The following is a 57,671-nucleotide window of genomic DNA, read 5'->3' on the forward strand; positions in this document are numbered from 1 at the left end:
CAGGCTTGTCGGCTCGAAGGGGTATGACAGGCTCATTCTCCCACTTTGGGGACCTGGCCTAACACACAAAAATCTCAGTTAATCCAGGAAGCCAAAGTCCCCACCAAGGTAGTGGGGAGGTGGAATGGATAGCAACTGAAGCTGAAAAAACAGCGCTTTACAATAATCCTTTTCTACAAAAGCTGGCTTTTATTCTTTAAGCTTGTCTGGATAGGCACTAGTTATAGTAATACTTCTATTCTATATCACCCGTATACAATCTTCTTCTTCGTTCAACTTCGATTTCATCCACTCTGATCCATTCATCTTCAACAATATCGAATACAATGGGAGTGCTTATCCTTTCGGTGACACCTTCATTATTTACGGCTCGATTGATCATGTCATTGAGATCATCTCCATGACAGGAAATCACTTGATGATCAAAATCTCCTTTGTAAACAATGCCATCTTCATCTACCAAAACATCAAAAAAATACCCTCTGTCTATGATATAACCAATCATGCTGACTTGCTTGCCCAATACCCCAGAAAATTTTCTCGTTCTTAATGGGCGATCATCTCTATCATCATCCAGCAAATAATCAAAGACAAAGATCTGGATGTCATCATGATGCATCATGACTTCATCAAAACTTGAGGCGATTTTTGTCAAATTATTTAAAATATCTGGCTCTGTTTCTGCTAGGGTGAAGATGAGGCCGCCGTACAAGCTCAAATAAGCCTCAGCGCTTTCAGAATTAACTATTCCTTCTTCCCGCAGAGAGAGCATGATGCTCTCTCTGCGGTTGTCATCCCATTTGTGCTGCTGGCTCATCTGGAGGAACAATGCGGATTTTTCGCTGAGCTCGGTCTTCATGTCATCTCCTACTTCTTCTTGGGATACATCATGTTCAAGAATGGCCTGATCTTCTCACAATACTTACAGGCAACCCGAGGGGTCGCATTTCCTTTGGCAAGCTGCTGAGGATAGAAAGTATACAGCTGGTAATCCCCAGGATCAGGCTTGCGGGCTGGATTTGCATTGAAACCCTTGTTGAGCGAAGTGAATTCTGAACAGTTTCCACATTGCCATTCTTCAACTTGTTTGTCCTTGTTGGCTTTGGTCGAAAAGTTGATCAACTTTTGAGTCTTTGGGTTCACATTTCCTTTTAACAATTCGCCAGGAAGTCCCAGGTGCCATTCGCCAGTCACAGTATCATAGGCAGCCGTAATGGACTTGTGATTGCTTAAGTCAATCCCTAGCCTCTTTGCTTCTGCCAATAAGAATTTCACAGCCTCTTCTGGATTACAGTTATGGACCAACCAGCCCTGATTGCCCACAAAGAATGTATGCGCTTCCTGGACCTCCAGATTGTACATGGTTCTGGCTTGCTGGATGGTGTTGACATACTTGACTTCACCCAGTGTGCCATCGGCCTGCTTGAGTTTGTCCCCCACTTTCAGGTGTCCAGCTCCGACCCACCTGTCCGAGAGGTCCGGGTGACCCTCAGGTTGGGGTCTGGTTTCACTGTCTGCAGCCTCCATAACATAGAAAGGGTGCTCAGGAGTGGTGGTGAGGTAATCCAGCTTTTTGCTCTCAGGATCTTCAATCACCAGTCCAGTCAGTACAGGATCCTGGTTCTCAAACACCCTGCGGATCGGGTAGTACCCCTGTTCCCCAGTTTGCTCATTGAAACCCAGTACCAGGGTGCCCACCGTCAGGGCATGAATGGGGATGGTTCCATTCGGGGTTAAAACTGGGGTGGTGGCATCAAAGGACTGCTTCAATTTGCAACATGGTGCAATACACAGTTTGAGCAATCCAGAGGCCGCACTTTCTTCCAGATCTCCAGCGATGTTGGCCAGGGTCTTGGAATTGAAGAGTTTGGTGAACCCGCCTGCGATGCCAGGACTCATGTTCATGGCCATGGCCCCAAAGTTCATTTCGGGTCCATCTCCGAGGGCTAGCAGGTTCACATTGCACATGCGAATGCCACGATTTTCGCAGAGGATGCCCAGCATTTCTTCGAGGTCATTTCCTACTTCTCGGATGAATTTTCGCTGGCCCAGAGAAGTGGAAAGGTCATAACGCTGTCTTGCACTGAAGGATTTCAAGCCTAGGGTCGCGGCACGGTGCAATTGTTCTTTATTGATGAGACCGTTGGACATTTGTTCATGGATGCTTTGCAAACCCAGAGCGATTTTATCGTGGTTGGTTTGCCCCAGGGCCTGAATCACAGTGAACATGTCGAGGGCACCAGAGGGACCAAATTGTGCGAAGGCCATGTCGAGGAGGTCTTTGCGGGCCAGGTTCCATTGGTCTTTGGATTCTCCCAGAGCTCTGCGTTGTTCGCAGAGGGTTTGAGCGACATCATCATCCAGACCTTTGGCAATCCCTTCGCAGTATTTGTCAGCAGCTTCTTTTTCCGATAAGGTGAAGGCCACAAATGGAGCATCTGGATTTTCTACAGAAGGCCCCTCAGGTGAAACCACCCCAGAGCCCGCACCAGAGCTTCCTCCCGCACCAGTTTCTCCGCCCCCGATGTTGGGATTGAGTTCACTGTCCGGTGCGACCACACCCGAAGATCCTGCACTGCCCGAGAGGTTCGGATTCAACTCTGGGGTGGGTAAGGTCGCTTCAGTCAATCCCACACTGCCCGAGGAATTGAGTTCAGCATTGTCTGCGACGTTGCTGGCCCCCAGAGCGTTGGAATTCACATCGGTCAAAGGAACGGGAGGACCGTATTCGGTGGGGTCCACAGGTTCTGCTTCAGGATCTTGCTCATTTTTGGGATCTGGGAGAGGGTTGCTGAAGGCAGACATGCCGGTGGCGTTCTGGGTGATGGAATCAGCGGGTGCGACCACATCACTGCCTGGCAGGAAAGGATTGCTGAAAGCATCAGAGGATGTGACACTGCTGGCCCCCAGGCCCACCTCACTGCTGGGAATTGGAGCTTTGAATTCAGACTGCTGGTCATCTTTTGCAGGAACAGTGAAACGCACCACCGGATCCCAGCTGTTGGCATCCAGCATGGAATCTGCAAGTGTAAAAGACTGATCTTTGACACAATACAGGTGGTCGCAGTATTTGGAGGTCTGGTTCCAGCGGTAGCCTGTGGAAAAGGACAGATTGAGCGGATTGTTGTCAATGTAGACAAATTGAACAGAACCATCCGCATAAAAATACTTCTTGTTGTTCAAATTTAAAGATTTGATCTGGCTGCCTTCCACGTTGATCAGTGCATTGCCAAAGCCAATCGTGTTGCCTGCAGGGTCATAAACAAAATGATCAAGCTCACCACTGAAGGTAGCAGGGGTGCAATACCCAAAAAAGGGTTGCCAGGCGCAATTGGCGTCGGTGGACTGTGTCTTGAAAAACTGGGTGGGTTTGCCATCGGCAGAATAACGCTTGTAGAATCCATCTTCCTTTTTGAGGCTTTTGTTGACGGAACTGCCAAGGGGTGATGTTCTGTTTCCGTCGGGCAAATCCAGTTCCTGTGACCACTGGGTCAACACTTTCTGCAGACGGTTGCCTTTTGAGTCAAGTGAATATGTGAACTCTGCAGTTTTTGGAGGTGTGGTGACAGCGATGCGTTTGCCGTTTTCATCCAGTTTGTAGGTGATTTTCCCTGAATTGGGCACCATGTACTTGTCCTGGTAAACAGTGCCATTGATGTCTCTGAACTGAGAGCTGGCCACCAGATCCGTTCCAGCGGTGACAGTTTGCGTTTCATTTTTTGGAACGCAGCCACTGAAATCTGCTCCAACCCCATTACTGTCCCAGAAACCTTGTGCATATGCATGGTTTGCAGGCGTGGTGGGTGCGCCACCTGCAGTGCAGTCATAATAGGAAAACTTTGGCACACTTGTTGCAGAATCAGGTGGGTAGGCTTCTGGAGAATTGATTTTTAACTCACCATAGGCATCATAAGAAAAGCTTTCGAAGGGCAATTCATTGACGTAGTAGCGGTTACACGGGGTGGAATTCTCGCAGGTGGTTTCTATTTTGGTGTATCTGGGAGGCAGGTTTTTGGTGGTGACTTTTTGGGACTTGGAGTAAGAGTGGATTTTCAAAGAGTAATTCTGGGCTTCGGTGCCACCTGCATACATGCCGTCATCAGGCCACTGCTCCACCGGACGGGTGTACTCGTTGCATGCCTTCCCCTGGGTGGAAGGAGAAATAAAGGCTGACGTTCCGGCAGGTTGAGGGTAAGCATGAGTGATTTCTCTCGCGGCCTGTCCATCGACCGTGAAGATGGTGCAGGTGCTGTGAACAATTTCAGGATACTGGAGGTTCTGGACCGTTGTGATGTTGCGCAACGCATCCACAGAATTGACCACCCTGTATTCGCCTTTGCCAGTACGCACATCCAGGTAACTGGACATGCGACCCATCCGGTCATACACGATTTCTTTCTGACTTCCCGATTCGGTTCCACCATCAAAGAGGCTGCTGGTGGAAGAGTTGGATTTCATTTTGCCGTCTTTGTAGTACTGGTAGTCCACCTTCATGTTGTTCAGCAAACTGCCGTTGCCACGGTGCCTGTCTTGAACCGAATGACTGGTGATCAGGTCCAGGTTGTTGTACTGGGTGTTTGAGACATTGTAGACAGATCCAAGATCACCAGATGCCTCCTGGCTGTACAGCACAGGCACATCGATAATCTGTTTGGTCTGGTGTCTGGTGGCCGAATACTCATAAACATACGAGTTCAGGGGTGTGCTGGACCCGGGAGCAAAGTCTTTCATGGTCAGCAAGTTGCCCACCAGATCGTAGGTCCATTTTGTGTCGTAGGCGCTTTGAGTGGCACCATTGCTGGTCAACACGCTGCCGTTGCGCTGCATGTTGTCGTAGATGCGTGGGTCTCCGCTGAAGGTCCTGCTGGTCCTCAAGTTGCGGCCATCGTAGGTGTTTTCAGCGGTGTATTCCACCAGGCGATCAGTGAATAATCCGTTGGTTTTGCGAATGGAGCCCCGGGATGTTTCCTTCTGGATTAGCCCATCTGAGGTCAGTGCGTACATGGTGAGGTTGCCTGCAGCGTCGGTCAATTTGGTCAGGTCAGACTCGCCCTGTTGAACATTTCCCCGGTAATCGTAGGTGGTGTCTGCTGTTTTTTTCCCATCCAGGCGGTATACAAAGTACCGGTAATACTCATCGGTGGTCCTGGCAGGATCGTATGCGCGGGTTTCCGCGATGGTGTTGCTCAGGGTGTTGTAAACGTGTTTGGTGGTGTACTGGCTGCGGGTTTCAGACACCAGATTTCCCAGCAGGTCGTATCGGAACCTCAGAATGGGGTGGTCGCCAGGTGTAAATCCTGCGGCCGTGTCCACATTGACGGCTTCCTGACTGGCTGTGGTGCTGGTGCTGCGCGGCCAGTGGTGTTCAGTCAGCACATGGCCCATCTGGTCGTAGTCTTTGGCGACGTCAAATTTTTCAGGGTTCTGGCTGTAGATTTCCTGTCCCTTTGAATCATAAGCATGAACGTTGATGGCTTCATAGTTCTGCGAAGGCAGTTTTTCGGTGAGCGGTTGTCCGCTGCCATTGTAGGTGTAATTGGTGATGGCCAGACTGCCTGAAGAGGCATCGGTGTCCATGAGTGCTCTGGTGATGCTGCTGGGGTACTGGCGTCCGCTGTAAGCTAGGGACTGGGTGGTGACCATTGCGCTGTAACTGGTGGGGATCCACTGCGCAGACAGTGCAGCAGGAGCAAAAGGCGTCACTGAAGAGCCTCCTCCAGTGTTTGCCCCCACGTCGGGTTCCAGCACTTTCTGCAGCAACCCGTTGGGACGGTACACATACAGCTTGCGAACCATCAGGTCCTTGTTGCTGTTGGGCTGCATTTCTGCGGTCACGTTCCCCAGACGGTCGTAGGTTTTGCGGAATTCATACCCGTTGCCATCGAAACTCTGGAACACCCGACCTGCACCATCAAACGACTGGTAGGTGGTCACTTTGGGGGTACAGGGAGCCTCAGAGCAAACATCGCCAGTTTTGAAGATGTCTTGCTCGGTCTGCCAGGGGTTCCCGGCCGGGTCATACACCGCTCTGGTGCTGTAGCCACGTGGGCTGATGGTTTCTTTCACCTGATCGAGCGCCGTGTATTTGTACTCGGTGACCTTGAAATCAGATTCATTCAGAGTTGGAGCTTTGGCGTAAAATCCTGCACTGTCCAGCGCTTTTGTCAGGTCTCCGATCAGCACCCGGTCATGGGTTTTTCGGCCAAACAGGTCATAGCGGAATTCGGTGTAAGGTCTGCGGGCATCCACATACCCATTCCAGCTTTTGGTTCTCAGTGGGGGATCGAGTTGCCGGAGCAGTTTGCCTACAGAATCGTACTTGTAATACGTGCTGAGCCCGCTGCTGGAGGAATCCCCCAGGTCGTTGTAATCCTGCAGCCTCAGGTCAATTTTCTGCACCACCCGGCCCCAGCTGTCGTACTTGAAGCTGATTTTTCCGCCGTCCGGACTGGAGGTTTGTGTCACCTGTCCCAGCACATCCAGCGTGTTGGTGGTGGTCAGCGTCTGGTTGACGTCCCCACCCACCACGCCCGGTCTGGAGCCCTGCACGGTTTCGGTGATGACTTCAGGTTGCCCGGTGATGTGGTACCTGGTCTTCTTCTCTCCGTACTTGCCACTGGTGCTGTTCTGGTCCAGGAACCATTTCTCACTGACGGGTCGGTCCAGACTGTCGTACTGGTACTGCCGGATGAACCCGTCCACGGTTTGCTGGCCTGGGCGGCCATACAGGTCGTATGTGAACTGGGTGTTCTTGTAGGGGGTGGACACGGTTTTGCCGTTCCCCTCTCCCCACACCTCCTGGATGACCTGCCCCAGTGAGGGTCCCAGAGCGCTGGAGTACAGATATTGGGTGGTGTTCGCGGCCGTGCCTTCCCAGCTGGAGAACAGTTCCCCAGTGCTGCCGTAGAGCTGCATCTGGTCTTTGAGGGTGAGGGGGGTGCTGCCGGATTGCAACTGCTGGGTTCTGGACCAGATGTGTTGCCCGAAACCATTGTTGGTTTGAAAATCACGGGTGTAGGCGTAGGTGGGTGCACCGCTTTTGGTCACGTTTGCGACCAGCACGTTCTGGTCCCCTGTCCCACCCGGGCCGTAGTGGGTGGTTTGCTGGGGGACACCCAGGGCATCGTAATAAATTTCTGTGGTGCTCAGGGGTGTTTTGCCTGTTTCGTAACCGTACAATTTGCTGGTTGCGGGCTGGTCTGCGTACTGGATGATTTTTGCGGGGTCGGTGCCGGCCTGGCTGGCACTGCCGGTGTCGGTCACCACCCACTGGTTGAAGCGGACGGGTTGCACCGTGTTGTTGGGGTAGGAAAGCTCCGTGCTGGTTTTGGGGGTTTCCGTGCCCCCCACCACTGCCCCGCTTTCCAGGGAGGTGGTGCGGCCCTGATCGTCGAGAAGTGTACGGTTGTACTGCGTGACCACGGTGGCTTCAGTGCCATCACACGCTGGCACCGTGGTGGTGTATGGGCTGGCCGTGACGCACTGCTTCACCAGCTGGCTGTTCACGTGAAACCTGGAAGTGGAGGTGGAAGCGTAACCGTAGTCGTAGGTGGTCAGTTGCCCGGAGTAACCGTAACTGCTGTCTGTTGCTCCCCAGGTGGCTGTGGTGGCAGGCAGGTTATCGGGGGTGTAGGTGGATTTGGTGTGGGTTTCCCAGTCGCCGAGCACCGGTGGATTCATGCTGCTGGACAGTTTCTCCCCTGAAACCACCGGGGTTTCCGATTGGATGGCCCAGGTGTAGGCGCCTTCTCCGGCGTACCCGTTGCCGGTTCTGGTGAACTTGATGATGAGTTTGTCATAGGTTCCGTTGTCGGTGCGGCTGGTGCCGGTGACTTCCAGCAGGACCTGATCACTGAAGTTTTTGACCACCACCTTGCTGCGGTCTGCCGTGACCACAGTGGCCCCTTTGACGCCCCAGCTGGCCCCGTTGTTGTAATCGTCCCCGGTGAGGGTGGCATTGAAGGTCAGTTGGTCCAGGCCATTGACAGTTTGCCCGGCGGTGAGGTTGAGGTCCACATCGATGGGCAGGGGACTGGTGGCGGTGACGTTGATTTTGGGGGCTTTGTAAACGGTTTGACTGATCACGTTGCCCCGACTGTCATACCCGTAGTGGGTGCTTTTCCCGCCGGGTTCAATCACCGCTGCAGTGAAACCGTTGGGGTAGTACTGGTACGTCCACCTGAGGGGCGTGCTGGAGTTGCCGTTCACGGGATCTTTGACATCCACTTCATGCTGGGTGATCTGTCCCGATTTGTCGATTTCAAAGCGTTCCACTTTGTCCGTGCCGTCTTGCACCGTGACCTGGAAGCCTTTGGAGAGGTCGGTGGGGGTGCTGCCGTTCAGCGGGGTGTAGGTGTAACTGAGGTTTTCTCCGCTGTCACTGTTGAAGGTTTTGATTCTGGGGGGGTTGTTGTCATCATAGGTGTACCTGTAGGTGTCCACGGCCGTGTTGCTTCCCCCGTCTGCGCGCAGCAAGGGTTTTTCCAGCGTGCCAAGCACCACATGTCCACTGGTGGTTTTGCTGTAAGTGAAGGTGAAAGTGCGGGCCATGTACCCGCCTGCAGTGCTGTTGCCCTGCTTGAAGGCAGTGTCACTGCACACTTCTGTTCCGCTGTAATTGTCCTGGCTTCCTTCCAGGGTGGGATCGCCGCAAGCAGTGTTCACTGCGCTGGGGCTGGGTGCAATTCGCCCTGTCTGGGCGATGTACATCACCTGTTTGACCAGCAACTGACCGTACTGGTAGGCGTAAGAAAAGCGGGTCTGGCGAATCCAGCTGCTCTGGGTGTTCTGCACAAGTTCATTGATGGCCAGCAGCACCGGGGGTTCTGAGCTGCTGGTGGTCGTTGTGCGGTTGAAGGCATCCCAGCTGAAGGTGGTTTTGCGGCCCCATTCGTCTTTCACTTCGGTGATCAGACCGAGTTTCTTCCAGCTGGCATTGGTGTGGTAGGTGATCTCGGTTTTGGGGGATGCCCCGGTGCCGTCTTTGTCGTTGCTGAGTTCAGCCCGGTATTGCTGGGAAAGGTTCTGCTGGTAATCGACGAACTCATCGTCCCGGTAGAAGGTGCTGCGGTTGCCACTGTGGTCGTAGTGGTGCGCCACCCACATGGGGGTGCCGTTTTCCAGGATTTTCACCAGCACCAGGTACTGTTCGGTCACCTGGGTGCCGGGGGTGCTTTCACTGGCATAAATGGCCAGGGTGGCATTGGCGTAGTTGTTGCTGCCATCGCTGTTGGTTTTGAACAGGACAGGGCTCCCTGTGCTGTAACGCTGAATCCAGTAAGGAAGCTTGGGGTCATTGAAGGTGCTGATGGTTTTGGGGTTGTAGCGGGTTCCACTGCCGTCGCCTGAATACAGGGTCCAGCCTGCTGCGAGTTGTGCACCGCTGGGGAGCTGGGTGTAGCCTGCGAGCCGTTTCCGGCTTTGCAAATTCCAGTTGCTTCCGGCGATGGTTTTGTCGGCTTTTTCGTCTTTTTCTTTGCTGGCATCCAGAACATTGTTTCTGGCCAGACTGCCGGTGTCGACATAAACGTTTCCGGTGGCGAGGTTGATGGCGTCACTGACGTCTCCGAAGCCGGGGGTGTTGAAGGCGAGGACTTCGATGGGGAGGTCACTGACCCCTGCTCCAGGTCGGGCGTAGAGGCTGGGACTGGCCAGGGCCAGTGGAACAAGCTGCTGGAGCAAGAAAAAGAGGGCGAAGGTGAGGCCCAGTCTCTGTCTTGTTCGTTCTTTGAGAAGGGGGGTGCCTTTGCGATTTCTGAGATAAAAATGCATAACACTCTAATTTCTCACATTTAAATCTCAGTTTCAATTCAGTGACATAGGGGATTCCATCCAAGTGTAAGGTTTTACAAATGTTTACGAAAATATGCAATGAATGCCACTCACAAATGACCTTTTTCACCGATTGCCAAGACTCCATGAGCAGTACAACAAGCTGTGAGAATGGATGGCATGCTGACCCACGCACAACGCAAAACTTTCCTGAAGTTCCCCGATCTGGATGAAGGCACCCTCCACCTCCACTACACCCTCTCGCAGCAGGAACTGGGCTGGGTCATGGAAAAACAGGGGGATGCCAGCAGGCTGGGTTATGCCGTGCACCTCAAAATCATGCAGCACCTGGTCCGGGATCCCGAATCCCTGGAGATCCCTGCTGATGTCATCCAGCATGTCGCGGCACAACTCCAGCTTCCCACCAGCCTCTACCAGGACTACCGGGCAGGCAAACAGGTGACCATCAAACAGCACCGGCAGGAGCTCAAACGCAAACTCGGCCTTACCTCATGCAACCAGCTCGAACTCTACCGGGATTTCTCTGCTTTCCTGAAACCCCATGCCCTGCAGCTCTGTGCGGGATTCCCGTTGATGGCCTTGCTGGTCGATGAAATGCGGAATCGCAAAGTCATCTGGAGCAAAATCGGCCCCCTGGAAATGACCGTCCATCAACTCCTTGACTGGACTGAAAAGCACACCCAGGACCTCCTCCTTGCAGGCCTGAGTGAGGATGGACAGAGGCAAATCGAAAACCTGCTCAGGCCTCACAAGGGTTCCGATGACACCGAGTACCATTTGCTGGGTTGGTTCCGGGAAAAGCACCTGGATGCCAACCCCAAGAGCATCACCAGCCTGCTGGACAAACTGCATTTCCTGCGGCAGATGGGGTTGCCCTGGGAGGCTTTGAAACTCATCCCCAGGAGCCGGCAGGAAGCCATGTTCCGGGAATCCCGCTTCCTGCACGCCCAGCAACTCAGGCAAATGGAAAAAAGGAAACGCTGGGCGACCTCGCTCATGATCCTGATGGATGTGACGGTGCAGATCACCGACCAGGTGGTTGATTTGCATGCCAAAATCATGCAGGCCCAACTCCGCAATTGCCGCAACAAGTACCTCGAAGACCTGCAGGACACCCAACTGGGGCTTGCCGATGCCCTGGCCATCCACCAGAAGGTGGGCAGGGTGTTGATTGAAGCACGCAAGCAGGGGGAGGACCCGTTCAAGGCCATTGATCAGGTGGTGGAGTGGGACACCTACGTGAAGTCTGTTGAGGCAGTCACCGAACTGACCAGCCAGACGGAATTTGACAGCCTGTCTTTGATGGCCGGGCGCCTGGAGCACTTCCATCAGTACTCAGGGAAACTGCTGTCCCACTTCCGTTTTGGTGCCACCGCAGCAGACACCCCATTTCTGGACGCCATTGAGGTGGTCAAAGAATTGAGCAAAGACCCGGACATGCAGGTTCGCGAGACTGCCCCGCTGGATTTCGTTGCAGGCCGCTGGTCGAAATTTGTGGTGCAAGACGGCAAGGTCAACCCTGCGTACTATGAACTCTGCCTGCTGGACACCCTCACCCGCAAACTTCACGCTGGCGACATCCACCTGGAAAGGAGCCGCAAGTACCGGCACTTTGAAGACTACCTGCTCCCCATAGAGACCTGGCGGGCACATCTGAAGCAGCACCCTTTGATGGTTGCCGGGGACTTTTCGGCGTACTGGGAAGACCAGATGAAACGGCTATCCACCCAACTTTCCGAGGTGGACCTGAAGCTGGGTCAGGATGAACTCCAGGACGTGCGGATGGAAGCTGGAAAGGTGGTGGTCTCCCGCAATCGCCGGGACATCACGGTGTCGGGCAAAGCCAAACGCCTGGGGAAACGGCTGTATGGGATGATTCCGACCATCAAAATCACTGACATCATGCTGGAGGTGGACACCTGGACCCTCTACCAGAAGCACTTCAAGCATTTTGCCCTTTCGAAAACCATCGAGGACGTGCAGGAGCTCTACTCAGTGATCCTGGCGGAAGGGACCAATCTGAGTTTGCGTAAAATGGCCCACGCCACCAACCCGGTGAACTTCAAACGCCTGGCTTTGGTGCGGGAGTGCTTCGTGCGGGAAGAAACGTTCCGGGCGGCGCAGGCGGAACTGGTCAACTTTCACACCAGACTCCCCATTGCCCAGCTGTAGGGGGATGGGGAGCATTCTGCATCGGACGGTCAGCGTTTTCTGGCTGCCCAGAAGGCGTCGGATTCGGGAACATTCAACCGCAGGTATGGTCGGGAACCTGGGGTGACGTTTTACACCCATGTATCGGACCAGTACTCGCCGTTTTACACCAAGGTGATTGCCAGCAATGAACGGGACGCTTTGCACATCCTGGATGGTCTGCTGTACCACCAGAGTGATTTGCGGATCACCGAGCACACCACGGACACACATGGGTTCACCGAGGCGGTGTTTGCCCTGCTGAACCTATTGGGTTTCCGGTTCACCCCAAGGATCCGGGATTTGAAGCACTTGAAGATCTTCGTACCGGACCGCAGAAAAAAATACCCTACCCTGGGGTCCGTGGTGGGAGGTGGGTATGACCGAGCATTGGTGGCCCGACACTGGGACGACATCTTGCGCTTGGTGACCAGCATCAAAAGTGGGCACGTGACGGCCTCAGTGATCTTGCGCAAACTGTCTTCCTTCCGCCGCAGGAACAGCTTGCTGGCGGCCCTCATTGAGGTGGGGAGAATCTACCGGACCCGGTTCATGCTGGACTGGTGGTCGGACCCAGCCATGCGCAGGGTGGTGCAGCGGAACCTGAACAAGGGCGAACTGTTCCATGACCTGAAAAAGGCCGTGTTCTGCCATGGTCGCGGGGAGGTGCGGGACGATTCCCTGTTCAGTCAGGAACGGCGGGCTGGGGGCCTGAACTTCCTGACTTCCCTGATCAGCACCTGGAATGCGAGGTACCTGCAGGAGGCAGTGCAGGAATTGCGAAGCCAGGGGGAGAAAATTGACGATGAGGTCCTGTCGCACATTTCTCCCTTGAGATTTGAGCACATTGTGTTTACTGGGGATTACGTGTGGCGGCAGGATTTGCTGCCACCTCAGGGGCAACTGCGTCCGTTGGTGGGGAAGATGGAGGCGGCGGATTGATCGGCGAAACCCGTGACAGAATCAAGGCTCTAACGCAAATTTGGTGAACTTGGTGATGCGTTCAGAGTCTTAGGGTTCAGTTCGAGCAAAATACTGCAGATCTTCAGACGTTGGCCAGATATAGCCCCAGTAGCGTTGTTCGGGGATCCCCGACTCCCTGACATCTGCTGCACACACGCTGCCATATTGGTCAAACCCCACCAGGCCAAGATCAAAGGGCACCTGTTCAAACACTTCCATGGCCACCACAGCCAGCCAATCTTCCAGGGGCTTTAACCAGGGTTCCGGATCATGCTGATCCAGGTCAAAAGGATAAGCATGAACAGGAAAATGCTTTCCCAAACTGCCCAGCGGAAAGGACAGATCAAACCAATCGGATCCCTCCGGTTCCCGCACCACCGAAGTCATGCAGGCCACTTCCTCCCCTCCAGGCAGCACCGCCCATCCCCGCAGCAAAAGTGTCTCTGGGGGTTGTTGCAAAACCATTTCGACGGTATGACGGGCCTGATCCTGCGGATCCGCTTGGCGCTCCAGATAAACACCATGAAAACTGGGATGGTTCCAGAGGCACCTGGTTAATTTGGACAGGGTCAGATCTGATTGCTCCTCAAGTTCCAAACGCAACTCGACGTAACCTCCGTGCCAGGTGTCTGCATCACTGAACATTCCCATGATTCTGTTTATATCATTTATCCGTTTCAGTCGTCATTTATGGGAATTCTCACTTCCAGAAGGCAAGCTAAATGATGCGAGAGTTGATCATGCATCTTTTGCCTCCAGCCCTACGCCTGCAGGAGGTGCTGGTGAGCAAAAAAGTCATCGAATGTCAGGTGGAGCCTGTTGTTCAGCAAACACCCTGCCCTGGCTGTGGAGAGTCATCGACGCATCTTCACAGCCGCTATGAACGGCTCGTCTTCGACCTCCCGATGGTCTGTTTCTCGTTTCGATTTCGTGTGAGAGCCAGGAAATTCTTTTGTCGAAATGCGGCGTGTCGGCGAAAAGTGTTCTGCGAGCGCCTCCCCTCTGTAGTCAAACCGTATGGACGGAAAACTTTACGCTTCTTTTTCGTGCTGCAAAGCCTTTCTCTGCAACTTAATGCCAGGGAAACCAGCCGCGTCATTGAACTGTTTAGAAGCCATGTTAGCCCTGATGCATCTTTGCGTGCAGCACGACAATTTGTCCCTCAACTCCCATCAGCAGGGCATGTAGGGGTAGACGACTGGGCCAAACGCAAAGGGGTTCGTTACGGCAGCATCCTGGTTGATCTGGACAGTCACCATGTGCTGGATGTGCTGGATTCGCGGGATTCTCCAGAAGTTCTGAAATGGTTCCAATCCCACCCAGAAGTAGAGCTGATCAGTCGGGATCGGGCATTGTGCTTTTAGGATGTCACCCGACAGCTCAAAGCCGAGGTCGTTGCAGACCGCTGGCACCTCATGAAGAACCTCACCACAGCTTTTGAGAACAGCATTCGACCCTTCTACCAGCCCATTAAACAGGCAGCGCAGGCCAAGAAAGAGGGACGCCCTAAGGATTTCATTCCGGCCGTGGAACCCAGTGCATCAGACCGACAATTTCCACTGGAACAGGCTCTGGAGCTGCAAAAGCAGGGCAAGACCATCTGGCAAATTTCCAAGATCATCCGTTTTGATCGCCGAACCACACGCAAGTATCTCCAACTGGGCTGTATCCCGGAACACGGAAACCACCGCAACTTTCGTGCCAGCAAGGTTGCGGCTTACGAGCACATCATTCAGCAGGAATTGGCTTTGTCCAGGGTCAATATCAGTCGTCTGCACCTCAACATGCAGCGGGCAGGCTTTGTGGGCTCAAGAAACACCGTGCGCAGCTACATGTTGTCCCGCTATCCTGAGATCGAGGGTCGCAGAAAGAAAGTGGGGGTGGTCAGCAAGCCTGTTTCTGCCTTCCAGCCGATCACGTACAAGAAGCTGGTGTGGCTGCTGCTCAATTTTTCTGAAGAGCGGTCCGTCGATGATCTGGCTTTGCTGGAGACCATCCAGAAAGATGTACCTGGCTTATGGAACCTCAGGGATCTCTTGCGGGTAGGTCTGGATGCGTTCCGTGAACGTGACCTGCCAGTCTTTCTGAGCTGGGTGGAAACGGTGCTGGCCTCTGACTATTCTGAGTTAAAGGGTTACATTGGAGGTCTGAAAAAAGACTGGGATGCCGTGCTGAACAGCTTCAAGTATGCTTACAGCAATGGACCAGTGGAAAGCCAGGTCAACCGTCTGAAATGCATCAAACGCCAGATGTATGGTCGAGCTAAATTTGATTTGCTTCGGCTCAAGGTTCTGTTCAAGCCTGGTGCAATTTCATCATTCAGGACAGAAAGTCAATCCTGTTGTGATTCGTCCTGCGGATAAGGAAATGGCCGACCTGAAAAGGGGAACAGAAAAGCCAGGGTGCGTGGATATTCAGTGGTGATGTGTTTCCAAATTTCGTTGTCATCCTCAACTTCTCCCGATACCACAGTCACCTGTTTCTGGTCTGCAATGATGACCGCCTGAGAAAAGGCCTGGATGGCTGCCTCATAGCGCATCGCATTCTGGCCGTCCTCTGGGAAGATGATCCAACGTTCAAATTGTTCAAGCAACGCACAGTCTTGAACCAGAGCAATGGTCATCCAGTCGATGTCTGCAGTAAAAATATACCAGTCGTCGACCCGTTTAACCTGGACATCTCGTGCTCCAAGCAGGGTCAGTTGACTGAGGAAGAAGCCGGCCAGCTGGTGGGGATTGGGCCGTGCAGTGTGGTGAAAAATCCAATTTGGGTGTTTGCGGAGTACCACTGGCATGGGTTCTACTTTGATGAGAGATGCTGCATAGTCAGCCAGGACACCATCATTGTTCTCTTGATCCATGAGTTTTCCTTTCCTGAATGGGTTTTCAGTATAACCTGCTGACGTTTTGGAAGGTTGACTGTCACCTTTGCTGGGATTCACCAAATTCGCGCCAGAGCCAGAATCAAAGCGCCAGAATCCCACACGTTTGTGTCTGCCATAGAAACGTAAATTTGGTGTCCCAGTTGAGGTTTCGGTAAAAAGGGGATTTTGAGCCAAAAAGGAGACGAAATAAAATCAGGCGTTCTGGACATAGAATTTTTCAGTTTATCCAAAACCCCTTTAACAATGGGACAACCCCTTGTAAGGGTTAAAGTAGCAACTGTATTGGGTGTCAAGGGGTGCTTCCAGCATTCGCTAAAATAGTGCTACTTTACCCCAAACCCTCTGGACTGACCAGCAAAAAACCTTCATGGTAGGCATGAGCGGTTTCAGGACATCCAAAGTTATACCGTTATTTTGAACGATTGGCACGACGTTTGGCTGAACGTCGCTTTTTGCCATGTGGCCGATTGGCCTGCTGGGCTTGCAGGTTTTGCTGGGGTGCTGCCACATTGCGCTTCAGTGTGCTGCCATAAATCTGCTGAAGGTGTTGATCCAGGTCCACAGGATCGGCTTTGAGGCTTTCCTTCAGATCCTGTGCATCGAGGGTGCCTATGCTGATGTTCAGGAGGTCTCCAAGCCCTTGGCTTTGTTGTGACAGCATTTGCACTCCGATTTCGGAAATGAATTCCGGCATTTCCTCAAGGGGCTCTCCGAGGTGGGCCAGCAAAGCCAGCCTGAGCAGATTGATCAGTGGAGAAATCACCAGAAGCCGATTGGAGATGGAGGCAGGGTCCCAATTGTTGATGTGCATGGAAATGATGAAGTTGGCATCCTGGCGACCCAGGGGTTCCACCACGTAGAACAGGGCGACATTTTTGGCTTCGAGGGTGTGTTTTTGGTCTGTGCCTGGAATGCCGATGGTCATGGTGGCCTCCCCACCCATGCCAACGCGGGAGCCGTGCTTGATGCTGTTGTATTCGTGTTTGTTGTTGTCACTCAAATGCAGTTCGGCCAGAAGCCTCAGTGCCACTGGCAACTGCCTCAACGCTTCGCTTTCTGTGGGTTTGGTCTCTGTCACTTCAATGTTGAACAATTTGAAGATGATTTCAGCCACCTTCTCCCAGGTGACGGTGGGCAAGCCCCAGAAGTTGGGAATGGGATCTCCACTGGTGATTTTCTGAACAACATTTTTGAGCTGGCCATTGTTGTACGCCAGAGACCATCCCAAAGGGGCGAAGGGAGCCTGAACCAGGGCTCCCACCAGTGAGAACAGGGTCTCCATGGCCTGACTGAAAGCCACTTTCATGGCCATCATGGCATGGAACCTGGCATTGTCATCATCGCCTGCAGCTTCTTCCTGATGGGTGTACGCCATGTATGCCCAATAACTGCTGTCAATGCCGTTGAGAAAACGGATGTGTTCTTCATGGGTCATGGCGGTCCACATGACCCTGGGTTGTTCATCCACCATGAACGTCCAGTAGCGTTGTTTCAGTGGCACCTCACCTTTTTCTGTGCTGATGGTGAAAGGTGGAGGGTTGATTTCGTCCTGTGACATGTGCACTCCTCTGGGCATCACTGCTGGGGTTTGGGTTTCTCAGATTTCGGGATCCAGGTGCCTTTGTACACGTTCTTCAGCCAGGCATCGACATCCATGGGCTTTTCTTGGAGCATCTCCATGACGTGTGATACGGCCAGGGGCGAGAATCGCAAGACCGAAAGGCTGCCTGCAGTCTTGTTGGGTGCGAGCAGGGCATCCAGGGTTTCCTTGCTGGGAAATTCGATTGGATCGCTGGGGGTTTCACCCACGATACGCAGAAGTGTTGCTCTGAACACTTCAATCACGTCAGCGGTGACCATCAAGGTGCCATACATCTTTTCTCCGTCCCAGTTCTGGTTGCGCTCATTGACGGTGAAGTGAGGGCTGTTTCTGCTGACAGGTTCCACCACAAGAAACCGAGAGACTTTGGTGGCTTCCAGGGTGAAACCACTTTCAGCACCCACAGGGGTGATTTGAATGCTCAGGGAGCATCAAGCACTGGCCCTGAAGCCGTGCTTGATGCTGTTGTATTCATGCTTGAGGTTTTCATCCGTGTGGTGTTCGGCAAGCATGCGCAAGGAGCGAACCAGGGTTTGGGTGTGCTCTTCCATAGAGGTAGAACCTGTGGTGGAAAAGGGCTCCATGACTGCGGAGGCCAGTGTTTCCCAGGTGACCTGTGCCTCTCCCATGACATTGGGCAGGGGTTCGCCGTTGTTGATTCTTTCCACCACGGTGCGCAGCTGGCTGTTGCTGTAAGAGAGGGACCAGCCCAGTGGGCAGAAGGGGGCCTGAATGAAGGCGGCCACCAGGGTGAACAGGGTTTCGTTGGCCTGTGCCATGGCGGTTTTCAGGAGGATCTGGGCATGGGTTTGTGGGGAGAAGTGGCGTCCTCGGCAGCAGGTCCGTGGGTCTCGGCCAGGTACCGCCAGTAATCGGGGCGCAGCCCTTTGAGGAAGCGCACCTGTTCATCTCTGGCATCAATGGTCCACATTACTTTCGGCTGGTCCAGCACCACGAAAAGGTCATAGCCGATCAGGGGTTCTTGCTGGGATGGCTGGTCCTGCTCGGGCATGGGTGTTTCCTGAGTCATCTGTTGCTCCTGAATTGTGAATGGGGGCGGTGGGCTGAGACGCGTGCCTGTGTGGCCGATGGGTTCCATTTGACTGCTGGAGGCCAGGGAATGCAATGGGCATGATGGCCGATTGTGATGAGAGACATTGCCAAGTGAAATGTCGCACCACATGAGGTTCTTGCAAACACGGAGGTGTTGGTGCCTGGGTCCTGAGAGTGGGTGGAGTGGGCCTGATTTGAGCCAATGGACATTTGGGGTGAAAGCATGCATGCACCCCCGCAAAAAGGGTTCGATCATCATGGAAGCCGGACCCGGCACGAAAACCAACACACTGAAAGGAGCTTCAGGCACAGACCCACAAGGCAGTGCAGGTTTTTCTTTTGGACTTCAGCACCTGAAGGAGCCGCATGGGCCCAGAGAGATCGAACCTCACTGACCTCAGCCCATACCTCAAACTCACACCTGAAGGATAAACGTGGCCCAGGTGCAGGTCCTCGGGGTCATCGCTGTTTCCACCCGCATCAAGGCCCACAGCATCCGGTCAGCATCTGGATGATCCACACGTTCAAAGATGAGAAATCAGATCCTTCATCACTCGAATTAAGAATATGAGTCTATATTTTGCATTATGGGTGGTATTGCAAAATCTCATTAAGATGCCATACTGAGGTCATGGGACTTTTACAACTCTTGTTTCGCCAACTCACCCGCAGCACCCCCAAAAAACCCCTCCCGTCACCCACAGAAGACAAAGAGCAGGTGCGCTTCAACGTGGGCGTCTCCACAGACACCGCAACCCACCTCCGCAACCTCGGACAAAAGTTTGGGGTGTCCCAGGCCCAGATGGCCGCCATGCTGCTCACCAGTCTGGTGCACGACCAGGACAATCAAAACGATGTGGGTTTTCACGCCGTCCAGCGCCTCCTCAGAGACCACCAGCTGGATCTGTACCAGGGTGCCCGGCTGTTGCGGTCCCACCACATGAATTATCGTGCGCTCAGCGACCCAGAAGTCTTCTCAGACACCGTCACCGACGAGCTGATCCAGTTCCTCACCCAACGATTCTATTTCTCAAGACGCTTTTTCAATGGAGAGAACAAAGTGAACCACAAAGAGCACAACTTCTACACCAGCTCCCTGCTCAGCGAAGTGATGGACAGCATCCTGGACGGCACGTTCGATCAGGTGCTCCTGATCAAATCCAACAGTTACCGTCTGGAGGAACCCCAGGATGACGATTACATCACCCACCCACACCACATCAGTGTGATCCTGGTCAGAAAATACACATTGGACGGCCAGAACCACTACCGCACCTACCAGCCCTGGGGCACAGAAGCCTGGAATTACATGAAGGTTCGCCTGCGCATCAAAGAACTGCTGCTGGACCTCGGGCTGCTCTCCAAACTCCACGAGCATCACCATCAATTCAACGGGGTGTCCTCCATGCCCTATGCGGGGCTCAGTGTGGACACCCGGGTGCACCAATCCTACCTGGACAACGAAATCTCAGCGGCAGAACTGGTGAAGCAATGCAGAGGCGCGTGGTACCCAGAAGATTTCGTGAGCAAACCCGAAGAGAGCATCAAAGCCCAGCAAACCCATGAGTTGACGTACCTGCAGCCCATCACGCTGGACACCCTCAGAACCATTGCCAGAGGAAAAATTGAACGCAGAGAAATCCAGCAACGGATTGCTGCTGGACGCTCTGAAGGGAAACCAGAGGCAGGACAGGATTAAATCATCAGTTGGTCAGAGGTACGTTCAGGGAATCCGAAACCCTCTGCACATCCGCAGCAAAAGAGGTGCCCGCTGGCACCAGCTGGAACAGCCCTGTTAGAAAGGCTTTGATTTTGGACTTCCTGGGGTTCGGTTCCCGAAAGAGCAGTTCCAGTTCCTCAATCAATTCGACGGCCTCTTCTTTTTTGTCTGCAGGGACATCCCCCAGGTGGCCCCTCAATTGAGCCATCAGCTTCATGACATCATCTGCAGCCAGACCGGTGGTGATGTTCATGGTGTTGTGATTCCCTTGCTGCACGTTCGCTGTCCCATGAAAATTGTTGTGGATTTGCACCCCGCCTCCAGATGCCGCAGGGGACGGCATTTCACGGGCCAGCACTTCCATGCCGAGGCCCGTGATGGCTGCGCGGGGATCGCCAATTTTGGTGGGCGAACGCACCTCCACCTGCTTTTTTTGCTCCAGGGTTTTGAAGGCATCGGTGACCTCATCCAGCGTGAAACCCAGTTGCTCAGCGACCTCTCCCGCATGAACAGCGGTTCGGTAATTGGTGTGCTCCCCGAGATGTTCCAGCACCCGCTGGTGAATGTGCTTTCTGCGTTCAAAATTGCTCATGCGTCCTCCCCTGCACCCTTCTGGGGGCCGTGGGTGTGAATGACCCCCTGGTGAACCTGGGCCTGGGCATAAAAATGGTTGATCACGGGAACAGAAAAATGCTCGGTGCGGCCCTCAGGAAATTCGATGATGTCCTCCATTTCCTTGATGCCCTTGTGCAACATGTAAAGCACCTGACTGTTCGGGTCATTGGCATGGTAGAGTTCCATTTTGATCAGGCTTTCCCCTTCCAGGTAACAGATGGCCTTCTCCAGGTCCTTCTCAGGGTACTTTAGGCCCTCTCGTTTCAGTTGATCTTTCAGCGTGCTCAGGGCCAAGCCCGGTTCACCACGAATTTCTGTGCACTGGTACACACGCTTCAGCACCTCCAGACGCTGCTGCTGGCGGCGCTCAATGCGTTTGATCTCATGGGGCCAGTCATTCATGCGGGAACTTCACCCCAAGCAGTTGCCCCAGCCTGGACACCTCTTCCACCACACCCGGGTCATCTCCGGCCAGCGCCAGCAGGGTGGTCAGGGCAGAGAAAATGCGAGAGGCCTTCGGGGAGGCTTCCTGAATATCATCCTGAAGGTCCATCAGCTGCTCAGAAATCAAAACCCTGAGGTCTGAAGTTCGGAAAGAAGTAACGGAACGCAATTTTCGGATGCTCCGGGCCACATCGCTCTGCACATTGACGTGCAACGTCTGTGTGCCCTCGTTGCCTTGCTGCACAGCATGCACCGCTTGATAGAAATGATTGGTGATGTTCTGGGCAACTGGAGGGGGACCATGCCGTACCAGATCCTGACCCTGGGCTGAGATGTGGGCATGGTAACTGGGACTGTTCTCGAAAGGGAACACAATGAGGCCCCGTTGATGCAAGGCATGCATGGCTCCACACACCTCTCGGAAGTTCACTGTGAGGGCCTTCGCAACTTCCTCTGCAGTAATCATGGTTTGAACGTAAACATCGGTGTGTTCGGCCAGATGTTTTAAAACCTGTTCCTGCAGCTCCATCCTGCGTTCCAGATTGGTCATGGTTGATGTTCCCTTCTTTTAAGCTCTCGATCTGTTCATCCAGGTCCAGGCATCCCATGGTCAGCAACATCTGTACTTGAAGATTTGTCCCGATTTTCCGTGGTAGTGTATCCGTTTCATTTCCTCTGTTGTCAGGTGCCACTTCCACAGCAACTGTAATCTCGTGTGGTTTTATCATTGAAGAACACAAGAAAACAACACCAGTGTAACGAAAATCAGGGCGTTCCACACGCAATCAGGGGTTTGAATTACGCAAAGCTGCCAAACCAGAGGACTTTAAAAGGTAGTGTCTGGGAAAGCTATTCTGGAAAGCTTTTTCTCAAAACCACACAAAGGTGTCGTGGTTCAGAGATGCCAGAACCACACAATGGCGTCGAGGAAATGGCTTCAGTTCAAACCAATCCAGCACAAGGTCTTTTGATTGACCCAAATCAGCTTCCAAAGGGGCCTGGCGGAGCGCAGCACAGAATCCACAAGGTTTCGGTGGTCAGGGCAGCCCAAACCACACAAAGGTGTCGTGGTTTTGAAGGGCCACCCCCCGAAATGCTTTGGAGATCTCTCTTCAAGCGTTTGCCTGCTGCAACCCAGCAGGAGCCAGTGCAGGAGGAGGGTTTGGGGTTATACTCTGCTGAGTCCACACCAAAAACAGGCATCCCAGAGATGCCAGGGGGAAACCATGGAAAAAATTGCCAAGACCCAGTTGATTGACGCCGTTGCCCAGAAAGCTTCGCTCACCAAAAAGGAATCGGCTGAGGCCATCACCGTGCTGCTCGAAGAAGTGGTGTCTGCCCTGAAGGCAGGCAAGACCGTAGGCCTGCCCGGTCTGGGGACCCTCAGCATCACCGAAACCAAAGAGCGCACCGGAGTGAAACCTGGGACCACTGAGAAGATTACCATTGCTGCAGGCAAAAAAATTCGCTTCAAGGCGGCCAGCAACCTGCTGCCTGAGTGAACTGAAGTGCATTGTGGGGTGGATGGTTTTTCCATTCACCTCTTTTTTGTTGGGGTTCAGTCCTTCCAGACCACGGTGATCTTTTCTGCGCCGAGTTCCTGCAGGAGGCGGTCAATGTAGCCGGTGAGCACCCCTCTGCTGCCGCTGAGGTACTGGTGGGCGTTCTGGGCTGGGGTTTTGCTTTCCGGGTTCACCTGACGACCCACCCGTTCCAGGGTGAGGTTCTGGCTTTTGATGCGTTCTTTGATCTGGTCGAGCAGGTGTTGTTCCAGAGGTGAGAGCTTTTTCTCCATTGGCACAGCATAACACACCTTTAGCACAAATTGACTTATAGCATGATTTGAGCTAAAATGGGGGTATCGGAGGACCCCATGAACCCCCTCAAAATCTTCACCTTTGACCCCCTGATTGAAACCCTCAAAAACACCGACGCTGGACCCCACACCCACCTGCTCACCCAGGCCCACCAGGCCCTCGAACAGCAGAAACAAGACCTGATCCACTGGCAAGCCCAGAGCTTCGAAATCCGCAGCCTGCTCGGACATGTGCTTGGCCCCCTCTTCGACCTGATTTCCAGCCACAAGGACCATTTCCAGCAGATCTGCGAGACAGGGCACGGCACCGAGGGCGAAGACCTCCTGACCCACCTCCTGCAGCTCAAAGCCCACCAACAGGGTGTGCCAGTGGAAAACCTGATGGAAGCTGAGCAGGACGCCAGCACCCAGGGCATTCAGGTGGAAGGAGGAGCAGGGTGAGCCCTCTGCAACCACCCCACACCCCAGGGACAACCGACCCCAGAAAGATGGCCAGGAAGAACGGGCAGCGCTGCACCCTGACCGGCATCGTGCCATTCGCCCGGTACTGGGACATTAAACTCACCCGCAGGCACCCTGTCACGCTGGAACTGCAGGACATCGTGTACCGGGACATGGACAGCCACAGCAAATGGGTCTGGCTTGCCGTGATGCTCAACCGACACGGGATCCCGCATCACCTGGGTTACCAAGAAAGCCACCCCTGACAGAGAAAACGCCTCCATCCTCTGGAGGCGTTCCTGCATGAATTCCTGCTGTCGTCCCCAGATCATACCGCATCTCCTGGGATGCAACAGTTGCTCTTGGGCAGCACCAGAAGGTTCCATCAAAAAACTCACCTCTGTTGGGCTTTCAATGTGTTCACTTCCTGACGCACCTCCAGCAAACCCGACACCAGCGCACGAAGCAACTCAGGGGTTAAGGTCAAGGTCTCTCCTGCCAACAAGGCCCGTTGTGCCCTTTCGAGCACCCCATCCAGGCCTTCAGGCACGGGAAAGGGCAGTTGAGGTGTCGTGTCTTGCCTGTGCTGCTCCAGGCGAGCTTGACGGGCCAGCACACGCTCTTGGTGTTCCCTGGTCTTGCCCTGTTCCACCATTTTCTGCCAGTCCTTCTCCCACAGTGCAGGGTCATCCTGAAAACGAAGGGCTTCAGGGGTGGTCTTCCACCATCCTGGAAGCTGCCACTGCTCTCCCAGGAACTCCACCAGGAATTTCTGCAGGGTGTCCCGGAAGTGCTGTTCCCCCAAAGCCTCCATCATTTCCATCACCCTCTCAGGTGGGTTGGGGTCCAGTTCGGTGCGCAGGCGTATCACCGGAGTGTCATCTTCGATCACCACCCGGGCCATTTCGACGTTGGTGAGGGTTCCTTTCCAGGCACGTCGCGATGCGGAAGTCAGTCTGGCCATGCAAAGCACCGGCCAGTCTTGCACGAAATCAAAACCCAGGAAATCCCGAACGAAAGGCATGCAGCCATTGTCCTACACCTGCCCTGTTCAGGCAGTGACCATGCTGCTGGGAGAACAAAAGACTTGGGAACCCAGACTTCTCATAACTCGTATTGGTGATTATGAGTGGAATTCTTTTTGAGCTGTTGAAGAACATGATGATTGCAGGAGCTGCCAAACTCGGCTTCAAGGTCGGTGGAACAATGGTCAACCCCATCATCAAACAACACATTGATCCCTTCGTCCAGAGGTTCAGAAACCCAGACCAAGAACGCACCCTGATCATGCAAAAGGCCATTGCCTTTGCACAGACCAAGCAACCTGCTGAAAAAAGCGAAAAAATCCGCTTTGCCCTCACCACCTGGACCACTTCCCCCGACTGGGCCACTAATTTCACTGCACTGGTTCAGCACCCCCAGCACATTGAGGGCCTTGCCAATCGCTTCGCACAGGCCATGCTCGAAGCAGACCTGCTCGAAGGGGCAGATCATCCCCATCAGATTGGACAGTACTTCCTGGAATCCCTGCACCAGGAACTCATGAATGATCCTCAACAGGGAGCCCACCACCAGCAACTGGCCAATGCCTTAAGAGATCAGAGCCAGAGAGAATTCATGGAACAGGTTCAGGTGTTTCTGGAAGACATGAGATCCGAAGTTCGGGGATCCAGTCAAAAGACTTCACCACAAGAAGACAGGCAAGACATCAAGGAAACACTGCAGCAATTGGCCTCACCCATGATCCATCCCACTTCTGCAGTGGACGGCCCCATCGAACAGAAGCTCAAGCACATCGCAGTTCTTGTGGATGCACATGCAATCGAGTTCGCAGACCAGGCACTCGCACAATTCAAACAACAACACTATGACCAAGCTCCTGTTCCAGCTCAAGCCTGGTACCACCGGCTGAAAGGGAGCATTGCCATCAACAGGGAAGAGGTTTCTGAAGCCCTCCAGGAATTTGATCTCGCCTTCACGCTGCATGGCGAGGGAGCTGCTGCCCACATGGCCAAAGGGTACGGGGAATACCTCAAACAAAACTTTGAACTGGCCCTGCATCACCTGGACATTGCGCTGCAACTTGATTCAAACGCAGGCATCGCCTTGGCCACCAAAGCCGACACCTATTTCAAGATGGGCAGAACAGAAGACCTCAAAGCCATGATTCCTCTGGCCACCACCCAGCAGAAAGATTTGTTTTACATGCTGATGCGCCGTCTGACCCAGATGAATGAGTTTGCCCTGGTCAACTCACTGGTGGACACCCGCCTGCAGCAGACTCCTGAAGACCCCACCATCAAGTTCCTGAAAGCCCGTAACCTCTTCGATGAAGTCGCAGAAGAGTTGGGGCAGGGGATTTTGAAACAGGATCCTGCCACAGGAATCAGAGATGAAAGGCTGACTCAAGCCCTGGATTTGCTGAATGCAACCTACACCAGTCGCCAGCGCAATCAGGACTTGCGGGGCATGGTAGAAGTGCTCTCCACCCGACACGCAGTTCTCGACATGCTGGGCAGGCACCAGGAGGCCGCAAATGATGCCACCACAGCGCTGGAGATGAACCCCAATGCTGCAGGGGTCAGAGTTGGCAAAGCAATGGCTCTCTTTCACATGGAACGTCATGCTGAAGCCATCGCCTTGCTCGACAGCATTCCTCAAGATCAGCAGGACCTGCACGATCGCAATCTGTTGATTCAACTGTTGATTCACCAGGGCCAACACCACCGGATTCTGCAAGAAATGCCCAAGTACTACCCTCTGATGCAGGACGATCCCACAGGAATGGCCTTTGCACAACTGGTGCATGCACAGGCCATTCGGGTTTTGGAAGGGCCGGAGGCTGCTTTGCGTTTCCTGGAACAGCTGAACAGCACACACCCGTTTGTTCAAGTGGGGATGGCAGAGGCTTTTCAGACCTTGCAGAATCCCTTGAAAGCCAATGACCACTACAGAACAGCCTTCCAAACCAGCCAGGGTCATGTCAATTTTTCCATTGGGATGCAGTGGGCCATCTTCCTTGCGGAAGTCAACGATTTTGAGCAGGCCAGTTCAGTCATCACCCAAATCATCCCCCCAGATGCTGCAATGCCAGCCTTACAAATGGCCATCGACATTCATGAACGGGCAGGAAAACTTCACAGGGTGGAGGAAACCCTGGGGTTCTACCAGACGCAGGGTTTCCCAAAAACACCCCAGATCCTGAGGGCAGAAGCAAACCTGAAATTCAATGCAGGGGATCATGCAGAAGCAGCAGCTTTGCTGAAAGAAGCCTTGCAACAAGGCCCTGATCCGGACTTGCACCTGCGCTTCATTCAGATGCTTGTGCTGGTGGGCAATCACGCTGAGGCCCACACGCAAATTCAGGCTCTGTTGGCGACACCAAACCTTCCCTATCAAATGAGGTTTCAGGCAGCCGCATTCTTAAAGCACATGCGACACCAAGATGAGGCCCTGAAACTGGCTTACCAAGCCTGGCGGGATTCCCCAAAGGACAGCCAGGCGTCCCAGATGTACATGCAGGTGGGTATCGAAAGCTTAAAGAACGATCCGGAATTCACCTACGTCGTCCCAGAAACATCAGTGATGCTGGCAAACAGAAAGGGCGAATCCCGCTGGGTCACCCTCACCAGTGACCCCAATCCAGGTGCCAATGAACTCGCCGTCAACAGTGCTGCAGCTCAAATTTTGCTGGGCAAAAAGGTGACCGATGAAGTGGAAATCCCCAAAGCAGGCTTCAAGCCACTCGCTTTCACCATTCAGGCCATCATGGGAAAGGAACACCATCTGCTGATGACCCTCTTTCAGCAGGCGGGCAGCAATCCCTTTGACCAATCGGTCTTCACACACGAAGGTGATGATGAGAACTTAGATCAACTGGTAGATGTGCTCTATTCTCTCCGAGATCAAAAGGAACAGAAAGTCAAAAATGCTCTGGAGCAAGTGGCCTCCAAAAGGCTACCCATCAGTGTGATGACCGACTGGTTTGACCAGAGCATTCTGGACCTCTGGCAGGATTGGGTGGATTCTCCTGTGGCCCTCACGAGCTCTCTGAGAAACAAAGCCGAACTGGAAGCGGCTGAGAAGACCCTGCAGGCAGATGCAGTGGTGTTTGATGTCAGTGCCCTGGTGCTGTTGCAGCGATTGGGGTTGCTGACGCAGGCAGAGCAGTGGTGGCCCCAGCGTCATGTCACCGTCCAGGTTCACACTGCCGTACTGCATGAAATCCACAAGCTCGATGCGGACCCAGGGAACGTGAACCACCTCCTGCATCCAGGTGCGCAAGATCATCTCAGTGGACCACAACGGCTGAAGGCCTTGCGAGAGATTCTGCAGTTCGTGGAGCGGACTCAGGTTGTGACGGTACCCTCCATCAACTCTGAGCGCAACCAGCAGCGTCTGAAATCCATCCCCCTGGGTGTTGAAACCTGGAGCACGGTGATGGCAGCTGAAGCAAACGGTTTTTCCCTCTACACCGAGGATGTTCACCTCAAGAATCATGTGTTGAAAGGCAACCTGCAGGGACCTCCCATTCTGGCCACGAGCACAGTGGATGCCCTGGCAGCGTTGTTGTTGCAGGGACGCTTCGATCTGGCCGCTTATGAGTCCATTGCAGAAGGGTTGCTCAGTCGAAACATTCGCAGGGTGAAGATGACCGAGAACCTGCTGATGCGGGTGATCAGCAGACCCTACCGTGCAGGTGACACCCTTGTTTCTGCAGCCCTCAATGAGTTCAAGAGCCCACATGCGAACCACGAGCAGATGCTGGGGTGGGTGGTTGAAGGCCTGAAAGCCTTGTGGTTGGATGCCCACAGCGGACCCTACAGGTTTGATGTGCTTCAGGTGATCCTGAGTGAACTGGACAGCACCCTGAACCGTGAAGCTTTCACCCTGTTTCTTGTGGAGGAACTGGGAGTGCGGATGAAATTGGCTCCAGAGCACCGGGCGAACTTGATTCATCTGATTCAGCAGTGGAAAGCACGGGCAGACCTGTAATACCTCACCCCAACAGCTGGCTCAGTGTGCACGCCAGGTGACGTAAGCCAAAAACCGCATCCAGAACAAGCTCATTCCCGCTATCCTGAAGTCACCTGGGGGTAGCGCAAGTGGCAGCGCAGGGCGTTTGGGACGCTCAGGTTGCAGGTTCAAATCCTGTCCTCTAGACCAAAAAGGCGACTGGTTTCGACTGGTCGCTTTTCTCTTGGGATCTCCCCTTCACGGGTCAAATAGGGATACCTTTGTGTGGTTTTCGCCTTCCCAGGTACCGATACTTTTGCGGTGCTTTGTTCAAGACCTGCAAGTTTTGGCTCTCCAACGCCGACCAGCGCATGCCGATACCTTTGCGGTGTGGGAAGGATGCACCAGGGTGCTGGAAAACCTCCCCACACCCATCAGAGCATTCAGGCCAGTCCAGAATGCAGGAGCATGGCTCGGTGACAATGCAGTCCCAGCTAAATTCCCGATACCTTTGCGGTAAAATCCGGCCTTTTTACTCCCGATACCTTTGCGGCATTGTGGTTTCCCATGGGCACCGATACCTTTGCGGCAAAACCAATGAGCTTCGTTCAGCACAGGTTTTTTTGAGACAGGTGTCATGCATACTCCCCTTTCGTCGTCGCATAAAACACCCTAAAAGGGTGGTTTATGGCTCACCACACCCCTGGAAACACTTCCAATACCGATACCTTTGCGGGGTTTTCCTGGTGTTTTCCTCCACTCCCCTACCGATACCTTTGCGGTGCAATTTGAGTCACAAAAAAATCCCCGTGTGGGAAACACAATTTTTCCGGGTCAAAAAGGCCAAAAGTACCGATACCTTTGCGGCATTTCCCTGAAAGCTCCGATACTTTTGCGGTGTTTTCCGCGCACCCCACCCCCGATACCTTTGCGTCAAAAAGCAATTCAACCCCTCTGGCACACAAAAACTCGTGGGACAGGAGGTTTTTGGACCCTGGCCGATACCTTTGCGGTGAAACGCTTCTGGAGTACCGATACCTTTGCGTCAAAACACCCCTGGAGTACCGATACCTTTGCGGTGTTTCTTAAAAAAATGCCGTGCTGCATGCACCCAGAACAGGGGTCTTGTTGTTGATCTTTTTGTATTATCTAAGTTAAGAAAAACAACAACATGGAAAAAGACCGCAACAAACACCTTGACCGCAAAGAAGAACGCAACATTGCCCGGTTTGCCGTGATCAGCATCCAAACCCGGGTGGCGTCCAACCAGGTCAAGTGGGAACTGGTCTACCAGGTGGAAAACCGGGATTTCAAACTCACCGCTTACACCCCAGAAGGACGGCCCCACGGCATTGACGGTGACATCCACTCCGCCGTGGAGACCCTGTTTTACCGCCAGGGTTGCCCTGAGCACAACTGGCTGCACACCTCCATGTACGAAGTCCTGTTGGTCGCCGGACTCCCCGACAACGGCATCAACTACGAGCGCGCCAAAGAAAGCCTGACCCGATTGTGGGCCACTGGATTTGTGGTGGAAGAAGGCTGGTACGACTACGCAGAAAGCACCCGGCGCTGGGATTCGGACACCATGCGCTTCTTTGAACGGGTCAAACACCGCGACCCCAGCAAAGACGTGGATGAAGTGATTCCCGGCCTGCAGGACCACACCACCCTCAGCATCAAACTGAGCGACCAGCTGGCCCAGAACATCCGGGACGGGTACACCGTCACCCTGGCCTCCAAAATCCTCCACCAGCTGGAGCAACCCCCTTCCCGCTCCCTGTTCCGGCTGCTCGAAGGGCACCGCACCCAGCCGGACGGCACCCGACTGACGCGCCTCACCGTCTCCCTGCAGAACTGGCAGCAGGCCTGCGGCATCATGAGCGACCGTGCGGACATGGTCCGGCGCGTGCTGGGACCACCCCACGAAGAGCTGATTGCCGCCAACTACCTGAAAAACGTGACCTTCCACGGGCTGGGAAAGAAACAAACCATCGAGTATGAGTTTCAGTCCGAAGACGCCCCGGATTACGCCCTGGTGAAACTGCTGGAAGTTCATGGTCTGGCTCCGGAAGTGGCTGCAGCGATGGCCCGCAACCACCCGGATCGGGTCGAAGAGGCCATTGCTTTCGTCAAGGAACGCAAAGCGGGTGGGTTTGCGGTCAAAAACCAGGCGGGCATGATCGTGGACTACCTCAAAAACGAAAACAAGTACGCCAAACCCAGCAAGACGGTGGATGTGCCGAACCTTGCTGCGAAAGAAGACCTGAAGAAAGCTGTGCAGCAAGCAGAAGTGAAAGCCGCTTCCCTGGAAGAGCAGGAACACCTGCGGTTGATGGCTTTGCCTCCGGAGCAGCAATACCAGGCCTGCGAAGCGTTCTTGAACATGATGCTGAAAACCCAGCTGACCAAAGCCGAAAAAGACCAGCTGAAAGCAGCTTGCCTGTCGGGTGCGTTGCTGGCCGGTCAGCTCAAAATGGACCTCACCCTGGCAGCAGCCCAGAAGAAAAAAGAGGCCTGTGTTGCTGAACTGAAAGCTTCACTGGCCACCATTGCAGGCCCACTCTTTGATTGATCCTGCCTCCTGAAAGGGAACATGCCATCAACGGTGCCCTGAGTAGGGAAATTCAAGGTTGTGGACGCAAGAAGGCTTACCCTTGAAGTGTTCGCGCAGGGTTTAATCCCATCACTTTTTGGTGTGTTGCTTCAGCTGATCCAGATGCCTGAAGATCCTGGAAGTGGGCCGGGCCTGAAAGACCTTCCAGAGACCCGAATGGTGGTCTCTGATCGGGTAAATCCACTGGCTGGGATCCAGGGCCGACTGGTCAATGATCTCTTGCAGGTACACCTGCATCAGGGACAGCAAGAGGGCTTCCTGTTCGTCCAAAATGGAGAGCACCAGAACATCCTTGGTGCGGGCTTTGGCTGTCTGCACCTTCAAGAACCGATGGATCAGGTGACCTTCCCCGCCGATGAGCAACTGGTGCAGTTGCTTAGCTCTGCCTTGCGCAACAATCAAAGGGGAAGGGGTGGAGGTCATGCCTTCATGGTACGCAAGAACACTTCACGGAGGCCATCGTCTGCCAGCTGAGTAAAGTGCGGTCTTCCAGCAAAAGATCCCTCTGGGAGAAGAATCCCAGCGTGTTTTCAACCCACACCAGACAAGAGCAGGCAAAAAAGAACAGGGTTACACTGGCATCATGCGCCCTTTTCCTCAAACCCCTTACGCCCTGCGGGACCTGGAGGAGGTGGCCGCCCGCCTGAAGATGTTGGACCTGCCACACATTCAGCCCCTCTTGCAGTGGCTGGAGTCCAGAAAGGAAAGTCTGGCGAAGCAGTTGCAAACGCCTGAAGTGCACCTGCCTCTTTTTGATCCCCTCTCCGGAGGCATCCACACCCAGGTGCTCCTCTTGCTCAGTGACCCTGGGAACCGGGCCTCTGCAGCCAGAGGCAGCGGATTCATCTCCTGTGACAACCACGACCAGACAGCCCGGAATGTGTTCACTGCCCTCAAAGAAAGTGAACTCTCTCGGGATCAGGTGATGTGCTGGAACGTGGTCCCCTGGCACAAGGCGAGTCAGGAGCCGCCCACCAGAGCGGAAGTGAGGATCGGAGTTCAAGAGTTGCAGGAGCTTCTTTTTCTTTTGCCTGATCTGAAGGTGGTCATTCTGCATGGTGGGACCGCCCAGAAAGGCTGGACCTTGCTGCCTGAGGAAATCCAGGCCAGGTACCGGGTGTTTGAGGTGGGGCACCCCAGTGCACGGAATTACAACATTCGACCCCAGGAGCGAGCCAGACAACTTCAGGTGTACCGGGAGGTGTATTTCCTGACCCAGTACCCCTGGCTGGAAGGGACATCAGACCCTCTTTGAACCTTGCGCTTTTCCTGTCGTTTCAGTACAGGCCTTGCCGGATTCGCGGGTCCATCAAGAGGGCAAACAGGTAGGAGGGGGCCTGCAGCCCGGTCAGTTCACTGACGGTTCTCACGGGCATCAACTCCAGGGCTTTGCGCACCTGACTCGGGGCAATGTTCCACTCGGTGGTGGAGGGAACCAGGGTCTCCCCTTTGAGGATGTAGGTGAAACTCTGGCCCCGCACCTGCTGGAAGGTTTCTCCTTCATGGTGTTTGAGCCTGAGCCGCACAACACGTTCCATCTGGTCGATGTTCATGGGTTTTCCTCCTGTGGTTTCCTCTGGAAAGTCACGGTTTCTTGAGTGAAATTCACGGTGTCCACTTCCCACCCGGCGTCCACCCAGATTCTGGAGTGGGGCTGGCCACTGTTGGACCACCAGGCCCGGTGGGTGCGGGCAGAGTCCGGCAGTTTACGGTGAATCAGGTCCTCGATTTGCTCAAAGCTCAGGGTGGTACGCGTTGCGGTGAGGTTCCTGAGGTGTTCACCGATGGGATCGTACTTCGAGCGCGGTCCTTTCTCCACAAGGGGCGCCTCGTCCAACTGGAGGCTTTTCATGGCCAGAGGGTTGAAGCTGAGGTGGTAGAAGGCCAGGGCCTGCTCAACAATGGCACTCTGGCTGGATCCGGTGAGCATCTGGAGCTGTTCCAGATGGTGCTGGGCGATGGGTCCCAGCTGCAGGTGTTTGGGGTCCTTCATGTTCATCTTCTTAGACTTTAATACAAAAGTCTAAGAAATACAATATCGAATAATTTAGAACAGGCTGTTTTTGGACTACCGTTAAACCTGTCCCATTTCAAAGCCTTGTTAAGGAATTCCTGTCCAAAACAGACCTCCAGGCGCAGCATTTTCTTGCTTTGGGTCAGACCCGTTAAACCTGTCCCATTGTGTTGGAGAAAGCCCGTTAAACCTGTCCCATTTGGAAGGCTTTTGCCACTTTGATAGAACTAACACTCCCGTTAAACGTGTTCCATTGGTGCCGTTAAACCTGTACCAAAACGCCCGTTAAACCTGCACCATTTTTGTGTCCACTCCCGTTAAACGTGTTCCATTGGTGCCGTTAAACCTGTACCAAAACGCCCGTTAAACCTGCACCAAAACCCAAAAAAAGCATGTTCTGCACAACCTTGCTCTGCAAAGGTATGAAAGTAGATCATCAGAATCAGTTTTTATTCTTTTCCTTCTTTAAAAAGATCATCAATCACCCCAGGCAGCAAAAATCAAAAGCCCGTTAAACCTGTACCAAACGCAATTTCCATCCATGCTAAGATCAACACCATGCGGGCCACCAAGCCAGTGAAACCCCACAAACCCACCCCAGGGATCTCCCAATACCACGAACTCAACATTGTGCGGCTGGCCCTGATCAGCATCCAGCGCCAAATTGAGAAAACCTTTGTGGAATGGGAATACACCTTCGAACTCGATGGTGAAGAAGCTTCCCTGGAATGCAAAGGGCACCAGGACCTCGGCGTTCCCCACGGTCTGGATTCGGATTTCTACAACGCCATCGTGCACCTGTTTGTCCAGAAGGGGGCCAATGAAGACGGGGTGCTCACCACCACCGCTTATGAGATCATCCGCACGGCAGGCAGGGTGGACAGCAAACACAGCTACCAGAGTTTGCACGAAAGCCTCCGCAGGCTCCTTCAAACCCAGTATTACCTGAAAAAATCCTGGCGCAACCACAAAAAACGCATGTGGGAAACCCTGTCGTTTCAGCACATCGAGAAACTGCAGTTCATCACCGAAGAAACCGAGCATGGCAACGACCTCTCATCCCGCAGCGTGATCCGCATCAAACTCCCCCAGGAGGTGGTGCACAGTGTGCAGGCCGGTTACATGCTGCTCGCTCCGGAAGCCGCCCTCCGGGCACTGGAGCAACCCACCAGCCGCGCCCTGTACCGCCTGCTGGAAGCCCGACGCCGTGACCCCATGAATCCACAGGTCATTGTGGATGAACTGCACTACAACCTGATGGACTGGGCAAGGGACTGCAAACTCAGCACCGATGTGCCCAAACTGATTCGCCGTGCCCTGGAAAACGCTCACCAGGAGCTGATCGGAATCGGCTACCTGCGTGAAGTCAACTACAGTGGGAGAGGCCAGAAACAAACCCTGGAGTACCTGTTCCATCCCAGGTTCGAGCGGGTGGTGGACCAGCAGCTGGTGGATTTGCTCAAAAGCCATGGGGTGTTCCCCGGGGTGGCCCAGAATCTGGTGAGCAAATACCCTGAGCGCATCAACCCGAGCCTGCAGCGCCTCAAGCAACTGATCACTGAAGGTTACCCTGTGGAAAACCGCGCTGGGCTCTTGATTCGCATTATCCAGAATCCAGCGGATTACAGCATGCCCCAGGAGAGCCCACCAGCAGTGCGCACCCTGGACGTTCCCAGAGCTGCACCCAGCGAACCTGAGCCTCTTCCCGTGGTGGTCCCGGACCTGAAAACCATGAAATTCCTGCTTCAACCCTTTGAGAAAGACCTCGGCACCCGAGAACTGCAGATGCTGTGGGATGGTCTGGAAGAGGGAAGCATTGATCCACTGCAGGTGGAAACCCTCACCGTGCATGCCCGCATGCCTGCCCGGCGTGAAGAAGCGCTCCAGGAACTCCGGGCGTTGTTGAAAAAATGGTCAGGTTCGGCCCTCCCGGGACTTTGAGACCAGAAGCCACCCCCGCAAATCCACCCTTCCAAGGAGGGATCATGGACAACCTCGAATTTGTGAAACAAGAACAGGCCAGACGCCTGCTAGTGCTGCAAACCATCTACCGGGACACCATCATCTCCGGTCACAGGCAAGCTCAGGTTCCGCAGGAGTGGCCTGAGCACGGACTGGATTTTCAGCGCCTGGAAAACATCATGCTGTACCTGAATGACAAGGGCCTCATCCAGATCGTGCGCCTTCAACCCATGCGGGGTTACCTGGTGCAGATGACCCAATACGGCATTGATGAAATTGAAACCATCGTGGAAAACCCAGAGAAACCCACCCGTTTCTTTGAACGCCCCACGATCCAGAACAACTTCTTTCAGACCGCTTACCTGCAACAGGGACAGGATCCCCTGATGTTGATTTCCACAGATAACGCTGACCAGAACGAGTAAACACCTGTTTGTACCATCAAGAAAAGGATGCACAAGATGAATCAATCTGAATTGCAAAACCAGGTGCTTCAGCACCTTGCTGAACACAACCGCACTGACATGAGCAGATCCATGTCCCACACACAAGTGGCTGCAGCCCTGAACGTTGCTGTGGAAGACATGGAACAAGCAATCAAGACCCTTGCGGACGCTGGTCTGGTGCACACCACCAGTGTCGATGGTGCCTCCGTCCAAATCACCGACACTGGACGGCAACAGGTCCAGCAGGGTCACATGGTCCAGGCACCAGGCACTTTCAACCAGATCAATGGTCCCACCAACTTGCAACAGGGCGACAACAACAACATGAACATTTACCACGGCCTCAATGCCGAGGACGTGCAACAGATGCTTCAAGAGCTGCGCAGACAACTGCAGATGGCAGGAGCACAAAACCTCAAACGCTTCTGGATCGACTACGCACTGGTCACCGAACCAGAAACCCAGCCAGAGCTGGTGGTGGGGGGACGAAACGAACAGCAGGAGCAACTGTTGGAATTTCTGAGAGGCGAACCAGACACCATATCTGTGCAGGCTGAATCGACGGAAGAGGCCATTGCTTTCCTGGCCGCCACCTGCAAAACGGTTCCAGCGGCCCAGCAGGAACTCTTGCTGAGCCGCACCATGGTTGTGCCCACCAGAGAAGCCTGGGACATCCTGGTCGATGCCCCTTCCCCCAAAGTCCTGATTCCTCTGTTTTCAGACCGCAGGGGAAGCAGGGCAGCAAACACCAACGGCCACCATGTGGTGATTCCATTGGGGGCAACCGAAGTGGTCAGAGGGGACTGTATTGAGCTGCCCCGGCCCAAATTGGACGCCATTCATGACGCACTGACCCAGATGGGCGTGCCTGAAACCCAGACGGGAATCCTCGCAAATCTGGGAAGGCGCAGTTTGTTGGCCCTCCGGCGCAAACTGGCCGTGTCTCCTGAAGTTCAGGTGCCTTCTTGGGCAAGCCCGACACAACAGGATTTTCCCATCGCCGCTCTGCTCGCTGGATCCTGGGTGGATGATCACGAACCGGATCAACAGCTGATGGCCGAGTTGACTGGATTGCCCTATTCCACTTTGTTGGGCACCATCACCCGCTGGTCCAGAACCGTTGATGCGCCCTTCCGGAGGATAGGCAACACTTGGCTGGTGACCGCTCCAGAGGATGCCTGGACCCTGCTGGGGTCGGTGTTCACCTCTTATCACCTGTCGGCATTCGAGCGTGTCGCCAAACAGGCCCTTGCGCATTCACCCGTGGCCGCAGAAGGGGAAGGTGAGGCGTCACCCGAAGCGGATGATCCAGAGGCTTCTGGTTTGCTGAAACACGGAATCACCGACACCCTTGCTTTGCTGGCGGCCCACCACGCAGATGCAGCCACCCGTCATCTGAATTTGCAGTCCGTGGCGAACAGGGTGGTGACCACTGTTTTGGGTGCGCCTGCCAACTGGACCACCTGGGCGCACCATGGTGCGTTGCTGACACGTCTGGCTGAAGCTGCCCCCAGGGCGTTTCTGGATGCTCTAGAGGCCCAGTTGAGGCTTCCTGACAACATGGAACATTTGTTTCAAGTGCGCCATTTTGGGACTTCCCCTCATGTTTACCTGCTCTTTGCAGTGGACCTGTTGGCCTGGGATCCAGCATTGCTGCAGCGGGTGGTGCAGGTGCTGGTGAAACTCCATGCCTTTGATAACCTGCCTGAGCAACAACAAAATCGACCCGTGAACAGCCTGCTGAACATCCTCGATGCGTTTCGCCCAATCACAACTGCTCCAGTGAACGCCCGTCTTGCTGCACTGGCCCGGGTCCGTGACCAGGATCCTGCCCTGGGACGTCGTCTCACCCAGCAGCTCATGCCAGGACACAGAGGCATGTGGATGGGTCCAGGGGTTCCTCGCTACCGGCTGGATTTTCCTGACGAGTACCCGCAGGCAACCATGGAGGAAGTGCGCCTTTACCAACAGCAGATTTTCGATCTCGTTGTTGCAGATGCCCGTCTGGATCCCAGTGGGTTCGCTTTTCTGCTGGATGGTTTTCGTGTGCTGTCTCACAACCAGTTCCAGCAGGTATTGGATGAGATGCTTCAGCTTGATCCTTCAGTCTTCGTTTTGGTGCGTCGACAAATGCTGGACACCGTGGGTTTTCTGCTCAGCCTCCAGCAGGAACAGGACCCATCACCATTCACATCCCAGCTGGAAGAGCGATTGCGCGCCCTGGAAAACCACCTCAACATTGATCCAATACTCAGGCACACCAAATGGTTTGAGTCTCTCCCTGACATACCAGGGGTATCCCGGTACAACCAGGACAGCTATTGGGCTGCACTTAACACACATCAACAGACAGCCATACAGACAATTTATGAAGAATCTGGCCTGGTCGGTGTGCTGACATTGTCAGAGCATACGGCCAATGCCATTCGGATTGGTGAACTGCTGGGACTTTTGGAGGTGATGACAGAGGAACCGAATGAACTGGGTTTCCTGGATCAATACCTCGGAAACAGTGACTCCAAACTCGATGACCTGGCCAGAGGATTCCTGATTGGGCGATTCCAGCTTAAAGGACAACAATGGCTGGACCAGTTGAAAACCAAACAGGTGCAGTCCTGGACCGTTTCACAACAGGTGTCATTTGCTCTGGTGCTGCCCAGAAATGCTGAAACCTGGGATTTTGTGGATCATTTGGGTCAGGACACCAAAAACCTCTACTGGGCCAAACTCTCGCCCTGGAACATTGAGACCGTCGATGAAGCCCGGGCGGTGCAGGAATTCTTGAACCACAACCGGGCCGTGGCAGCCCTTTCCATGCTGGTGAGGAGTCCTCGTGAAGGGGGCCTGACCGAAGAGCAAATCCTCGGTTTCTTGGAGGCTTCCAGAGCCTTTAATTGGCAACCAGAACCTGGTGTGCTTGACAGCATCTCCTTCCACCTTGGTGGTTTGCTGCGTCGCCTTTTTGACAGCAAAAAGGTGGATTTGGGACGACTTGCAGCTCTGGAGTGGTTCTTCCTGCCATTTTTTTCTCGTCATGATGAACCTCCAGCTACACTGCAAGCATGGTTAAGAGAGAGCCCTGATTTCTTTGTGGAACTGATTTCCTATATTTACTTGCCAGATGGTGAGCAGCCAGGAGAAGTCACAGAGGACAGGCAGCGCAAGGTAAAACAGAGCCGAGAGTTGCTTTTGGCATGGATGGGTTTTCCATGCCGCTCAGAAGATCCTGAGGTGAGTGACCTTGATGCAGAGGCATTTACAGCCTGGGTCAAGAGGGTGCTTCAGTTGGCAACAGAGAAAAACAGGTTAAAGCCAGCCACACTGGAACTGGCCAGGGTGCTGGCCAGGTCTCCTTATGGGGCAGATGGTTCATGGCCCCATGAGGCGGTGCGGGATGCCATCGAGTTCTGGCCTGAAACCTTGCTGGACCAATTCTTACACTCCGCCGTTAATAGAAACAGAGGCGTCACTGTGCGGGGTTTGACGGACGGCGGTGAACAGGAACGTCAATTGGCAGCACGTTATCAACAGAGGGCAAATCACTGCAGGGCGACCCATCCCAGAACAGCCGATATTTTGGACAGGTTGGCCGAGTCGTACTTGAGGGAGGCGGACCATGAAGATCAGGATGCCGATTTGGGTCAAGATCTGGGTGGGTGATGCACTTCAGCCACACGGGAAAAGGTCAGGCCACTGTTGCCTGTCTCCAGACCAGAAAAACAGGTGCTAACCTGAGTTTATGAAACGACTCCTTGGGTTCTTCCTGATGGTCAGTGGGACCAGTCTGGCGGTGCAGTACGACACGACCCTGTACAACCTGATCCAGAATCCTGAGAAATTCAAACCCCAATGGCACTGGATCCCTGCTGATGGCAGCATCGAAAACATGCGCACCCCCACCTACGAGTGGGGGTGGAAAACAGGAAAACACGATGATCTCATCTTGCGGAAACTGCAGAGCAACATGAATGCATGGAAGCTGTCCCTTGAGAATTCCAAATACCATGTCAAGAACGTCGGTTTGAAGAAAATCCCTTTGTTTCGCGTCTTTGAGGGATACGACATCGGCAGAGAGACCCTGGGTTACCAGATTACGGCTGGCCCCTTGAAAAACGCGTATTTGCTGAAAACCGCGTTCAAAGATGGGTCTCACTATCTCACAGTGATGACCAAATCATATGCGCTGGCTGCTGGGGCCAACAGCGAGTTGCTGGAAGGTGGAATAGACCGGGATTTCACTTACCCAGTGTGGGCCTACTTGACCGCCAGGAAGCGCTTTTGTTCCCTCCCTTTGGTGACTTGCCAGTAAATCCATACCAGGTCTGCACGCATGCCTGATTCTTTCGAAACATTCAACCCTGGCTTGTCGTCATTGCCCCTCTGCTCTTATGGTAAGGAAGAGGGCTCTGAATCCAGTCCCCGCTCAGGCTTCTTCTCCGACCACTTCCAGAACAAGGTCCACCAGGTAAATGCCATGCAAGAAGCCAGTTGCCTTCCATTCTGTGTACTCCAACAGGACAATCTGGCAACAGAAGCCATCCACCCACACCAATTCCTGCACATCGAAAGCATCCAGCAGGGTCTGTGTTTGCTGGACGCCAGTCAGGAGTTTCAGGCGGTCATCTTGTTCCAGCACAGTGACAGACAGCCTTTCTCCGAAAACCTGAAAATCCATGGTTCAATCTATCCAGCTGAGGTGAAAGTAACTGTGAGAGGTCATTCTTCTGCCGGATTGAATTCTTCCATCACGCTCTCCAGCAACATTGGAATGGACTCCCGGGCCTGCTTCTCGTCTGGCCCCACAAAACCCCGGATGAGGTGCTTGCTGGTGTTGGACACCTCAATCAGGATCTCGGTGTTGGGGAAATGCCGTTGAAACACCGGCAGCACCTGCCTCTCCAGCGCAGACATCAAGACCTCATCGCTGACCGGGCTGCGCATCCCCACCCGTTTGCCTTTCACCAGCTCGGGAACCTTGGCAGGCCGTGCAAACTTCAGGACAATGGCCCTGTCCATCACACCACCGCCAGCTTCTGCTCCGAGCGGGTCACAGCGAGCCAGGACGCAGGGCAGGGTTTCAGGAGGGTCTGCAACTGGGAGATGGAACGGTTCTGCAGCCACTGTTCCGCCCCCAGACGCCCAAGGACACAGGGCATCCTGTCATGATATTTTGCCACTGGTGGGCAGGGGTTGCAGGTCAATATGGTGAAGGAGTGCACCAGGCCCTGACTGGACTGCCAGTAATCCCACAGCCCTGCCAGAATCAGGGGACCACCCGAGGAACTGCTGAACTGCACGGGCAATTTACGTTTCCCTACCAGTTCAAATTCTGTGAAGGACCCCACCTGGATCAGCGCCCTTTGTGACTGGAAGGGTTTTCTGTAGCTGGGCAGGGTGTGGGCAGTCTCACTTCTGGCGTTGAAGGTGTGCTTGAACTTTTTGAGGTCCTCCTCGCCTTTGCAGAACGAAGGAATCAACCCCCACCTGGCAGAGAGGGCTTCAAGTTCATCCGTTCCCGGTCTTTTGCGGATGATCGGGTAGGGATCGGTGGGGCGAAGTTCCCCACTGAACGTCCAGGGGTCCAGGTAGGTGACATCCCAGATGAAGTTTCCATCACTTGTTCCGTTGATGCGTCCGCACATGTGTTCGCCTCCAGAAAACAGGTCAAAAGAACCACCGTCTGCTGCACTTGGGGTGCAAACAGACGTTTTTGCTGTGCCATAAGTCACTATACTTGACAGCTTGATACCTATCAAGTAGTGTCGAAATATGCCTCCCAAAATCACGGAGAAACGCAAAGAAATACTCACCTGCTTACTCAAACTCTCCCAAAAAGGTCCCGTCACCTCCGCAGACCTCGCCCGGGCCATGAAAAAAACCCCACAGGCCATGCACCAGCACATCCAGGCCCTCGAAGAAATGGGTTACATCACTGTGCACCGCCTCACCGACCGCAGTGCCACCCTCACCATCTCCGAGAAGGCAGAAAGAGAGCTCGGCCTCGGGGCGCTCCCCATCGCCGGACAGATCGCCGCAGGATTCCCCCTCACGCCCAGCGATCACAACCAGGGCTTCATGAGCCGCCTCTCGGATTTTTTTGACGCCCGAGAAGGCGATTTCCTGCTTAAAGTCCAAGGCAACAGCATGATCGGGGTGGGGATCTACCCAGGAGACATGGTGGTGGTCCGGCCAGGAACAGAAATTCCAGAAGGGGAAATTGCAGTGGTCCTGATCAAAAGCGACAACCTTGTCACTCTGAAGCGCTGGTACATGGAGGCAGATGAGGTGGTGCTGGTCAGCGAGAACCCCACCATGGAACCCATGCGTTACCGCAAAGAAGACGTGGCCTTGCAAGGGCAGTTGATTGGCCGCATGGGCGGCAAACCCCCCAGAAAAAACCGCCACAGTTGAATTGACACCCCATCACACCGAACCTCCCAGAGGCACACCCCTGCTGGAAGGGGTCACTTTTGTTTCAGAGAGGTGCACCATGCCGATTCTTGCCATTCACTTCATTCCCTTTGCATTTCACAACCTCCCAGAACGTGACGTGAAAGTCTCCCTGAGAGACGGGCGGGTGGTGCACCATTGCGAAAAAGCCGCAGCCCTCGGGGTGGTGAAAGGCATGCCGGAATCGGCAGTGAGGCTGAAAGCCCCAGAAGCAAGAATCGTGCAGGACACCAGTGTGGAACTCACCCAGCAGTGGCAGGACTTCTTACTCCAGATGTTCCAGTTCAGCCCCAACGTGGAAAGCCTCAAGGAGGGGATGTGCCTCCTCACGGCCAGTGAGTATGACGCCCACCAGATCCAGCACCAGTTCGGCTGCCCGGTCGGGGTGGGTCAGACCCGCGAGCAGGCCCTGATGGCTGCCACCGTGGCCACCAAAAGCAAAGTCCGCATGGTGCTGGATTTCGATCTCTTCTGTCAGGAGGTGCCGATCACTTCGCTTTCGGCACTGGGGCTGAAACAGGGCACCCTGGAACGCCTGATGTGGCTCGGGGTGACCACCCTGGCAGATTTAAAAAACTGGAGCCGCAAACAGATCCAGCATTACTTCGGCACAGAGGCAAAACCCATCCTGGCGCTTTTCTTCGAGAAAAACGTGTGGGTGGCCCGGTACAACCTGCCAAGAGAGGTGATCAGCAAGTTCTTCTTTGATGAACCCGAACAGGAGCCCTTCAAAATCGATCCCGCCCTGAAACTGCTCAGCGAGCACCTCTTCAAGAAACTCTCGGGCCTGCACCCCCGAAAACTGGTGCTCACTGCCGGGACACCGATTGGGAACCTGTGGGCGTCCCGGAACGTCAAAGACCCCATCCAGAAACCACCGACCTTGCAGCACCTGATGCGCCTTGCCCTCGACGATTCATTTGCCCTGCAGTTCGGGGTGGAGAAACTCGAAGTCCGGCTCCTGGACCTCTACCAGCTGGGCGAACAAAAAAGCCTGTTTCAACAGAAACCCTCTTCCATGGACGCCGTGAAGCTCGTGCACCAGAGGTTCGCGGGGGCGATGTTCCATTACCAGATTCATGACCCGTACTCCCAGGCCAGAGACCAGCGGTTCCGCAAGTTGCCTTTCGATGAGGAGGAGTGACATGCGGATGGTCATGCAAGTCGCCCATGTGGAAACCCGTGAGGGCCGCATCAGCCGGGTCACCACCGAGAACCGGGCTTACGTGATCGTCCGCACCGTGGAGCACTGGAGGGCCGGAGGCCGGTGGTGGCGTGGAGAGTACCCCCGCAATTACTACTTGCTCAGGACCCGTGAAAACACACTGCTGGAAGTCTACGAGGAGGTTTTGACGTGGACCCTGAGCGCGATTCAAGACTGAATGTGGTTTTCTGCCACTCCTTTTTCTCCCTCGGTGCAGGCACCAGCAGCCCCAGAAGGTTGGTCGAGACCGCCAAGAAGTTCGGGTACACCCACATCGCACTGATTGATGAAGCGTGCATGGGTGGGGCAGTGGAACTGATGGAGGCCTGCCAGGAGCACGGGCTGCGCCCGATCCTCGGACAAACCCTGCAGGTGCAGGTGGAACTCCTCGGCCAGACCCTCACCGGTGCCGTGGTGGTGCTGTGCCAGGACCGAGCGGGTTATGCCCAACTCAATGACCTGATCACCTTGCAGAATGAACAGGGTCACGTGCAACCTGTCCAATTGCAGCCTTTTGAGGTGCTGACGGGAGGAAGGCGGGGTTTGCTGGGAGGACTTTTATTGCAAGGTGACTTTCACAGGGCCAGACTGTGGCTCCAGCACCTGAAAGGACTTGTGGATGGCCATCTGTTCCTGCAGCTCTGGCATGACCTGTGCCACGGGGATGACCGGATGGCACAGCGCATGGTCCAGCTTGCCCGAGAGGAAGGGTTACCGTGCGTGGCTGCCCCTGAGATCCGCTATGCAAGTGAGGACCAGTGGCCCCTCTATGATGCGCTGGTGTGCGCGAGGCTGGGTACCCAAATTGACCAGCCGCACGAACTCCGGCCCGTGAATGGCGCGCAGTGCATCCAGCCCTGGGAGCACTTTCTGCAGCGCCTCCCGTACCCTGAGGCCATCTGGACCGCCAATCGTCTGGCCCAGATGTGCAGTTTTGACCTCCTGCCGGACCGATTGACGCCAGCAGATGCATCTTTGCCGCCAAATTTCAGCCCTCACCTGTACTTGATGATGCGGGCCTACCAGGGCCTGGAAGAACGTTATCCCCCTCAACTTTTGACTCAGGCAGACCAGCGCCTGACTTACGAGCTGGGCATTGTGCGCCAGCACGGCCTGGAGAATTTTTTCCTGCTGGCCACTGAAGTTTCAGACTATTGTCGAGAAAATGGCATCCTGGCTGCAGGTCGGGGCAGTGCAGCTGGGAGTGTGTTGTGTTTTGTTCTGGGCATCACCCAGGTGGATCCCATCAAACATGGCTTGCTGTTCGAGCGTTTTCTGCATGGGGAGAAAAAGGCCATGCCTGACGTAGACATCGACATTTCCAGCAGCAGACGCAGAGAGGTCCTGGCCTGGGTGGAAAAACGGTTTGGCGAGGTGGGCAAAGAGGCCATGGTTTGCAACAGGATCACTTACCGCTTGCCCAGTGCAGTGCAGGATCTGGCCCGTGCCCTGGGGTTGCCGCAGCAGCAGGCCGCTGACCTGACCAAACGGCTGGGTCGGGATTTTCGGCATTTGCGTCCCGGTGACGCCCAGAAAGCAGCCATGATTTTTGATGAGGTTCTGGGAAATGCTCCTGCCAAGACCGTGTTGCTGGACATCCTGTCTCGGATGGAAAGGGGTTTTGTGCGGCATCTCGCTCCACATTCGGGTGGGGTGGTGCTGTCCCGTGAACCCCTGTCTCACTACAGTCCTCTGCGCACATCGTCTGGAGGCATCAGAACCCTGGAATTTGACAAGAACGACATCGAAACCCTGGGACTCATCAAACTGGATCTGCTGGGTCTGAGGATGTTCTCGGCGATTGAGAATGCCCTTGCAGAGATTGAGCGGGTGGAAGGCAAACGTCTGGATCCCGCAAGGCTTCCTGACCACCCTAAAGTGTGGTGGCGCATTTCGCGGGGAGACAACATCGGGGCATTTCAGATTGAAAGCCCGGGGCAGATGCAGTTGTCGGCCAGAAACCAGCCCCGAAACTTGACGGAACTGGCCCATCAGGTGGCCCTCTTTCGTCCCGGACCGATCCAGTCGAACACTGTGCACCCTTATTTGAGACGCAAGGCAGGCAAAGAAAAAGTGCCTCATTTGCACCCAAGCATCACGCCCATCCTACAGGGGACGTATGGCACAGTGCTGTACCAGGAGCAGGTGCTGAGGATTTGCGTGCATTTTGCAGGCCTGGGCTGGCTGCAGGCGGACCGGTACCGCAAAAAACTCTCAGCATGGGAGGATGAAACAGAGCTGGCCAGCCTCAAAGTACAGTTCGTGGAGCAAGCGGTGACCACGCATGCCGGGTCAGACCATCCAGTGAGCCCAGATCTGGCCGAGCAGGTGTTTTCGATGATTGCAGCCTTCAGAGGCTATGGGTTTGCGGAGTCTCATGCAGTGGCGTTTGCGCAGCATGCTTACGTGTCCGCTTACCTGAAAGAGTTTTTTTCCGCAGCTTATTTTGTGGGAATCTTGAACCACGAGCCGGGGATGTATTCGCGCCAGACCATCACCCAGGAGTGCTTGAAAAGGGGGGTGGAGGTGCTTTCATTGGACATCAATCAGAGCCAGGTGCTCTTCCAGGTGGAAGTGAAAAAAGGCCTGTGGGGTAAACCGGTGCAGGGCATCCGGTTTGGGCTCTCTGGAGTGAAGGGGCTGCAAGAGGACAGCCCGGCCCGCATTGTGCTGGAACGGACCCGGGGTCTGTTTGCTTCCCTGCAGGACTTTTACACCCGCGTGTCCTTGCAGTCTTCGGAGTACGAGGCCCTGGTCCTCGGAGGGGCGTTTGATCTGCTGCTTTCCAGGCGGGACGCCCTGTACCAGCTGAAAACCCTGCAAGGGGCCACCCGAGGTGGGGGAGGGGCGCTTTTTTTGCCGGAGGTGGCTACGCCTGCATTGGTTCCTTTGACAGAGCGTGAATCCCACCTGCTGGACATGCAGTTCAAACGGGCGTCGGAATCAGGGCGGCACATCATGGACCTGTACCGGACGGAACTGCAAAGCCTGGAGGTGTTGCCCCTGAGGGTCCTCAATGACGGGGACCGGGTGAGGACGGCTGGTTGGGTGATCAGCAAGCAGAGGCCGCCGAGTGCTCGCGGGGTGGCTTTTTTTGCGCTGGAAGATGGACCTGTGCGGGCACAGGTGATCATTTCGCCTGAACTGTGGGAGAAAGAGCGGGTGCTCCTCAGGGACGTGCAGTTACTGATTGTGGAGGGCCGGGTGCAAGCAAGTGGTGTAAATGTGGCTTTGGTGGCCGAATCCTTGTGGTGCCTGGTGCGCAGGCCTCAATTGGTGTCCCAGAAGTCGTGAGGGTGTGCTGCTTCGTTGAAGCAGGTAATGGCCAGCACCCATGCTAGGGTTTTCAGGTGTTGTGGTTTGGGCGCTTCAAGACCAAAGTCGCTTCAGGGGTCCGGTTGGAGCCTGTGTGATCAGCAGGTGGCACAGGGTTTCGTGTCATCTGATTTGAGTGCGTATGGCTTGGAGGGCAGCACCCTGCACAAATGGCAGGGAACATCCTGTGCAGGGGTGATGCCGCAGTCACTGCAAGGGCCTGTGATGCCTGTGCCCTGCAGGGTGTCTTGGAGGGATCTTGGGAGGGACATGGAGAGCACGGCCATGAACAGCAGGGCTGACAGCAGGGTGATTTGCAATGATATTCGTATGGGTGAGGGTTCGGAGGTCGGAGCTTGAAGCAGCATGCTTCATTATATTTACCTGTGAAGGTTTCCATCAGGGGTGGTTGACGCTGGCTTTTGCACCTTCAGTGAATGGAGGGCATTTTAGGCTTTGGTGTGGATGATTCTAACGGTTGCTGTGCGGGTTTTAATTCGCATTTTGCTTTTCAAAGTTTTTTGTGGTTGTCAATGGGGAAATGCCTATCCGTGAAATCCCTTACAATGGGATTTTGTTTTGGGTGGGATTACAATGATTTGGAGTTGAATTTGTTTTGGGGTGAAAGGTGCGTGACTGCTGTGATCACAACTGATGTGATTGTTCGCCTGAACAAAAGAGTTCCCCAGCCTGATGCAGTGTCCCGGAGAATCACGCAGGCATGCAAGCAGTTTGGGATTGATGACAGGATCCAGCAGGCGCACTTTGTCGCGCAGTTGATGGCGGAGAGCAGCCTGATTCCCAAAGAGGAGAACCTGTCTTACACAGCGAGGCGCATCTTGCAGGTGTGGCCTTCTCGCTTCAAAAGCCTGGCTGAGGCTTTGCCTTACGAGAGGAACCCTGAGGCCCTGGCCAACAAGGTGTACGGCAATCGGGCTGAGCTTGGGAACGTCCATCCCGGTGATGGTTGGGTTTTCAGGGGGCGGGGGTACATTCAGTTGACGGGGAGACGCAATTACACCCTGTATGGCAGGAGGCTGGGTGTGAATCTGGTGGATGCCCCGCAATTGCTGTTGCAGGCGGGGGTGGGGTCTCTGGCCGCTGCGGTGTTTTGGAGCGATCATGGTTGCAACGACATTGCTGCTGACCGCAGGTTGACGGTGCAGGACAAGTGTGCAAGGATCACCAAGAAAATCACGGGGTCGGAAAGGGACTGGCAGAGGCGTTTGGTGCTCACCCGACAGGTGCTGAATTTGTTGTAGCCATGAGAGCAACAGCGACGTTTGCGGGTGTTTTCTGGTTCAGGTCTGGGGGTCTTCGTCCCAGTGGATGGTGATGCGTCTGGCCCCGAGGGCCTGCAGCACTTTCAGCAGGGTGTGGGTCACCAGGGGTTTTTGACCCTGCAGGTACTGGTTGATGACCTGTCCGGGGTTTTTGCTGTCTGGGCTGATCTGCTGCCCGAGGTCTTTCTGGGTGCGCTTTTGGTGGCGCATGCGGGTGCGGATCTGGTCGATGAGTTGTTCTTCCAGGTTGGGCATGATTCACGTTAGCACATCAATCTGTAGGATAGATTTATCAATCCAATAGATATAAAAATCAATCCAATAGATATAAAAATCAATCCAATAGATTGATTTCTGATAGAATGGGTGCATGGAAAAGGCGATCTTCCCCTCACTGGACATGCTTTTCTCCACCGGAGAACCCCCCAAAGACCTCATTTTGCAGCTTCCCACCGGGGCAGGAAAAACCCACCTTGCCCGACTGGCTTCCCAGCACACCGCGCATCAGGGCTTCAAAATTGTTTACCTGTGCCCGCTCAAGACCATGGCCCAGGAAATCCACGACACCTGGGCTGAAACCCTCAAAGTGGGCCTCTACACAGCAGACACCGAATTCACGGACCAGCCCCCGCTGGAGCAGGACGTGCTGATTTTCACCTACGAAAAATTCGAGTTCATCACCCGCTTCTGGCGCGAACACTGGGACTGGATTCCCCAGGTGAATTTGCTGGTGGTCGATGAATTCCACATGCTCGCCGATCCCCACCGGGGACCCACCCTGGAAAGCGCACTCACCCGTTTCCGCAGGCTGAACCCCTTCGTGCGCACCCTGGCCCTCTCTGCCACCCTTGGAAACCTCCCAGAGCTTGGAGAGTGGCTTCAGGCCGAAACGCATCACAGCACCCACCGACCTGTGCCTCTGAATTGGCGGGTGGTGCCCTTCACCGGCAGCTCCAAAGAAGACCTGCTGCAAGCAGAACTGATCACCCCCAAAAGCACCCTGGTGTTCGTGGGGTCCCGCAGCCGCGCCGAACAACTCGCCAAGAAGTTTGGGGCCGCTGCGCACCACGCAGGCCTCAGTCCTCAGGCGAGACAGCACACCGAGGCCCAGTTTCGGGCAGGAAAAATCCTCACGCTTTTCTGCACCCCCACCCTGGAGATGGGACTGAACCTGCCAGCCCAGCGGGTGATCCTCTACGACATGGAACGCTACCATCAGGGGGAGTACGTGCCGATCAGCGTGAACAGTGCCTGGCAACGGGCAGGCAGAGCAGGCAGACCCGGACTGCACCTGGAAGGGGAAGCGGTGGTGTTCATCTACCGGTACCCCAGCCATGCCCAGCCTTACCTGCAGGGGAAGTTCGAGCCCATCCGCAGTGGCCTCAAACACGGCCACCTCACCAGCTGGATTGTCGCGGAGGTTGCAGCCCGCACCAGCAGGACCCTGGAAGAACTGCAGTGCGCCTACCAGCACACCCTGCGTTCCAGGCAGCACCCGGAGGACCTGGGACGCCCTGTGAACAGCCTGATTTTCACCGGAGCGCTGAAGGAGGAGGCGGGCTCACTGAAAGTCACCCGCACCGGCTGGATTGCCGCTCGGTACATGCTGCAGGTGGACACCGTCTTGCAACTCAGCGGTCAGTTCTCTGCTGACCTCACTTTCTTTGACCTGCTGGTGCTTGCGGTCAGCACGCCGGACGTGCAGGTCCTGCTGCCTTCCCGCGAAGCCCTCCGTGATCTGCTTTTCCGGGTGGGCCGCGAGCCCCGCACAATGCTCACAGGCACCCCCAGTCGGGACCTCACCACCCTGCCCATCACCCACGCGGAACTGCTCGGCGCGTACCACACGTCTTGCGTGCTGCGCAGCCACACCCGCCAGGAAGAACCCACCGTGCCCACTTCTGACCTCCGGCAGGCCTCAGAGCAGGTGTGCCGGGTGCTGCAGGCCTTCGCCGAACTGCTTCCGGTTCAGGACAACCCGGCTTTCCTGGAGGTGCAACGGAAAACCCGGGTGCTGGCCTTGATGGTCAGGCATGGCCTGACCGAGGAACACGCCACGTTGACCTTGATTCCAGGCATCGGGGGGGTGCATGCCCGCACATTGCTGGAGAGGGGCATCACAGACATTGAGGGTCTCGCGCTCAGTGATCCGGCCAGCTGGGCCGGGGAGGGGATCCGTCTGGAGCGTGCTGAGAGGTGGGTCGAACTTGCAGCAGGGCTGGTGAAGTCCTGTGGTGCCTGGACCTTCAAGGAAGACCTGCCCTTGCTGCTGCAACCCCAGGATGAACCCCAGCTGGACGAGCAGGCCTGGTACCGGGCGATGCGGGCACGGGAACTCACCGTGCACCCCACCAGCACCCCAGGGGTTTTTGAGGTGGTGGGGTTCGATCCACGCACCGTGAATCTGAACCTGGGTTTCACCCGGAAATGCAATTGCCTCGATTCGCGCAGGGGCCACGATTGCAAGCATTTGCTGGCCGTGCAGCGCTTCCTGGCCCTCTCGCAGACTTTTCCCAAGGAGAAAACTGCATGAAATTCATTCCAGTCACCACTTTCGGTCCCCGTTACCCGCTGGATGATCTGATTCGCCCTTACTTGCCCCGACTGGTGGACACCGTGATGGTGTCCTACCAATACGCCCTGCAAATGAGCCCGGAGAAACGCCCCCCGCTGGCCTTGATGGTGGACTCCGGTGGGTTTGTGAGCCGCAGGTCAGATGCCAGACTGATCCCCATGCATGACCGGGCGGCCATCCAGGTGGGCAGCGAACTGCTCACCCCGGAAGAAGTACTGTCTTTTCAGGAAGCACACGCCGACACGGCTTTCACCCTGGATTTCATGCTCACCCCGGAGTTGAGTGCCAGAGAACGCAGGAAGCGTTGCGAGTGGACCGTCACCAATGCCGTGTGGGCCAAGCAGAACCAGCAGCACTCCAGCATGAAACTGTATGCCAGTTTGCAGGCCTGCTGTGCCCACACGGCCCGGGAAGCTGCGAAGACCTACCGGGATGCAGGTTTTGATGGAATTGGTGTGGGGGGACTGGTGCCGCGACTGAACGACAAAACGGAATTGAGAACCCTCCTTGAACCTGTCCTTGAAGAGGCAGGGGATTTGCCAGTGCACGCTTTTGGGCTGGGAAGCCCGAAGTTGCTGCTCCTGCTGCAGGAGATAGGGGTTCATTCTGCAGACTCCAGCAGTTTCGTGCAGTGGGCAGCGAGCGGAGAGAACTGGCAGGGCAAAGTCCCACAGGGCCACCTCTCTCCTCATGGACGCATGCATCTGGCCTTGCAGAACCTGCAGGAGGTGTTGCTGACCCTGGGGGATCCAGCGGTTCAGTTTTGCTTGCGTCAGACCGCATGAAGGGTCAGCTGCCCAACAAACGCCACATCAGGCAAAAGAAAAAGACCGTGGACTTCCCACGGTTTTTCTGTGGTGAGACAAGGTGTCGGTTCCAATGGGTGCTTAGAGCAGGCATGACTTTGACACATCTGAAAAGCAGCGCCTGTAGGAGAGGGCAAGGTTGCCGTTTTCATGGCTGATCGAAGGCAATTCCCGGTGCATCATGCTTTTTCTGAGGATTATACAAGGGTAAATTTTTTGTTTGAGATGATATTTGTTCATTCCCTGCATAAACTTGGAGCAATAAGGGAATTCCCTGGCTGTACAAGAACATGTGCCACTGAGGAATTTGGTTATGCTTAATTTGTGCATCATCAATTTGGATTCAAAATGTCTCTGTGCTTTTTTTGCCTGTTGGTCAGTTCCGCAGGTCAGGCTGAAGCAGTGTCCTGGAGTGGGCTGGCCAGTGTGGTTGATGGCGACACGCTGCTGCTGCACGGCCAGAAGCATAGGTTGTGGGGCATCGATGCCCCGGAATCCAGCCAGAGTTGTCTTGATGGTGACAACAAATCTTTCCGCTGTGGTCAGCAAGTGGCTTTGCGACTCGCCGACAAAATACGCCACAAGACCATCACCTGCGTCAAAAAAGACCAGGACCGTTATGGTCGCATGGTATCGGTGTGCAGCATCCAGGGGGACAGCCGCAGCCTCAATGCCTGGCTGGTGTCCCAGGGGAATGCGTTCGCATACACGCAATACAGCAGATCCTTCCTGCCCGAACAACAGCAGGCCAAAACCAAAAAGCTGGGTTTGTGGTCCGGCAGGTTCCAGTGGCCGTGGGAGTACCGCAAAAACCCCCAGTCTCCCCTCTCCACCACAGAGGTCTACTACCGCAACTGCAAGGAAGTCCGGGCGGCAGGGGTCGCCCCCCTCCATCAAGGCCAGCCCGGATACAGGGCTGCCCTTGATCAGGATCAAGACCGCCTGGCCTGTGAATGATGTGCAGCCAACCGGGAAACCCCTGATGCAAGTTCGCCCTTCCACACTTTAGAATTCCAGCGAGGTCACCATGCGAAAATCCCTCTTGATGCTTTCACTTCCACTTTATGCTTCTATCGCCCAGGCCCAGACCACAGACACCCAGGCTTTCCTCACCCTCAAATCCTTTGAGTGCGTGCAGGGAGCCCGTGACTGCTCGGTCAACCAGAGCCTGTATTCCAGCCTCAAAGAGGCCCTGCAGAAATCCAACCGTTTCCGCATTTTCGAAGACCAGAACGTCAGCGAACTCACCCTCAGCGGAGCCATCACCGACGTCAGACAGGTGACCACGGGCATTCTGGGCTTCACCGAAACCACCCTCATCGTCAAAGTCAGCGTGGAACTGAAAGACCACGTCAGTTCAGAAGTGCTGTGGGCCGGAAACTTTGAAGGCAACTCCAAAGCCGGAGGAGCAAACTTCTTTGGCATTCAGGTCCAGGAAAGCAATTCTGTTGCGGTTGCAGCGGCCAGTGTGGCCAACCAGGTCACCAGCCAGTTGCTGACCGTGCCTGCCCTGAAAGGCTACCTCACCCACCAGCCAGGAGAGCGCGCCATTCCCCGGCAGGCAGCAGTGCCTCAAAACACCCCACAGCAAGGCAACACCTTCACCCCACAACCGGCAGGCAACGCTTCAGTGGGATCTTCGGTGGAACTGTTCTTGCTGTCCCTCAAAACCCTGAATTTCTCTGGACTGAATTCCCTGCTCACCGACGATTACGTCAACAGCTTTGCCCTGGAAGGCCTGCAGAAACAAATCACCGCAGAAGCCGTGAGCAAAGCCTCCCAGGTGCAGTACCGCTACCAACTGCAATCCCAGTCTCCTCAGGTCACCACCCTGAACCTGGGTTACACCCTGCCCGGCCAGGGGGAGAAGTTGATCAGTTTGACGTTGATGGACGCCAGTGTGATGCAAATGCCTGGCAAGACCGGGATGCGGGTGGTTTATTTTGCCCCCACCAGTCCTTACGCTTCTGCCATCAACACCATGCCGATGTTCAAGGTGTCTGTAGATGGACTGACGCAACTGTTGGCCGATGTGAAGGCTTTTTCTGGAATCAACTGAACCTTTGGGTCACCCGACGCAAAACACTTCAACAAGAAAACCTGAATACGGAGGTCCACATGGGAACATGGCTCACTGGAACACTGAAAGTCACTGGAAGCAAGAACTTTTCTCAGGGCGAAGGCAAAGCCACAGAACTTGTGACCAGCGACTTCAATCAAAAACTCAAAGAGAAATTGGAGCAGTACTTTCCCAACGCAAGCATCATGGTTGATGTCTCTCACAGCCTTGAGCCTTCAAAATACTTGATGATCGACCATCCCCTCCAGAGGGACCAGACATTTGCCAGTTTGGATCTGGCAGTGGACAAACTGGAAGTGGAAGCATACCAAGAGGCCCTCAGGACCTGATCAACTTCCGAAGGTTTGGTGATTGAAATCGGCGGTGTTCATTCTGCGCTCCACTCTGCTTCAACCCCTGCAAATGCAGGGGTTTTCATGTTTGCAGAGAAGAGGATTTTATTCTCAAAGGAAACACGGACTGGAAAACTATACTGCAATTCCAGGTTTTTCGTAATGGAGTTCTTCCCTATTAAAAATGATCTGAGCTTCCGCAAGAATTTAAATTGGGTGATAAGGCGGAGGTAAATTGTGCCAAAGAGAAACCTGGGCATTGCAAAAGAACCGGATCCAGTCAGCAGGAAGTCAGATGGGTACTTCAGTGCACTTGTGAAGTTGGTGCCCAGTGAAGCCCTGGGTTTGTATCTGGCCCTGGACAACCTCATCAAGAACTCTCAGGGGAAAGAAACGGTGGACACCATCGGTTATCAGAATCTTGCAATCATGATATCTGCGGGGGTTTGTTTTGTTCTGGCTCTGGTTTCCAGGTACTTCAACGCCAGGAATCCTGACAATTCCGTGCAGTGGTTGAATGTTTGCCTGGGTGGACTTGCTTTCATCATCTGGTTGATGGCCATCGGAGGTCCATTTGAGGGCATCCCTGACATCAAGTTGATTTCGGGCATGACCACCATCATTTTCATGAGCGTTGTGCCGTTTTTAACCATCAGCAGACGATGATTTTTCTTCAAGCCACGCCATAGAAAGACAGCAGCTGCAGGGATTTCCCTGCAGCTGCTCTCGACGGGATCGGGCAGGCATCACTGCAAAAGACTGAGCTGCAGTGTGCCCAGGTCCCGGCTGTCTGTCATGGAGAAGCTCTGGTCGATGGTGACACTGGAGCCCACCACAGTGGTGGTGATGTCTCCGTTGATGTTCAACTGGTTCCAGCCCTGGGCGAGTTGGGTGTCAATGTCATAGTTGAGGGTGTTGGTGGAGACACTGGTTTTGTAGGTACAAGATTGCTTGCCGAGGATCCGTCCAGCTGTGTGGCTGTAGGCCAGCTGGACGCTTTGCATGCTGGCGGTGTTGCGGGCCTCCCCTTGCTCTTTCAGGGTGGTTTTTTGGATGGCGGCGGGCTTGGCAGCGTCCCCGTAATTCAGCATGAAGGTCACCCCAAAGTTCCCTTTGAAGTCGCTCAGGTTGCTGTTGAGGTTGCCGGAGCACTGCACCTCCCAGGTGCCGGAGGTGGGTTTGCCGTAGTCTTTGACGGCTTCGATGGTCGCTTCAGGGTTGGTGTGGGTAAGGTCAAAGGTCACCTGGGTTTTACCGGGGTTGAGGGTGCCTGTCACCAGCAGGGGGGCGTGGCCTGCAGGCTGGAGGATGTACAGGGTGACTCCGGTGAGGCCTGTGGTGGCTTTGCTGTCCAGGGGAACAGTGAAGGTCTGGACGGCTCCGTTGGCGGTTCTGTTGGTGATGGTGGCTTTGGTGCTGGGGACGACCGAGCCGCAGGACACCAGGGTGGTGAGGATCGCTCCGAACAGCAGGGGGGCGGTGGTGGTTTTCATGCTTTTCTCCTTCTTTTGAGAGGAATATGGATTGACAGTATCATCACCATATATCAGAGCATTATAAAAAATCCAGGCATTAAAGTTTTTCTGGTGTAAAATCTGATTTGCGAGCATCATTTTTGTGGTGTGAGGTTGGGGGTGAGTGTGGAATTGAATCTGGAATTCAGGCGACAGGTGCGCACCGCAGCGCTGGTGGCAGCCATTGTGTTCAGCAATGCCTGTGGGGCGGTCTTCACTTCGGTCAGTGTGTTGTTCCTGGTGGGGGTGTGGAACAGCTTGAAGCACGACCTTGATGGACTGGGGGTGATTGGCCCCTGGTTTGTGGTGATGTTGATCAGTGGCATCACTTTGTTGGTGGCGGGCAAGCAACTCAACGCCTGGACTGTGCCCAGCATGCGAATGTTGACGTGGGTGGGACTTGAAGCTCTGTTGTGGGGGGCGATTGCCCTGCTGATGCGTCAAGGACCGGATTTTCCACTGGTGGGCAATTCGGCCATGTTTACTGTCTGCAGCATTGCGGTGGTGACCGGTCTGTTCACGTTGGCCATGGGAAAAATGCGCCAGCAGACGGGGGACGCACAGGGATGGGTGGATGTCACGCACCCGTTGTATGCAGCCATGCAGAAATGGGAAGTTCACAGCAGTGGGATGGAATTCTGGCAACGCCTGGGGGTGTGTTATGCCATTCCGGTGATGTTTCTGGTGTTGTGCTGGGTGTGGATCACTGTTCGTTGAGGGCAGAAAGATAAAAAGGGGCTTCTTTGCAAGCCTCTTTTTTGTTGATTGCTGTCTGCGACGGATTGATCTTGTTGATTATATCTTATACAATCAGCAAGATAAGTCATGCAGGAGGCACCATGCTCAGAGCACCCACCAGAACCCACCCTTCAAAACACCGCACACCCTCCCTGTTCCAGCGGCTCAGAGGAGCCAAGCAACCCTGGCCAGAACAGCACCCTGAACACTTCCCCATTCCACAATGGTCCGGCCCCCTGGAGTTCGGACACCACCTGCCTGAACGTCTCACCAGCACCTTTCAGGGCCGTTACCCGCTGTTTGGACTGGAGGTCACCAGTTCCAACGGACAGCACTACACCCTTCCCCCCACCCTCAATCCTTTCTCAGGGATTCCTGTGGTGGGGTGGCACATCCAGTATCTGGACCCCAAAACTTGCCGATTGACCCTGGCCACCATCGAGCGCATCGGACGGGTGGATCTAGATGGAAATTGTTTTGTGACCGCAGCACGCCCTGCCCAGCAACCCTTGCCTTTGACCCCGACCACCCTCCACCACTACTTCAGCCAGTTGCCCTGGACTGCATTGAATTGACCTGTGCGACAGCACCTGTACAATCAATCCAGAGGACACCATGAGCAAAAGCAAAGGCCACCCGGGATGGGGCGGACCCCGCAGGAACGCCGGTGGAAAACGCCGAAACGCAGGCGCACCCCGCAAAATGCAGGACCCTGTGCCCGTCACCGTGCTGATCGAATCCGACCTGAAACAGTGGTATGCGGAACAGGCCAAAATGCAAAACCAGGATTCATCCGAATTGATGCGAGAAGCCCTCACCGAGCACCAGAAACGCACCCTTCAAAAGGCCGCCCGTGAGGCCCGCAAAGTCACCCCACCAAAAGAGGAAACCCCACCATGAAAAACCAGGCAGAAAACAAAATCCACTGTGCTGCCCCTGAAACCGAACCCCAGGTCAAACACCAGCCTGCGGAACCGGAAAGCCTGATCCAGCGGGCCAAGCGAGAGCCAGCGTGGTTCATGGGCATGCTGAACGCGTTTGAGCTGGATGACCTGCCAGGCAGGCAACTCGACGGCATCCAGCAAACCCTGGAAGCCCTGGATGAACAGGCCACCCTGGAAGACTTCCTGCACCTGTTCACCGTCAAAACCACCAATTGAACCTTTTGGAGGATTCACATGGAATTTCTGGGTTTGGGAGGCACCGATGAAGTGGGAGCCTCCTGTTATCTTTACCGACTGCCGGAAGCCAACCTGCTGATTGACGCTGGTTTGCGGCCAGGGATGCAAGGCGACGCTTCCCTCCCATACTTGAAACTCCTGCAGGAAAAAGAAAACACCCCCACTTGCATGGTGCTCAGCCACGCCCACCTGGACCACGTGGCCGCCCTCCCAGTGGTCACCTCGATGTTCCGGGACCTTCCGGTGTACTGCACAGCCCCCACCGCCCGGATTTTGCAGGAAGTGCTCTTTGACACCCTGAAGATCACCCGCAGCACCGGGGAAATGATTTTTGACAGCAAAATGATGAAGCGGGCTCTGGAGCGCATCCGGGTGGTGCAATACTTCCAGCATGTCACCGAGCACGGTTTTGGATTCATGCTGGTCCCCAGTGGCCACCTGCTGGGCGCAGCGAGCGTGGCCATTGAATGCAGCGCTGGAAAAATCTTCCACACTGGAGACTTCTCCAACGTCGCCACCGTGACCACCAACGCTGCCTACAGACCCCCTCAGCCCATCCAGCAGCACGTGGTGGTCAGTGAGTCCACCTACGGAGACACCAACCTCCCAGGACGCAAAGAACAGGTCCGCAACTTTGTGGGCGGCATCAACGAAACCCTCCGGGGTGGCGGGAAAGTGCT

The 57,671-nt window shown here is 54.8% G+C and carries 49 protein-coding genes, 1 tRNA gene and 2 pseudogenes (1 of these 52 running past the window's edge); 31 read left to right on the forward strand and 21 right to left on the reverse strand.

The window, feature by feature from the left end; all coding sequences use genetic code 11:
• Nucleotides 1-235: 235 nt before the first annotated feature.
• On the reverse strand, nt 236-859 hold the full coding sequence (locus IEY52_RS18470) for an SUKH-3 domain-containing protein (RefSeq protein ID WP_189005208.1): 624 nt from the start codon (nt 857-859) through the stop codon (nt 236-238).
• Nucleotides 860-867: 8 nt separating this feature from the next.
• Nucleotides 868-9,681 (reverse strand): polymorphic toxin-type HINT domain-containing protein, encoded by an 8,814-nt coding sequence (locus tag IEY52_RS18475; protein WP_189005210.1) that lies wholly within the window; start codon nt 9,679-9,681, stop codon nt 868-870.
• A gap of 270 nt (nt 9,682-9,951) precedes the next feature.
• On the opposite strand from IEY52_RS18475, the pseudogene IEY52_RS18480 reads away from it, so the two are divergent.
• Nucleotides 9,952-12,924: pseudogene (locus IEY52_RS18480) on the forward strand (Tn3 family transposase).
• A gap of 69 nt (nt 12,925-12,993) precedes the next feature.
• Here IEY52_RS18480 and IEY52_RS18490 read toward each other — a convergent pair.
• Nucleotides 12,994-13,590 carry a hypothetical protein gene (locus IEY52_RS18490; protein WP_189005214.1) on the reverse strand — a complete coding sequence of 199 codons (597 nt, stop codon included), beginning with the start codon at nt 13,588-13,590 and terminating at the stop codon, nt 12,994-12,996.
• Nucleotides 13,591-13,667: 77 nt separating this feature from the next.
• Between IEY52_RS18490 and IEY52_RS18495 the strand changes: the two genes are divergently transcribed.
• Together IEY52_RS18495 and IEY52_RS27190 are read left to right on the forward strand one after the other, a co-directional pair.
• Nucleotides 13,668-14,309, forward strand: a complete 642-nt coding sequence (locus tag IEY52_RS18495; protein WP_189005216.1) for a transposase family protein — start codon at nt 13,668-13,670, stop codon at nt 14,307-14,309.
• Between the two features lie 468 nt (nt 14,310-14,777).
• A pseudogene (locus IEY52_RS27190) lies at nt 14,778-15,239 on the forward strand (ISL3 family transposase); the annotation flags it as partial.
• Nucleotides 15,240-15,277: 38 nt separating this feature from the next.
• Here the strand turns inward: IEY52_RS27190 and IEY52_RS18505 are convergent.
• From IEY52_RS18505 to IEY52_RS18525, 5 genes are all read right to left on the reverse strand, one after another.
• A complete protein-coding gene (locus IEY52_RS18505; RefSeq protein WP_189005220.1) occupies nt 15,278-15,805 on the reverse strand; it encodes a hypothetical protein in 528 nt (175 codons plus the stop codon).
• Between the two features lie 433 nt (nt 15,806-16,238).
• Complete coding sequence (locus IEY52_RS18510) at nt 16,239-17,387, reverse strand: hypothetical protein (protein ID WP_189005222.1); 1,149 nt, start codon at nt 17,385-17,387, stop codon at nt 16,239-16,241.
• A gap of 17 nt (nt 17,388-17,404) precedes the next feature.
• Nucleotides 17,405-17,833: a hypothetical protein gene (locus tag IEY52_RS18515; protein ID WP_189005224.1), complete on the reverse strand. Its 429-nt coding sequence runs from the start codon at nt 17,831-17,833 to the stop codon at nt 17,405-17,407.
• A gap of 27 nt (nt 17,834-17,860) precedes the next feature.
• On the reverse strand, nt 17,861-18,208 hold the full coding sequence (locus IEY52_RS18520) for a hypothetical protein (RefSeq protein WP_189005226.1): 348 nt from the start codon (nt 18,206-18,208) through the stop codon (nt 17,861-17,863).
• An 8-nt stretch (nt 18,209-18,216) separates the two neighbouring features.
• The gene (locus IEY52_RS18525; RefSeq protein ID WP_189005228.1) at nt 18,217-18,459 is read right to left on the reverse strand and encodes a hypothetical protein; all 243 of its coding nucleotides are present in this window, start codon (nt 18,457-18,459) and stop codon (nt 18,217-18,219) included.
• A 654-nt stretch (nt 18,460-19,113) separates the two neighbouring features.
• Between IEY52_RS18525 and IEY52_RS18530 the strand changes: the two genes are divergently transcribed.
• Entirely contained in the window at nt 19,114-20,181 is a 1,068-nt protein-coding gene (locus IEY52_RS18530; protein ID WP_189005230.1) for a hypothetical protein, read from the forward strand.
• A 4-nt stretch (nt 20,182-20,185) separates the two neighbouring features.
• Here the strand turns inward: IEY52_RS18530 and IEY52_RS18535 are convergent, their stop codons facing one another.
• The 3 genes from IEY52_RS18535 to IEY52_RS18545 are packed head-to-tail and all read right to left on the reverse strand — an operon-like array spanning nt 20,186 to nt 21,811.
• Nucleotides 20,186-20,794, reverse strand: a complete 609-nt coding sequence (locus tag IEY52_RS18535; RefSeq protein ID WP_189005232.1) for a hypothetical protein — start codon at nt 20,792-20,794, stop codon at nt 20,186-20,188.
• Nucleotides 20,791-21,219 (reverse strand): hypothetical protein, encoded by a 429-nt coding sequence (locus IEY52_RS18540; RefSeq protein ID WP_189005234.1) that lies wholly within the window; start codon nt 21,217-21,219, stop codon nt 20,791-20,793. The genes IEY52_RS18535 and IEY52_RS18540 overlap by 4 nt, the downstream gene beginning before the upstream one ends.
• On the reverse strand, nt 21,212-21,811 hold the full coding sequence (locus tag IEY52_RS18545; protein WP_189005236.1) for a hypothetical protein: 600 nt from the start codon (nt 21,809-21,811) through the stop codon (nt 21,212-21,214). Before IEY52_RS18545 ends, IEY52_RS18540 begins: the two co-directional genes overlap by 8 nt.
• Nucleotides 21,812-22,487: 676 nt before the next feature.
• On the opposite strand from IEY52_RS18545, the gene IEY52_RS18550 reads away from it, so the two are divergent.
• Entirely contained in the window at nt 22,488-22,763 is a 276-nt protein-coding gene (locus IEY52_RS18550; protein ID WP_189005238.1) for an HU family DNA-binding protein, read from the forward strand.
• Between the two features lie 56 nt (nt 22,764-22,819).
• Here IEY52_RS18550 and IEY52_RS18555 read toward each other — a convergent pair whose 3' ends face one another.
• Nucleotides 22,820-23,056, reverse strand: a complete 237-nt coding sequence (locus tag IEY52_RS18555) for a hypothetical protein (protein WP_189005240.1) — start codon at nt 23,054-23,056, stop codon at nt 22,820-22,822.
• A gap of 78 nt (nt 23,057-23,134) precedes the next feature.
• Here IEY52_RS18555 and IEY52_RS18560 point away from each other — a divergent pair, with 78 nt between their 5' ends.
• Both IEY52_RS18560 and IEY52_RS18565 read left to right on the forward strand, forming a co-directional pair.
• Nucleotides 23,135-23,518 (forward strand): hypothetical protein, encoded by a 384-nt coding sequence (locus tag IEY52_RS18560; protein ID WP_189005242.1) that lies wholly within the window; start codon nt 23,135-23,137, stop codon nt 23,516-23,518.
• Entirely contained in the window at nt 23,515-23,784 is a 270-nt protein-coding gene (locus tag IEY52_RS18565) for a hypothetical protein (RefSeq protein ID WP_189005245.1), read from the forward strand. The genes IEY52_RS18560 and IEY52_RS18565 overlap by 4 nt, the downstream gene beginning before the upstream one ends.
• Nucleotides 23,785-23,912: 128 nt before the next feature.
• Here IEY52_RS18565 and IEY52_RS18570 read toward each other — a convergent pair whose 3' ends face one another.
• Complete coding sequence (locus IEY52_RS18570) at nt 23,913-24,542, reverse strand: hypothetical protein (protein ID WP_189005247.1); 630 nt, start codon at nt 24,540-24,542, stop codon at nt 23,913-23,915.
• 101 nt (nt 24,543-24,643) lie between these two features.
• Between IEY52_RS18570 and IEY52_RS18575 the strand changes: the two genes are divergently transcribed.
• From IEY52_RS18575 to IEY52_RS18585, 3 genes are all read left to right on the forward strand, one after another.
• Nucleotides 24,644-28,513 carry a tetratricopeptide repeat protein gene (locus IEY52_RS18575; RefSeq protein ID WP_189005249.1) on the forward strand — a complete coding sequence of 1,290 codons (3,870 nt, stop codon included), beginning with the start codon at nt 24,644-24,646 and terminating at the stop codon, nt 28,511-28,513.
• Between the two features lie 95 nt (nt 28,514-28,608).
• A tRNA-Pro gene (locus IEY52_RS18580) sits at nt 28,609-28,684 on the forward strand.
• A 961-nt stretch (nt 28,685-29,645) separates the two neighbouring features.
• Nucleotides 29,646-31,049, forward strand: a complete 1,404-nt coding sequence (locus tag IEY52_RS18585; RefSeq protein ID WP_189005251.1) for a replication initiator protein A — start codon at nt 29,646-29,648, stop codon at nt 31,047-31,049.
• A gap of 111 nt (nt 31,050-31,160) precedes the next feature.
• On the opposite strand, the gene IEY52_RS18590 is transcribed toward IEY52_RS18585, so the two are convergent.
• The gene (locus tag IEY52_RS18590; protein WP_189005253.1) at nt 31,161-31,514 is read right to left on the reverse strand and encodes a hypothetical protein; all 354 of its coding nucleotides are present in this window, start codon (nt 31,512-31,514) and stop codon (nt 31,161-31,163) included.
• A 160-nt stretch (nt 31,515-31,674) separates the two neighbouring features.
• Here IEY52_RS18590 and IEY52_RS18595 point away from each other — a divergent pair, with 160 nt between their 5' ends.
• Nucleotides 31,675-32,346 carry a uracil-DNA glycosylase gene (locus tag IEY52_RS18595; protein WP_189005255.1) on the forward strand — a complete coding sequence of 224 codons (672 nt, stop codon included), beginning with the start codon at nt 31,675-31,677 and terminating at the stop codon, nt 32,344-32,346.
• A 22-nt stretch (nt 32,347-32,368) separates the two neighbouring features.
• Here the strand turns inward: IEY52_RS18595 and IEY52_RS18600 are convergent, their stop codons facing one another.
• Nucleotides 32,369-32,644, reverse strand: a complete 276-nt coding sequence (locus tag IEY52_RS18600) for a hypothetical protein (RefSeq protein WP_189005257.1) — start codon at nt 32,642-32,644, stop codon at nt 32,369-32,371.
• Entirely contained in the window at nt 32,641-33,084 is a 444-nt protein-coding gene (locus IEY52_RS18605) for a DUF7662 domain-containing protein (protein ID WP_189005260.1), read from the reverse strand. Before IEY52_RS18605 ends, IEY52_RS18600 begins: the two co-directional genes overlap by 4 nt.
• Before the next feature lie 579 nt (nt 33,085-33,663).
• On the opposite strand from IEY52_RS18605, the gene IEY52_RS18610 reads away from it, so the two are divergent.
• The 4 genes from IEY52_RS18610 (at nt 33,664) to IEY52_RS18625 (ending at nt 39,822) form a co-directional block, all read left to right on the forward strand.
• Nucleotides 33,664-35,046, forward strand: coding sequence for a replication initiator protein A (locus IEY52_RS18610; protein WP_189005262.1), 1,383 nt, complete (start codon nt 33,664-33,666; stop codon nt 35,044-35,046).
• A gap of 44 nt (nt 35,047-35,090) precedes the next feature.
• Nucleotides 35,091-35,492 (forward strand): hypothetical protein, encoded by a 402-nt coding sequence (locus IEY52_RS18615; protein ID WP_189005264.1) that lies wholly within the window; start codon nt 35,091-35,093, stop codon nt 35,490-35,492.
• A 111-nt stretch (nt 35,493-35,603) separates the two neighbouring features.
• The gene (locus IEY52_RS18620) at nt 35,604-39,173 is read left to right on the forward strand and encodes a hypothetical protein (RefSeq protein WP_189005266.1); all 3,570 of its coding nucleotides are present in this window, start codon (nt 35,604-35,606) and stop codon (nt 39,171-39,173) included.
• 79 nt (nt 39,174-39,252) lie between these two features.
• Nucleotides 39,253-39,822 (forward strand): hypothetical protein, encoded by a 570-nt coding sequence (locus IEY52_RS18625; RefSeq protein ID WP_189005268.1) that lies wholly within the window; start codon nt 39,253-39,255, stop codon nt 39,820-39,822.
• A gap of 114 nt (nt 39,823-39,936) precedes the next feature.
• Here IEY52_RS18625 and IEY52_RS18630 read toward each other — a convergent pair whose 3' ends face one another.
• Genes IEY52_RS18630 through IEY52_RS18640 form a run of 3 tightly spaced genes read right to left on the reverse strand, consistent with a single transcriptional unit; the run spans nt 39,937 to nt 41,155 of the window.
• Nucleotides 39,937-40,188 carry a hypothetical protein gene (locus IEY52_RS18630; protein ID WP_189005270.1) on the reverse strand — a complete coding sequence of 84 codons (252 nt, stop codon included), beginning with the start codon at nt 40,186-40,188 and terminating at the stop codon, nt 39,937-39,939.
• A gap of 41 nt (nt 40,189-40,229) precedes the next feature.
• Nucleotides 40,230-40,529, reverse strand: a complete 300-nt coding sequence (locus IEY52_RS18635; protein WP_189005272.1) for a hypothetical protein — start codon at nt 40,527-40,529, stop codon at nt 40,230-40,232.
• On the reverse strand, nt 40,529-41,155 hold the full coding sequence (locus IEY52_RS18640) for an SOS response-associated peptidase (protein ID WP_189005273.1): 627 nt from the start codon (nt 41,153-41,155) through the stop codon (nt 40,529-40,531). Before IEY52_RS18640 ends, IEY52_RS18635 begins: the two co-directional genes overlap by 1 nt.
• 127 nt (nt 41,156-41,282) lie before the next feature.
• Here IEY52_RS18640 and lexA point away from each other — a divergent pair, with 127 nt between their 5' ends.
• The 5 genes from lexA to IEY52_RS18665 all read left to right on the forward strand — a co-directional run bounded on the left by lexA (nt 41,283) and on the right by IEY52_RS18665 (nt 47,744).
• The gene (gene lexA / locus IEY52_RS18645; protein ID WP_189005274.1) at nt 41,283-41,924 is read left to right on the forward strand and encodes a transcriptional repressor LexA; all 642 of its coding nucleotides are present in this window, start codon (nt 41,283-41,285) and stop codon (nt 41,922-41,924) included.
• 79 nt (nt 41,925-42,003) lie between these two features.
• Nucleotides 42,004-43,107 carry a DNA polymerase Y subunit UmuC family protein gene (locus tag IEY52_RS18650; protein ID WP_189005275.1) on the forward strand — a complete coding sequence of 368 codons (1,104 nt, stop codon included), beginning with the start codon at nt 42,004-42,006 and terminating at the stop codon, nt 43,105-43,107.
• 1 nt (nt 43,108) lies between these two features.
• Entirely contained in the window at nt 43,109-43,345 is a 237-nt protein-coding gene (locus IEY52_RS18655) for a hypothetical protein (RefSeq protein WP_189005276.1), read from the forward strand.
• Nucleotides 43,318-46,461 (forward strand): DNA polymerase III subunit alpha, encoded by a 3,144-nt coding sequence (gene dnaE, locus IEY52_RS18660; protein ID WP_189005277.1) that lies wholly within the window; start codon nt 43,318-43,320, stop codon nt 46,459-46,461. The genes IEY52_RS18655 and dnaE overlap by 28 nt, the downstream gene beginning before the upstream one ends.
• Before the next feature lie 719 nt (nt 46,462-47,180).
• Complete coding sequence (locus IEY52_RS18665; RefSeq protein ID WP_189005278.1) at nt 47,181-47,744, forward strand: glycoside hydrolase family 19 protein; 564 nt, start codon at nt 47,181-47,183, stop codon at nt 47,742-47,744.
• 39 nt (nt 47,745-47,783) lie between these two features.
• Here IEY52_RS18665 and IEY52_RS18670 read toward each other — a convergent pair whose 3' ends face one another.
• Nucleotides 47,784-48,020, reverse strand: coding sequence for a hypothetical protein (locus tag IEY52_RS18670; protein WP_189005280.1), 237 nt, complete (start codon nt 48,018-48,020; stop codon nt 47,784-47,786).
• A 115-nt stretch (nt 48,021-48,135) separates the two neighbouring features.
• On the opposite strand from IEY52_RS18670, the gene IEY52_RS18675 reads away from it, so the two are divergent.
• From IEY52_RS18675 to IEY52_RS18700, 6 genes are all read left to right on the forward strand, one after another.
• The gene (locus IEY52_RS18675; RefSeq protein WP_189005282.1) at nt 48,136-50,298 is read left to right on the forward strand and encodes a DEAD/DEAH box helicase; all 2,163 of its coding nucleotides are present in this window, start codon (nt 48,136-48,138) and stop codon (nt 50,296-50,298) included.
• The gene (locus tag IEY52_RS18680) at nt 50,295-51,125 is read left to right on the forward strand and encodes a tRNA guanosine transglycosylase family protein (protein ID WP_189005285.1); all 831 of its coding nucleotides are present in this window, start codon (nt 50,295-50,297) and stop codon (nt 51,123-51,125) included. Before IEY52_RS18675 ends, IEY52_RS18680 begins: the two co-directional genes overlap by 4 nt.
• A gap of 423 nt (nt 51,126-51,548) precedes the next feature.
• Nucleotides 51,549-52,103 carry a thermonuclease family protein gene (locus IEY52_RS18685; RefSeq protein ID WP_229684866.1) on the forward strand — a complete coding sequence of 185 codons (555 nt, stop codon included), beginning with the start codon at nt 51,549-51,551 and terminating at the stop codon, nt 52,101-52,103.
• 70 nt (nt 52,104-52,173) lie between these two features.
• Entirely contained in the window at nt 52,174-53,205 is a 1,032-nt protein-coding gene (locus IEY52_RS18690) for a hypothetical protein (RefSeq protein ID WP_189005289.1), read from the forward strand.
• Between the two features lie 59 nt (nt 53,206-53,264).
• The gene (locus IEY52_RS18695) at nt 53,265-53,555 is read left to right on the forward strand and encodes a hypothetical protein (protein ID WP_189005291.1); all 291 of its coding nucleotides are present in this window, start codon (nt 53,265-53,267) and stop codon (nt 53,553-53,555) included.
• 240 nt (nt 53,556-53,795) lie between these two features.
• Nucleotides 53,796-54,224, forward strand: coding sequence for a hypothetical protein (locus tag IEY52_RS18700; RefSeq protein ID WP_189005293.1), 429 nt, complete (start codon nt 53,796-53,798; stop codon nt 54,222-54,224).
• Nucleotides 54,225-54,304: 80 nt separating this feature from the next.
• Here IEY52_RS18700 and IEY52_RS18705 read toward each other — a convergent pair whose 3' ends face one another.
• A complete protein-coding gene (locus tag IEY52_RS18705; RefSeq protein ID WP_189005295.1) occupies nt 54,305-55,051 on the reverse strand; it encodes a hypothetical protein in 747 nt (248 codons plus the stop codon).
• A 147-nt stretch (nt 55,052-55,198) separates the two neighbouring features.
• On the opposite strand from IEY52_RS18705, the gene IEY52_RS18710 reads away from it, so the two are divergent.
• From IEY52_RS18710 to IEY52_RS18730, 5 genes are all read left to right on the forward strand, one after another.
• Complete coding sequence (locus IEY52_RS18710; protein ID WP_189005297.1) at nt 55,199-55,789, forward strand: hypothetical protein; 591 nt, start codon at nt 55,199-55,201, stop codon at nt 55,787-55,789.
• Between the two features lie 122 nt (nt 55,790-55,911).
• Nucleotides 55,912-56,385, forward strand: a complete 474-nt coding sequence (locus tag IEY52_RS18715; RefSeq protein WP_189005299.1) for a hypothetical protein — start codon at nt 55,912-55,914, stop codon at nt 56,383-56,385.
• Between the two features lie 40 nt (nt 56,386-56,425).
• Complete coding sequence (locus tag IEY52_RS18720; RefSeq protein WP_189005301.1) at nt 56,426-56,710, forward strand: hypothetical protein; 285 nt, start codon at nt 56,426-56,428, stop codon at nt 56,708-56,710.
• A complete protein-coding gene (locus IEY52_RS18725; RefSeq protein ID WP_189005302.1) occupies nt 56,707-56,970 on the forward strand; it encodes a hypothetical protein in 264 nt (87 codons plus the stop codon). The genes IEY52_RS18720 and IEY52_RS18725 overlap by 4 nt, the downstream gene beginning before the upstream one ends.
• An 18-nt stretch (nt 56,971-56,988) precedes the next feature.
• Nucleotides 56,989-57,671: the 5' portion of an MBL fold metallo-hydrolase gene (locus tag IEY52_RS18730; RefSeq protein WP_189005306.1), read on the forward strand. Its footprint extends 1,177 nt past the window's final position; the window shows 683 of its 1,860 coding nt (coding positions 1-683); it begins with the start codon at nt 56,989-56,991; the stop codon falls past the right edge of the window.

This window comes from Deinococcus roseus, from assembly GCF_014646895.1.
In the GTDB taxonomy this organism is placed as follows: Bacteria; Deinococcota; Deinococci; order Deinococcales; family Deinococcaceae; genus Deinococcus_C; species Deinococcus_C roseus.

What these genes read in the sequence shown, in the direction of transcription:
- IEY52_RS18610 (WP_189005262.1), top strand. Translation starts at nt 33,664, where the DNA reads ATGCGGGCCACCAAGCCAGTGAAACCCCACAAACCCACCCCAGGGATC.
- IEY52_RS18680 (WP_189005285.1), top strand. Translation starts at nt 50,295, where the DNA reads ATGAAATTCATTCCAGTCACCACTTTCGGTCCCCGTTACCCGCTGGAT.
- IEY52_RS18600 (WP_189005257.1), bottom strand. Translation starts at nt 32,644, where the DNA reads ATGAACATCGACCAGATGGAACGTGTTGTGCGGCTCAGGCTCAAACAC.
- IEY52_RS18725 (WP_189005302.1), top strand. Translation starts at nt 56,707, where the DNA reads ATGAAAAACCAGGCAGAAAACAAAATCCACTGTGCTGCCCCTGAAACC.
- IEY52_RS18570 (WP_189005247.1), bottom strand. Translation starts at nt 24,542, where the DNA reads ATGCCTTTCGTTCGGGATTTCCTGGGTTTTGATTTCGTGCAAGACTGG.
- IEY52_RS18705 (WP_189005295.1), bottom strand. Translation starts at nt 55,051, where the DNA reads ATGAAAACCACCACCGCCCCCCTGCTGTTCGGAGCGATCCTCACCACC.
- IEY52_RS18640 (WP_189005273.1), bottom strand. Translation starts at nt 41,155, where the DNA reads ATGTGCGGACGCATCAACGGAACAAGTGATGGAAACTTCATCTGGGAT.
- IEY52_RS18635 (WP_189005272.1), bottom strand. Translation starts at nt 40,529, where the DNA reads ATGGACAGGGCCATTGTCCTGAAGTTTGCACGGCCTGCCAAGGTTCCC.
- IEY52_RS18555 (WP_189005240.1), bottom strand. Translation starts at nt 23,056, where the DNA reads ATGGAGAAAAAGCTCTCACCTCTGGAACAACACCTGCTCGACCAGATC.
- IEY52_RS18470 (WP_189005208.1), bottom strand. Translation starts at nt 859, where the DNA reads ATGAAGACCGAGCTCAGCGAAAAATCCGCATTGTTCCTCCAGATGAGC.
- IEY52_RS18690 (WP_189005289.1), top strand. Translation starts at nt 52,174, where the DNA reads ATGCGAAAATCCCTCTTGATGCTTTCACTTCCACTTTATGCTTCTATC.
- IEY52_RS18615 (WP_189005264.1), top strand. Translation starts at nt 35,091, where the DNA reads ATGGACAACCTCGAATTTGTGAAACAAGAACAGGCCAGACGCCTGCTA.
- IEY52_RS18560 (WP_189005242.1), top strand. Translation starts at nt 23,135, where the DNA reads ATGAACCCCCTCAAAATCTTCACCTTTGACCCCCTGATTGAAACCCTC.
- IEY52_RS18545 (WP_189005236.1), bottom strand. Translation starts at nt 21,811, where the DNA reads ATGACCAATCTGGAACGCAGGATGGAGCTGCAGGAACAGGTTTTAAAA.
- IEY52_RS18540 (WP_189005234.1), bottom strand. Translation starts at nt 21,219, where the DNA reads ATGAATGACTGGCCCCATGAGATCAAACGCATTGAGCGCCGCCAGCAG.
- IEY52_RS18720 (WP_189005301.1), top strand. Translation starts at nt 56,426, where the DNA reads ATGAGCAAAAGCAAAGGCCACCCGGGATGGGGCGGACCCCGCAGGAAC.
- IEY52_RS18495 (WP_189005216.1), top strand. Translation starts at nt 13,668, where the DNA reads ATGATGCGAGAGTTGATCATGCATCTTTTGCCTCCAGCCCTACGCCTG.
- IEY52_RS18625 (WP_189005268.1), top strand. Translation starts at nt 39,253, where the DNA reads ATGAAACGACTCCTTGGGTTCTTCCTGATGGTCAGTGGGACCAGTCTG.
- IEY52_RS18620 (WP_189005266.1), top strand. Translation starts at nt 35,604, where the DNA reads ATGTCCCACACACAAGTGGCTGCAGCCCTGAACGTTGCTGTGGAAGAC.
- IEY52_RS18655 (WP_189005276.1), top strand. Translation starts at nt 43,109, where the DNA reads ATGCGGATGGTCATGCAAGTCGCCCATGTGGAAACCCGTGAGGGCCGC.
- IEY52_RS18630 (WP_189005270.1), bottom strand. Translation starts at nt 40,188, where the DNA reads ATGGATTTTCAGGTTTTCGGAGAAAGGCTGTCTGTCACTGTGCTGGAA.
- IEY52_RS18650 (WP_189005275.1), top strand. Translation starts at nt 42,004, where the DNA reads ATGCCGATTCTTGCCATTCACTTCATTCCCTTTGCATTTCACAACCTC.
- IEY52_RS18525 (WP_189005228.1), bottom strand. Translation starts at nt 18,459, where the DNA reads ATGACTCAGGAAACACCCATGCCCGAGCAGGACCAGCCATCCCAGCAA.
- IEY52_RS18675 (WP_189005282.1), top strand. Translation starts at nt 48,136, where the DNA reads ATGGAAAAGGCGATCTTCCCCTCACTGGACATGCTTTTCTCCACCGGA.
- IEY52_RS18490 (WP_189005214.1), bottom strand. Translation starts at nt 13,590, where the DNA reads ATGTTCAGTGATGCAGACACCTGGCACGGAGGTTACGTCGAGTTGCGT.
- IEY52_RS18595 (WP_189005255.1), top strand. Translation starts at nt 31,675, where the DNA reads ATGCGCCCTTTTCCTCAAACCCCTTACGCCCTGCGGGACCTGGAGGAG.
- IEY52_RS18535 (WP_189005232.1), bottom strand. Translation starts at nt 20,794, where the DNA reads ATGAGCAATTTTGAACGCAGAAAGCACATTCACCAGCGGGTGCTGGAA.
- IEY52_RS18670 (WP_189005280.1), bottom strand. Translation starts at nt 48,020, where the DNA reads ATGCCCAACCTGGAAGAACAACTCATCGACCAGATCCGCACCCGCATG.
- IEY52_RS18695 (WP_189005291.1), top strand. Translation starts at nt 53,265, where the DNA reads ATGGGAACATGGCTCACTGGAACACTGAAAGTCACTGGAAGCAAGAAC.
- IEY52_RS18590 (WP_189005253.1), bottom strand. Translation starts at nt 31,514, where the DNA reads ATGACCTCCACCCCTTCCCCTTTGATTGTTGCGCAAGGCAGAGCTAAG.
- IEY52_RS18510 (WP_189005222.1), bottom strand. Translation starts at nt 17,387, where the DNA reads ATGTCACAGGACGAAATCAACCCTCCACCTTTCACCATCAGCACAGAA.
- IEY52_RS18605 (WP_189005260.1), bottom strand. Translation starts at nt 33,084, where the DNA reads ATGAAGGACCCCAAACACCTGCAGCTGGGACCCATCGCCCAGCACCAT.
- IEY52_RS18520 (WP_189005226.1), bottom strand. Translation starts at nt 18,208, where the DNA reads ATGGCACAGGCCAACGAAACCCTGTTCACCCTGGTGGCCGCCTTCATT.
- IEY52_RS18550 (WP_189005238.1), top strand. Translation starts at nt 22,488, where the DNA reads ATGGAAAAAATTGCCAAGACCCAGTTGATTGACGCCGTTGCCCAGAAA.
- IEY52_RS18585 (WP_189005251.1), top strand. Translation starts at nt 29,646, where the DNA reads ATGGAAAAAGACCGCAACAAACACCTTGACCGCAAAGAAGAACGCAAC.
- IEY52_RS18530 (WP_189005230.1), top strand. Translation starts at nt 19,114, where the DNA reads ATGGGACTTTTACAACTCTTGTTTCGCCAACTCACCCGCAGCACCCCC.
- IEY52_RS18505 (WP_189005220.1), bottom strand. Translation starts at nt 15,805, where the DNA reads ATGGATCAAGAGAACAATGATGGTGTCCTGGCTGACTATGCAGCATCT.
- IEY52_RS18575 (WP_189005249.1), top strand. Translation starts at nt 24,644, where the DNA reads ATGAGTGGAATTCTTTTTGAGCTGTTGAAGAACATGATGATTGCAGGA.
- IEY52_RS18715 (WP_189005299.1), top strand. Translation starts at nt 55,912, where the DNA reads ATGCTCAGAGCACCCACCAGAACCCACCCTTCAAAACACCGCACACCC.
- lexA (WP_189005274.1), top strand. Translation starts at nt 41,283, where the DNA reads ATGCCTCCCAAAATCACGGAGAAACGCAAAGAAATACTCACCTGCTTA.